The 57,107-nt window shown below is 67.5% G+C and carries 53 protein-coding genes (2 of these 53 only partly in view); 24 read left to right on the forward strand and 29 right to left on the reverse strand.

Annotated features, from left to right (window positions below):
• Window positions 1-667: the 5' portion of a C40 family peptidase gene (locus tag SLQ30_RS08840; protein ID WP_319445878.1), read on the reverse strand. It extends 425 nt beyond the left edge of the window; the window shows 667 of its 1,092 coding nt (coding positions 1-667); the start codon lies at window positions 665-667; the stop codon falls past the left edge of the window.
• A 2-nt stretch (window positions 668-669) separates the two neighbouring features.
• Complete coding sequence (locus SLQ30_RS08845; protein ID WP_319445879.1) at window positions 670-1,008, reverse strand: hypothetical protein; 339 nt, start codon at window positions 1,006-1,008, stop codon at window positions 670-672.
• 39 nt (window positions 1,009-1,047) lie between these two features.
• On the opposite strand from SLQ30_RS08845, the gene upp reads away from it, so the two are divergent.
• Window positions 1,048-1,671, forward strand: a complete 624-nt coding sequence (gene upp / locus SLQ30_RS08850; protein WP_319445880.1) for a uracil phosphoribosyltransferase — start codon at window positions 1,048-1,050, stop codon at window positions 1,669-1,671.
• A gap of 20 nt (window positions 1,672-1,691) precedes the next feature.
• On the opposite strand, the gene SLQ30_RS08855 is transcribed toward upp, so the two are convergent.
• Both SLQ30_RS08855 and SLQ30_RS08860 read right to left on the reverse strand, forming a co-directional pair.
• The gene (locus SLQ30_RS08855) at window positions 1,692-3,197 is read right to left on the reverse strand and encodes a phospho-sugar mutase (RefSeq protein WP_319445881.1); all 1,506 of its coding nucleotides are present in this window, start codon (window positions 3,195-3,197) and stop codon (window positions 1,692-1,694) included.
• Between the two features lie 39 nt (window positions 3,198-3,236).
• Window positions 3,237-3,680, reverse strand: a complete 444-nt coding sequence (locus SLQ30_RS08860; RefSeq protein WP_319445882.1) for a MarR family winged helix-turn-helix transcriptional regulator — start codon at window positions 3,678-3,680, stop codon at window positions 3,237-3,239.
• 76 nt (window positions 3,681-3,756) lie between these two features.
• Between SLQ30_RS08860 and SLQ30_RS08865 the strand changes: the two genes are divergently transcribed.
• Window positions 3,757-4,869 carry an AbrB family transcriptional regulator gene (locus SLQ30_RS08865; protein ID WP_319445883.1) on the forward strand — a complete coding sequence of 371 codons (1,113 nt, stop codon included), beginning with the start codon at window positions 3,757-3,759 and terminating at the stop codon, window positions 4,867-4,869.
• Here the strand turns inward: SLQ30_RS08865 and SLQ30_RS08870 are convergent.
• Window positions 4,815-5,609, reverse strand: coding sequence for a purine-nucleoside phosphorylase (locus SLQ30_RS08870; RefSeq protein WP_319445884.1), 795 nt, complete (start codon window positions 5,607-5,609; stop codon window positions 4,815-4,817). The two genes, SLQ30_RS08865 and SLQ30_RS08870, sit on opposite strands and share 55 nt — an antisense overlap.
• A gap of 56 nt (window positions 5,610-5,665) precedes the next feature.
• Between SLQ30_RS08870 and SLQ30_RS08875 the strand changes: the two genes are divergently transcribed.
• Together SLQ30_RS08875 and SLQ30_RS08880 are read left to right on the forward strand one after the other, a co-directional pair.
• Entirely contained in the window at window positions 5,666-6,850 is a 1,185-nt protein-coding gene (locus SLQ30_RS08875) for a M20 family metallopeptidase (RefSeq protein ID WP_319445885.1), read from the forward strand.
• Window positions 6,847-8,016 carry an amidohydrolase gene (locus SLQ30_RS08880; RefSeq protein WP_319445886.1) on the forward strand — a complete coding sequence of 390 codons (1,170 nt, stop codon included), beginning with the start codon at window positions 6,847-6,849 and terminating at the stop codon, window positions 8,014-8,016. The genes SLQ30_RS08875 and SLQ30_RS08880 overlap by 4 nt, the downstream gene beginning before the upstream one ends.
• Before the next feature lie 24 nt (window positions 8,017-8,040).
• Here SLQ30_RS08880 and SLQ30_RS08885 read toward each other — a convergent pair whose 3' ends face one another.
• On the reverse strand, window positions 8,041-8,514 hold the full coding sequence (locus SLQ30_RS08885) for a gamma-glutamylcyclotransferase (protein ID WP_319445887.1): 474 nt from the start codon (window positions 8,512-8,514) through the stop codon (window positions 8,041-8,043).
• Window positions 8,515-8,619: 105 nt separating this feature from the next.
• On the opposite strand from SLQ30_RS08885, the gene SLQ30_RS08890 reads away from it, so the two are divergent.
• The 5 genes from SLQ30_RS08890 (at window position 8,620) to SLQ30_RS08910 (ending at window position 14,081) form a co-directional block, all read left to right on the forward strand.
• On the forward strand, window positions 8,620-10,035 hold the full coding sequence (locus SLQ30_RS08890) for an NAD(P)H-quinone dehydrogenase (RefSeq protein ID WP_319445888.1): 1,416 nt from the start codon (window positions 8,620-8,622) through the stop codon (window positions 10,033-10,035).
• A gap of 109 nt (window positions 10,036-10,144) precedes the next feature.
• Complete coding sequence (locus SLQ30_RS08895) at window positions 10,145-11,890, forward strand: glycerol-3-phosphate dehydrogenase/oxidase (protein ID WP_319445889.1); 1,746 nt, start codon at window positions 10,145-10,147, stop codon at window positions 11,888-11,890.
• Window positions 11,887-12,801, forward strand: coding sequence for a pseudouridine synthase (locus tag SLQ30_RS08900; RefSeq protein WP_319445890.1), 915 nt, complete (start codon window positions 11,887-11,889; stop codon window positions 12,799-12,801). Before SLQ30_RS08895 ends, SLQ30_RS08900 begins: the two co-directional genes overlap by 4 nt.
• Complete coding sequence (locus tag SLQ30_RS08905) at window positions 12,798-13,181, forward strand: DUF1330 domain-containing protein (RefSeq protein ID WP_319445891.1); 384 nt, start codon at window positions 12,798-12,800, stop codon at window positions 13,179-13,181. The genes SLQ30_RS08900 and SLQ30_RS08905 overlap by 4 nt, the downstream gene beginning before the upstream one ends.
• A 42-nt stretch (window positions 13,182-13,223) precedes the next feature.
• Window positions 13,224-14,081 (forward strand): NAD(P)H-binding protein, encoded by an 858-nt coding sequence (locus SLQ30_RS08910; RefSeq protein ID WP_413467965.1) that lies wholly within the window; start codon window positions 13,224-13,226, stop codon window positions 14,079-14,081.
• On the opposite strand, the gene SLQ30_RS08915 is transcribed toward SLQ30_RS08910, so the two are convergent.
• Window positions 14,078-14,443: a hypothetical protein gene (locus tag SLQ30_RS08915; RefSeq protein WP_319445893.1), complete on the reverse strand. Its 366-nt coding sequence runs from the start codon at window positions 14,441-14,443 to the stop codon at window positions 14,078-14,080. The two genes, SLQ30_RS08910 and SLQ30_RS08915, sit on opposite strands and share 4 nt — an antisense overlap.
• 48 nt (window positions 14,444-14,491) lie before the next feature.
• Here SLQ30_RS08915 and SLQ30_RS08920 point away from each other — a divergent pair, with 48 nt between their 5' ends.
• A complete protein-coding gene (locus tag SLQ30_RS08920; RefSeq protein WP_319445894.1) occupies window positions 14,492-15,262 on the forward strand; it encodes an SDR family oxidoreductase in 771 nt (256 codons plus the stop codon).
• Between the two features lie 63 nt (window positions 15,263-15,325).
• Here SLQ30_RS08920 and SLQ30_RS08925 read toward each other — a convergent pair whose 3' ends face one another.
• Window positions 15,326-15,772, reverse strand: coding sequence for a helix-turn-helix domain-containing protein (locus SLQ30_RS08925; RefSeq protein WP_319445895.1), 447 nt, complete (start codon window positions 15,770-15,772; stop codon window positions 15,326-15,328).
• Between the two features lie 131 nt (window positions 15,773-15,903).
• Between SLQ30_RS08925 and SLQ30_RS08930 the strand changes: the two genes are divergently transcribed.
• Window positions 15,904-16,776, forward strand: a complete 873-nt coding sequence (locus tag SLQ30_RS08930; RefSeq protein WP_319445896.1) for an aldo/keto reductase family oxidoreductase — start codon at window positions 15,904-15,906, stop codon at window positions 16,774-16,776.
• 2 nt (window positions 16,777-16,778) lie between these two features.
• The gene (locus SLQ30_RS08935; protein WP_319445897.1) at window positions 16,779-17,510 is read left to right on the forward strand and encodes an alpha/beta hydrolase; all 732 of its coding nucleotides are present in this window, start codon (window positions 16,779-16,781) and stop codon (window positions 17,508-17,510) included.
• Between the two features lie 33 nt (window positions 17,511-17,543).
• On the opposite strand, the gene SLQ30_RS08940 is transcribed toward SLQ30_RS08935, so the two are convergent.
• Window positions 17,544-18,326, reverse strand: coding sequence for an enoyl-CoA hydratase/isomerase family protein (locus SLQ30_RS08940; protein WP_319445898.1), 783 nt, complete (start codon window positions 18,324-18,326; stop codon window positions 17,544-17,546).
• Window positions 18,327-18,346: 20 nt separating this feature from the next.
• A complete protein-coding gene (locus SLQ30_RS08945; protein WP_319445899.1) occupies window positions 18,347-19,030 on the reverse strand; it encodes a TetR family transcriptional regulator in 684 nt (227 codons plus the stop codon).
• Between the two features lie 70 nt (window positions 19,031-19,100).
• Between SLQ30_RS08945 and SLQ30_RS08950 the strand changes: the two genes are divergently transcribed.
• Window positions 19,101-20,174 (forward strand): ferredoxin reductase, encoded by a 1,074-nt coding sequence (locus SLQ30_RS08950; protein WP_319445900.1) that lies wholly within the window; start codon window positions 19,101-19,103, stop codon window positions 20,172-20,174.
• A 26-nt stretch (window positions 20,175-20,200) separates the two neighbouring features.
• Window positions 20,201-21,343 carry an acyl-CoA desaturase gene (locus SLQ30_RS08955; RefSeq protein ID WP_319445901.1) on the forward strand — a complete coding sequence of 381 codons (1,143 nt, stop codon included), beginning with the start codon at window positions 20,201-20,203 and terminating at the stop codon, window positions 21,341-21,343.
• Window positions 21,344-21,363: 20 nt separating this feature from the next.
• Here SLQ30_RS08955 and nei2 read toward each other — a convergent pair whose 3' ends face one another.
• The 7 genes from nei2 to SLQ30_RS08990 all read right to left on the reverse strand — a co-directional run bounded on the left by nei2 (window position 21,364) and on the right by SLQ30_RS08990 (window position 30,607).
• A complete protein-coding gene (gene nei2 / locus SLQ30_RS08960) occupies window positions 21,364-22,122 on the reverse strand; it encodes an endonuclease VIII Nei2 (protein WP_319445902.1) in 759 nt (252 codons plus the stop codon).
• Between the two features lie 48 nt (window positions 22,123-22,170).
• The gene (locus SLQ30_RS08965) at window positions 22,171-23,106 is read right to left on the reverse strand and encodes an SDR family NAD(P)-dependent oxidoreductase (protein ID WP_319445903.1); all 936 of its coding nucleotides are present in this window, start codon (window positions 23,104-23,106) and stop codon (window positions 22,171-22,173) included.
• Between the two features lie 18 nt (window positions 23,107-23,124).
• Window positions 23,125-24,105: a nitronate monooxygenase gene (locus tag SLQ30_RS08970; protein ID WP_319445904.1), complete on the reverse strand. Its 981-nt coding sequence runs from the start codon at window positions 24,103-24,105 to the stop codon at window positions 23,125-23,127.
• A gap of 35 nt (window positions 24,106-24,140) precedes the next feature.
• Complete coding sequence (locus tag SLQ30_RS08975) at window positions 24,141-24,632, reverse strand: DUF2834 domain-containing protein (RefSeq protein ID WP_319445905.1); 492 nt, start codon at window positions 24,630-24,632, stop codon at window positions 24,141-24,143.
• Between the two features lie 61 nt (window positions 24,633-24,693).
• The gene (hadC, locus tag SLQ30_RS08980; protein WP_319445906.1) at window positions 24,694-25,164 is read right to left on the reverse strand and encodes a (3R)-hydroxyacyl-ACP dehydratase subunit HadC; all 471 of its coding nucleotides are present in this window, start codon (window positions 25,162-25,164) and stop codon (window positions 24,694-24,696) included.
• Between the two features lie 197 nt (window positions 25,165-25,361).
• The gene (locus tag SLQ30_RS08985) at window positions 25,362-29,894 is read right to left on the reverse strand and encodes an ATP-dependent helicase (protein ID WP_319446086.1); all 4,533 of its coding nucleotides are present in this window, start codon (window positions 29,892-29,894) and stop codon (window positions 25,362-25,364) included.
• Between the two features lie 89 nt (window positions 29,895-29,983).
• On the reverse strand, window positions 29,984-30,607 hold the full coding sequence (locus tag SLQ30_RS08990) for a TetR/AcrR family transcriptional regulator (protein ID WP_319445907.1): 624 nt from the start codon (window positions 30,605-30,607) through the stop codon (window positions 29,984-29,986).
• Between the two features lie 67 nt (window positions 30,608-30,674).
• Here SLQ30_RS08990 and SLQ30_RS08995 point away from each other — a divergent pair, with 67 nt between their 5' ends.
• On the forward strand, window positions 30,675-31,049 hold the full coding sequence (locus SLQ30_RS08995; protein WP_319445908.1) for a DUF732 domain-containing protein: 375 nt from the start codon (window positions 30,675-30,677) through the stop codon (window positions 31,047-31,049).
• Window positions 31,050-31,053: 4 nt separating this feature from the next.
• Here the strand turns inward: SLQ30_RS08995 and SLQ30_RS09000 are convergent, their stop codons facing one another.
• From SLQ30_RS09000 to SLQ30_RS09030, 7 genes are all read right to left on the reverse strand, one after another.
• Window positions 31,054-31,938 (reverse strand): helix-turn-helix transcriptional regulator, encoded by an 885-nt coding sequence (locus SLQ30_RS09000; RefSeq protein ID WP_413467976.1) that lies wholly within the window; start codon window positions 31,936-31,938, stop codon window positions 31,054-31,056.
• Between the two features lie 89 nt (window positions 31,939-32,027).
• The gene (locus tag SLQ30_RS09005; protein WP_319445910.1) at window positions 32,028-32,837 is read right to left on the reverse strand and encodes an SDR family oxidoreductase; all 810 of its coding nucleotides are present in this window, start codon (window positions 32,835-32,837) and stop codon (window positions 32,028-32,030) included.
• Between the two features lie 10 nt (window positions 32,838-32,847).
• Window positions 32,848-34,320: a long-chain fatty acid--CoA ligase gene (locus SLQ30_RS09010; RefSeq protein ID WP_319446087.1), complete on the reverse strand. Its 1,473-nt coding sequence runs from the start codon at window positions 34,318-34,320 to the stop codon at window positions 32,848-32,850.
• Window positions 34,317-35,090: an SDR family oxidoreductase gene (locus tag SLQ30_RS09015; RefSeq protein WP_319445911.1), complete on the reverse strand. Its 774-nt coding sequence runs from the start codon at window positions 35,088-35,090 to the stop codon at window positions 34,317-34,319. The genes SLQ30_RS09010 and SLQ30_RS09015 overlap by 4 nt, the downstream gene beginning before the upstream one ends.
• Before the next feature lies 1 nt (window position 35,091).
• Window positions 35,092-36,675, reverse strand: coding sequence for an AMP-binding protein (locus tag SLQ30_RS09020; protein WP_319446088.1), 1,584 nt, complete (start codon window positions 36,673-36,675; stop codon window positions 35,092-35,094).
• A gap of 46 nt (window positions 36,676-36,721) precedes the next feature.
• Complete coding sequence (locus SLQ30_RS09025; protein WP_319445912.1) at window positions 36,722-37,468, reverse strand: GntR family transcriptional regulator; 747 nt, start codon at window positions 37,466-37,468, stop codon at window positions 36,722-36,724.
• Window positions 37,465-39,081 (reverse strand): SMP-30/gluconolactonase/LRE family protein, encoded by a 1,617-nt coding sequence (locus tag SLQ30_RS09030; RefSeq protein ID WP_319445913.1) that lies wholly within the window; start codon window positions 39,079-39,081, stop codon window positions 37,465-37,467. The genes SLQ30_RS09025 and SLQ30_RS09030 overlap by 4 nt, the downstream gene beginning before the upstream one ends.
• A gap of 227 nt (window positions 39,082-39,308) precedes the next feature.
• Between SLQ30_RS09030 and SLQ30_RS09035 the strand changes: the two genes are divergently transcribed.
• The 7 genes from SLQ30_RS09035 to SLQ30_RS09065 are packed head-to-tail and all read left to right on the forward strand — an operon-like array spanning window position 39,309 to window position 48,719.
• Entirely contained in the window at window positions 39,309-41,012 is a 1,704-nt protein-coding gene (locus SLQ30_RS09035; RefSeq protein ID WP_319445914.1) for a thiamine pyrophosphate-binding protein, read from the forward strand.
• A gap of 3 nt (window positions 41,013-41,015) precedes the next feature.
• Window positions 41,016-42,440, forward strand: a complete 1,425-nt coding sequence (locus tag SLQ30_RS09040; protein WP_319445915.1) for an aldehyde dehydrogenase family protein — start codon at window positions 41,016-41,018, stop codon at window positions 42,438-42,440.
• A complete protein-coding gene (locus SLQ30_RS09045; protein ID WP_319445916.1) occupies window positions 42,441-43,301 on the forward strand; it encodes an SDR family NAD(P)-dependent oxidoreductase in 861 nt (286 codons plus the stop codon). It abuts the gene before it with no gap.
• A complete protein-coding gene (locus tag SLQ30_RS09050; RefSeq protein WP_319445917.1) occupies window positions 43,298-44,695 on the forward strand; it encodes an aromatic ring-hydroxylating dioxygenase subunit alpha in 1,398 nt (465 codons plus the stop codon). Before SLQ30_RS09045 ends, SLQ30_RS09050 begins: the two co-directional genes overlap by 4 nt.
• On the forward strand, window positions 44,692-46,542 hold the full coding sequence (locus SLQ30_RS09055; RefSeq protein ID WP_319445918.1) for an NAD(P)/FAD-dependent oxidoreductase: 1,851 nt from the start codon (window positions 44,692-44,694) through the stop codon (window positions 46,540-46,542). Before SLQ30_RS09050 ends, SLQ30_RS09055 begins: the two co-directional genes overlap by 4 nt.
• Window positions 46,543-46,576: 34 nt before the next feature.
• Window positions 46,577-47,506, forward strand: coding sequence for an SDR family NAD(P)-dependent oxidoreductase (locus tag SLQ30_RS09060; protein WP_319445919.1), 930 nt, complete (start codon window positions 46,577-46,579; stop codon window positions 47,504-47,506).
• Window positions 47,499-48,719, forward strand: coding sequence for a CoA transferase (locus SLQ30_RS09065; protein WP_319445920.1), 1,221 nt, complete (start codon window positions 47,499-47,501; stop codon window positions 48,717-48,719). The genes SLQ30_RS09060 and SLQ30_RS09065 overlap by 8 nt, the downstream gene beginning before the upstream one ends.
• Here SLQ30_RS09065 and SLQ30_RS09070 read toward each other — a convergent pair.
• A complete protein-coding gene (locus SLQ30_RS09070) occupies window positions 48,621-50,156 on the reverse strand; it encodes an aldehyde dehydrogenase family protein (protein ID WP_413467966.1) in 1,536 nt (511 codons plus the stop codon). The two genes, SLQ30_RS09065 and SLQ30_RS09070, sit on opposite strands and share 99 nt — an antisense overlap.
• Entirely contained in the window at window positions 50,153-51,319 is a 1,167-nt protein-coding gene (locus SLQ30_RS09075) for a 2-oxoadipate dioxygenase/decarboxylase family protein (protein ID WP_413467978.1), read from the reverse strand. Before SLQ30_RS09075 ends, SLQ30_RS09070 begins: the two co-directional genes overlap by 4 nt.
• 117 nt (window positions 51,320-51,436) lie before the next feature.
• Here SLQ30_RS09075 and SLQ30_RS09080 point away from each other — a divergent pair, with 117 nt between their 5' ends.
• Window positions 51,437-51,898, forward strand: coding sequence for an Lrp/AsnC family transcriptional regulator (locus SLQ30_RS09080; protein ID WP_319445922.1), 462 nt, complete (start codon window positions 51,437-51,439; stop codon window positions 51,896-51,898).
• Between the two features lie 52 nt (window positions 51,899-51,950).
• Complete coding sequence (gene lat, locus SLQ30_RS09085; RefSeq protein ID WP_319445923.1) at window positions 51,951-53,285, forward strand: L-lysine 6-transaminase; 1,335 nt, start codon at window positions 51,951-51,953, stop codon at window positions 53,283-53,285.
• On the opposite strand, the gene SLQ30_RS09090 is transcribed toward lat, so the two are convergent.
• The 3 genes from SLQ30_RS09090 to SLQ30_RS09100 form a co-directional block, all read right to left on the reverse strand.
• Window positions 53,224-53,820, reverse strand: coding sequence for a restriction endonuclease (locus SLQ30_RS09090; protein ID WP_319445924.1), 597 nt, complete (start codon window positions 53,818-53,820; stop codon window positions 53,224-53,226). The genes lat and SLQ30_RS09090 overlap by 62 nt on opposite strands.
• A gap of 88 nt (window positions 53,821-53,908) precedes the next feature.
• Window positions 53,909-56,509 (reverse strand): molybdopterin-dependent oxidoreductase, encoded by a 2,601-nt coding sequence (locus tag SLQ30_RS09095; RefSeq protein ID WP_319445925.1) that lies wholly within the window; start codon window positions 56,507-56,509, stop codon window positions 53,909-53,911.
• Window positions 56,506-57,107: the 3' portion of an FAD binding domain-containing protein gene (locus tag SLQ30_RS09100; RefSeq protein ID WP_319445926.1), read on the reverse strand. It continues 223 nt past the right edge of the window; the window shows 602 of its 825 coding nt (coding positions 224-825); the start codon falls outside the window, past its right edge; its stop codon occupies window positions 56,506-56,508. The genes SLQ30_RS09095 and SLQ30_RS09100 overlap by 4 nt, the downstream gene beginning before the upstream one ends.

Genomic DNA, 57,107 nt, shown 5'->3' on the forward strand with positions numbered 1-57,107 from the left:
GGTCGCCTACGTCCGCGCCGAAACCGAAGTTGGTTGACCCGTGCGACGAGGGGAGTCCACCACCGGCGCCCGAGCCGAGCCCGGAACCCGCACCCGATCCGACGCCGCCAGCGCTACCCCAACCGGCGGATGACGGCGTGGCCGAGGCGGGAAACGTGCTCGCCGGTCCGGCCGCTGCGGTCACGGCGGCCGCGTGCCCGTCGAGCTCGGCCTCGAGTTCCTCGACCACCGCGACGGCCTCGTCGAGGGCGCGACGAGCCTCCGAAACCAACTCCTCTTCGGTGCCCGGTACGTCGAGGTCAGCCTCGAGTGCGGCTGCGCGGGCTTCGAATTCGTCGAGGATCCTCTGCAGTCGTGCCCGCGCCCTTGCGACCGCATCGGCTGCCCCCGTCGTCGTGGCGCGCAGGTCGTCGGCCCGCGACGCAATCGCCGAGACGGCGGCCACCGTCGCACTGCTGAACTCCCGGGCGGCCTCGGCCGCCGGGCCGGTCCACCCGTCACTTGCCGAACCCCAGGCCGAGGCGGCGGCTTCCGACACGGCGGCGAGGTCGTCGCGAATGCCGGCTAGCACCGTCGCGGGATCACCGGCGGGTGACCAGCCCGACCCGACCATTGCCGCGACGTCACGGATCGGTGCCGAGAGCGCCGCCACCAACGCGCTGGGCATGGTCACAACCCCAATCCGGTAAGCGATTGGCCCGCGCGGTGTTCGGTGGCGCCGTAGGCGTCGGCATTCGTCTGCGCGGTGGCGCCCGCGGCGGCCACGCGCTCACCCAACCCAGCGACCAGCCGGGCCTCCCGCGCCACCGCATCACCCAGCGCGGCCAGGAAGCGGGCACCGACCGGTCCAAGCGCGTCGGGGGACAGCGACCCGCCCGCCGACGCGAGCCGTGCGGTGACCGCCGCGAGGTCGGCGGCGTGACGGGTCTGCGCGGCGCCGAAGGCGTGGATGGCGGAGGTATCGGCGAGCATGCGGTTATGACGCGCGCCGGAGCGCTTTGGTTCCATGGACGTCTCCGACGTCGTGGTTCCACTAGGTTTGCCCGCATGGATGTGCGCGTTGTCGATCACCCCCTGGCCGCGGCGCGGCTGACCACACTGCGCGACGAGCGCACAGACAACGCCGCGTTCCGGGCCGCGCTGCGCGATCTCACGCTGATGCTGGTCTACGAGTCCATGCGCGACGCCGCGACCGAATCCGTATCCGTGCGCACTCCGCTGGCCGACACGACGGGTGCCAGATTGGCCAACCCGCCGCTGCTGGTTCCGGTGTTGCGCGCCGGGCTCGGCATGGTCGACCAGGCGCACGCGTTGATCCCGGGCGCGCACGTCGGATTTGTCGGGGTGGCCCGCGATGAGGAAACCGCGCTGCCCAAGCCGTATCTGGAGTCGCTGCCCGACGACCTCAGCGCGCAACCCGTCATGGTGCTGGACCCCATGTTGGCCACCGGCGGTTCGATGGCGTACACCCTGCGATTGCTGTACGCGCGCCACGCCGTCGACGTCACGGCGGTCTGCGTGGTGTGCGCGCCGGAAGGGATCGCCGCACTCGAGCAGGTGGCCCCCGAGTTGCGTCTGTTCACCGCGGCGATCGACGACGGGCTCAACGAGGTCGCCTACATCGTGCCGGGCCTCGGCGATGCGGGTGATCGTCAGTTCGGTCCGCGCTGAGGTGTCGTGGCCGGCAGCCCTCACACCCGCGTGAGCGCCGCCACGACATCCGCTGTCAGGCGCTCGGCTCGAGCCCTCGCCTGGTCGAGTTGTTCGCTCGCCGCGCAGCGAATCTCGGTGTAGTACTTGATCTTCGGCTCGGTGCCGGACGGTCGTACGACCACTCGGATGGACGTGGCCGCGTCGCCGCCGGACAGAACCAAGGCGTCGGTAGCGAATTGCCCCCGTCGCAACGACAGGTCGTCCACCGTGACGTCGAAGCCGGCGAGCCGGGTCGGCGGATCGGCCCGCAGCCCGGCCATGACCGAGGCCTCGGCGGGTCGCGACAGAGCCGAGGTGACGTGCACGCCGTGTCGTTGGGCCAGCCCGTTCAACGCGTCGGGCAGCGTGCGTCCGTCCTGACGCAGGGCGGCGACCAAGTCGCACACGAGCACCGCCGCGCTGATGCCGTCCTTGTCGCGCACCGCGGCCGGGTCGACGCAGTGGCCGATCGCCTCTTCGTAGGCGTAGACCAACGTGGTGCCCGGGAGGCCGGCGTCGGCGCGGGCCAGCCATTTGAACCCGGTCAACGTCTCGACGTGGTGAGCGCCGTGGGCCGCCGCGATGGCCGCCAACATGCGCGACGACACGACGGTGCTGGCCACGACGGTATTCGCCGCCACGTCGACATCAAGTTGGGATAGCACGTAATCGCCGAGTAGCCAACCGGTTTCGTCGCCGGTGAGCATGCGCCAACCCGATGGGGTCGGCACGCCGACGGCGCACCGGTCGGCGTCGGGGTCGAGCGCAATGGCCACCTCGGCGTCCACCTCGGACGCCAGCGCGAGCAACATGTCGGCGGCACCGGCCTCCTCGGGGTTGGGGAACGCGACAGTGGGGAAGTCGGGGTCGGGTGCGAACTGTTCGGCCACGATGTGGGCGTCGGTGATTCCGGCCTCTTGCAGTGCCTGCACGGCTACCTCACCGCCGACGCCATGCATCGGCGTCAGCGCTACGCGGACGTCCCCGGTCGCCCGCCTGACCTCCGCGGCCCGTCTGATGTAGTGGCGGACCAATTCAGTGTCGGTGGGTGCGACCGGCGTGCGTGCGATGTCGGTCGGTGCGTTCGACATCGCTGTCTCGACGTCCCGATCGGTGGGTGGGACGATCTGCATGCCGCCGTCGAAGTAGACCTTGTATCCGTTGTCTTGCGGTGGATTATGCGACGCGGTGAGCTGCACCCCTGCCGCCGCGCGGAGGTGCCGGACGGCGAAGGCCACCACGGGCGTCGGCGTCGGATCGGGTAGTAACACCACCGAGAATCCTTCGGCGGCAAGCACTTCGGCGGTGGCGATGGCGAAGTCATCGGACTGGTGGCGGGCGTCGCGGCCGACGACGACGGTCGAGCCACCGAGGCATCTGTCCTTGAGCACCTTTGCGACTGCCCACGTCGCCCTCGTCACGGTGTCGGTGTTCATGCCTCCGGGACCGTCGCGCATGGGTCCACGAAGGCCGGCGGTGCCGAACGTCAGCGGCGGTTCACTCATGCCGCCCATTGTTGCCCGCGGGGTTCGGCGAGGGCGGGGTTACGCCGCGGTGAGGTCGTCGGCATCGGCGAGTTTGCGCAACACCGGCGCGACGAGCATCAGGAGGTCGAACTCGAGGTCGGTGAGCGAATCGCGCATCGCCGAGCTGAGCCATTCGTCGCGCTCGGCGCGGTCCGTCTCCAGCAGGGCGGTGCCCGCATCCGTCACCTCGATGAGTTGGCGGCGCCGGTCCTCGGCGTCCGGTCTGCGCGTCACCAGGCCGCTCGCTTCGAGGTGGTTGATGCCCTCGGTGAGCGACTGCACGCGCACGTGCATGCGTGTGGCGAGCTCGGCCGGCGTGGTGACGCCTGCTCTGCTGACTTCACCGAGCACCTGCTGCTGGCTGAGCGTGAGGCCGTTGTCGCTGCGGTGGCGGCGGAGTTGGCGGGTCAGGGCCATGATCGACTCACGAAGTTCGGTGGCGTTGGCGGTAAAAGTGCGCATTACCAAGTTATACCTTGGTAGTTATCCAATTAACGCCAGTTTGCGCAGCGAAAGTAACAAGGGCATACTTGTATTAATGATGCGATGGACGTTGCTGGTGGTGATCACCGTCGCCGTGACCGTGCCGCTGACCTTGGTTGGCGTGCCATCGGCCGCGCTGTTCGCGGCGCTGATCGTCGGCATCGCGCTGGCCCTGCTCTCGTTCGCGCCCGCAGGGGTGCCCCGCAAGGCGGGCGTCGCCGCTCAGGGCGTACTGGGCGTCTACATCGGCACGATGGTGCACCGGGACGCGCTTTCGGCGCTGGGCTCCGACTGGCCGATCGTCGTCGCGGTCGCCGTCGCCACCCTGCTGTTGAGCATCGGGGCAGGCGCCCTTCTGGGCCTACATCGCGACGTCAGCCCGCTGACCGGTGCGCTGGCGCTGGTGGCGGGCGGGGCCTCCGGCCTAGTCGCCATCGCACGTGAACTCGGCGGCGACGACCGCGTGGTCGCCGTCGTGCAGTACCTGCGCGTCGCGCTGATCACTGCGTCGATGCCCGTGATCGTCACCCTGGTGTTCCACGCCGAGAAGACGGCGCATGCTGCGCCCGCCACGCAAGGTGGGGCCGCGCCCTGGTATCTCAGCATGCTGATGCTCGTCGGCATCGTGTTGGTCGGCGCGACGGGAGGTCGGCTGATCCGACTGCCCGGCGCAGGCCTACTCGGTCCCATGGCGTTGACCATCGCGTTGCAGCTGACCGGCCTCTCGTTCGGCCTTTCGGTGCCGTTGGCGCTGGTGCAACTCGGCTATGCCGTGATCGGTTGGCAGGCCGGCGTGGCGTTCACCCGCAAGTCCTTTCGGGCGATCGGGCGGGCCCTGCCGATTGCGCTCGGCCTGATCGTCGCGTTGAACGTGGCCACCGCGGGACTCGGGGTGTTGCTGGCGCGCGTGGTGGGCATCAGCCCGCTCGAGGGGTACCTGGCCACCAGTCCAGGCGGCATCTACGCGGTGCTCGCCACTGCGGTCGAAACCGGGACCAACGTCACGTTCATCGTCGCGGCGCAGGTGGTACGGGTGTTGCTCATGCTTTTCGCGGCGCCGCTGATGGCTCGCGGCTTCGTCGCACTCACGCAGCGCCTCGGCAGGCGCAAGGCCTACAGCCGGGCCAGCACCTCGGCGAGCAGGGTGCCCATCCGCGTGGCCGACTGACGGCCCGCCTCGAGCACCTCGACGTGACTGAGCGGCTCGCCCGTCATGCCTGCGGCCAGGTTCGTGACGAGCGAGACACCCATCACGTCGGCGCCCGCCGCCCTGGCCGCAATGGTTTCGTGCACCGTCGACATCCCCACCAGGTCGGCGCCGAGCGTGCGGAGCATCCGGATCTCGGCAGGCGTCTCGTAGTGCGGTCCCGGTAGTCCCGCGTAGACCCCCTCGGCCAGCGTGGGGTCCACTTCGCGGGCGAGCGCGCGCAACCGCGGCGAGTACGCGTCGACCAGGTCGACGAACTGCGCCCCGACCAACGGCGAACGCGCCGTGAGGTTCAGGTGGTCGCTGATGAGCACCGGCTGGCCGACGCCGAAGTCGTCGCGCAATCCGCCCGCCGCGTTGGTCAGCACCACGGTCCCCACGCCCGCGGCGCAGGCCGTGCGGACGGGGTGCACGACGTGGCGCAATTCGTGGCCCTCGTAGGCGTGGATGCGGCCGACCAACACCAGCACCTGCTTGTCGCCGACGGTCAGCACCAACACCTGGCCGCGGTGACCCTCTGCCGTGGGCGGGGTGAAGCCAGGCAGGTCAGCCATCGCGACGACCTGGGTGGGGGTGCCGATTTCGGCGGCGGCCGGCGCCCAGCCGGAGCCAAGTACAACGGCGACGTCGAAGCGTGCGACGCCGGTCCGCGCCAATAGCTCGGCGGCGGCCGCCTCGGCGACGGTTTGCGGGTCGGTCACAACGAGGCAGCCTAGCGCCGACGCCACGTTCACAGCCGCAGTGAGATACTTCGAAGATGCCCGCAGCAACCGCGTCCGTCACCGTCGAGGATGCGGTGACACGCAGACGCGGAGAGCTGATCGAGTTGTCGCACTCGATCCACGCCGAGCCCGAGCTGGCGTTCAACGAACATCGCAGCTGCGCCAAGACCCAGGCTCTCGTCGCCGAGCGCGGCTTCGAGATTGCAGCGGCCCCCGGTGGTTTGGCTACCGCGTTTCGCGCGACCTTCGGCAGTGGATCGCTCGTCGTCGGCATCTGCGCCGAGTACGACGCGCTGCCCGGCATCGGACACGCCTGCGGGCACAACATCATTGCGGCCTCCGCGGTGGGGACCGCGCTGGCCCTTGCGGACGTGGCCGACGAGCTCGATCTCACCGTGGTGTTGCTCGGCACCCCCGCCGAGGAGGCGGGCGGCGGCAAGGTATTGCTACTCGAGGCGGGCGCCTTCGACGACGTCGCGGCCACCGTCATGCTGCACGCAGGTCCGCTCGACATCGCCAGGGCCCGATCCTTGGCGCTGTCGCAGGTGGCGGTGACCTACGTCGGACGCGAGGCGCATGCCGCGGTCGCTCCGTACCTCGGGTTGAACGCCGTCGACGCGATCACCGTCGCGCAGGTGGCCATTGGCCTACTGCGCCAACAGTTGGAACCCGGGCAGATGATGCACGGGATCGTCACCGACGGAGGGCAGGCCACCAACATCATCCCCGGACGCGCCGAGTTGGAGTACACGATGCGGGCCAACGACGCCGGGTCGCTTGCCACGTTGGAGGGTCGGATGACCGACTGCTTCCTCGCGGGCGCCATCGCGACGGGTTGCGACTACACGGTCGCCGAGACCGAGCCCGCGTACCACGAACTGACGCCAGATACGTGGCTGGCCAACACCTTTCGCGAGGAGATGGTGCGGCTCGGCCGGACGCCCGTCGGGACCGACGTCGAGGCGCTGCTTCCGTTGGGCAGTACCGACATGGGCAACGTCACGCAGGTGATGCCTGGCATCCATCCGATCGTGGGAATCGACGCAGGAGGCGCGTCGGTCCACCAGCCGGGCTTCGCCGCGGCCGCCGCCGGGCCCAGTGCCGACAAGGCCGTCATCGAGGGCGCCATCATGCTGGCCCGCACGGTGGTCAGCCTGGCCCAGACGCCCGCCGAGCGCGATCGCGTGCTGGACCTACACGCCCGAAGGAAGGCGTCATGAGCCTGCAGGACTACACCGAGGCCTGGCTGGCCAGTCACCATGACGACCTGGTGGCCTGGCGCAGGCACATCCACGCCCACCCGGAACTTGGACGGCAGGAGTTCGCGACCACCCAGTTCGTCGCGATGCACCTGGCCGATGCCGGGCTCAATCCGAAGGTGCTGCCGGGAGGCACGGGTCTGACGTGCGACTTCGGCCCCGAGGACGGCCCGAGGGTGGCGTTGCGTGCCGACATGGACGCGCTGCCGATGGCAGAGCGCACCGGAGCGTCGTACGCGTCACTGGTCCCGAACGTGGCCCACGCGTGTGGTCACGACGGCCATACCGCGGTGCTGCTCGGGGCCGCGTTGGCGCTGGCCTCGGTGCCCGAGCTACCCGTCGGTGTCCGGCTCATCTTCCAGGCCGCCGAGGAACTGATGCCAGGCGGCGCCATCGACGCCGTCGCTGCCGGTGCGTTGACCGGGGTGTCCCGGATCTTCGCGCTGCACTGCGACCCGCGGCTGGCCGTCGGCAACATTGCCACGAAGGCAGGCCCGATCACTTCGGCGGCCGACCAGGTCGAGATCACCGTGCACTCGCCCGGCGGGCACACGTCGCGACCGCACCTCACCGGCGACCTGGTCTACGCGCTGGGCACCTTGATCACCGGGGTGCCGGGAATCCTTTCGCGGCGGGTCGACCCGCGCAACAGCACCGTGATGGTGTGGGGTGCGGTCAACGCCGGGGTGGCCGCCAACGCCATCCCACAGACCGGCACGCTCGCAGGCACCATCCGCACCGCCAGCCGCGAAGCGTGGGTGGCGATGGAAGACCTTGTCCGCGAGATAGTTTCGTCACTGTTGGCATCGTTGAACGTGGAATACAGCGTGCAGTACCGCCGTGGCGTTCCTCCGGTGGTCAACGACGAGCTCTCCACGCGCATGCTCATCCACGCCATCGAGGCGATTGGTGCCGACGTGCTCTCCGATACCTATCAGTCCGGCGGCGGTGAGGACTTCTCCTGGTACCTCGAAGAGGTCCCGGGAGCGATGGCGCGGCTGGGCGTGTGGTCCGGTCAAGGCCCGCAGCTGGATCTGCATCAACCCACGTTCGACCTCGACGAGCGGGCGTTGGCGGTGGGGGTTCGGGTACTGGTCAACATCGTCGCGCAATCGGCCGGGCTCTGAGCCGATGCCGGTGGGTAACCGACGCTAGGTGCCCGGCCCGACGTTGCTGGCCGGCCTGGTCCGGATATCGTGCACGTAATCTGCTGGGGCACCGGCGATTTCGGCGGCGTCGGCCATCACGCCAAGGTAGCGGGCCGACGGAATCCCGCCCTCCCACGCGTCGATGACGTAGAGCCAGGCGAGCACCGGCTCGGTATCGGTGTCAGATGACTCGCGGTGCACCCGGCATCTGATCTTCGTGTGGATGCCGAGCTCCGAACCCTCCCAGCGGTCGAGGTTGGCCTCGTCCTCCTTGGTCATGTCGTAGAGCACGACGAACACCTTGGAGGCCGGATCCTCGACCAGGGTGGCCAGCGCGCCCTCCCAGCCGATGTCCTCGCCACCGAACGTCAACCGCCAGCCGTGGATCCACCCCGTGCCCGCCATCGGTGAATGGGGTGCACGCTGCAACATCTGCTCCGGATGCATGTTCGATCCATAGGCGGCGTAGATCGGCACGGAGGCAAGCCTAGAGGTTCACCAGGTAACGGGACGGGCAACCGACGGGTTAGGTCGGTCACCTGCGAAGCGACGGGGGAAGAAGCCGACAGCTAAGTTATTACCGTGGTTACGCGCATCGTCATCATCGGTGGCGGTCCTGCAGGTTACGAGGCTGCGCTGGTCGCGGCGGGTCGTGGCCCGGACGTCGCACAGGTCACGGTCGTCGACTCCGACGGCATCGGCGGTGCCTGCGTGTTGTTCGACTGCGTGCCGTCCAAGACCTTCATCGCGTCGACCGGTGTCCGGACCGAACTGCGACGTGCCAACGGGCTTGGATTCGACATCGCCATCGAGGACGCCAAGATCTCGCTGCCGCAGATTCACAATCGCGTGAAGACACTGGCCAGGTCGCAGTCCGCCGACATCGGAAGCCAGCTTCTTCGCGACGGCGTCAGCGTCGTCAACGGCCGCGCCGAACTGGTCGATGACATCACCGGGATGGCCCACCACCGGGTGAAGGTCACCACGTCGGACGGCAAGATCGGAGTGCTCAAGGCCGACGTGGTGTTGATCGCCACCGGGGCGCGCCCGCGGGTGCTTCCGAATGCGGCGCCCGACGGCGAGCGGATCCTCAACTGGCGCCAGCTGTACGACCTGACCGAACTTCCCGAGCATCTCGTCATCGTCGGTTCGGGTGTGACGGGTGCGGAGTTCTGCAGTGCCTACACCGAGCTTGGCGTCAAGGTCACGGTGGTGGCCAGCCGCGACCAGATCCTGCCCCACGAGGACTCCGACGCCGCCGCGGTGCTGGAGGAGGCGTTCGCCGAACGCGGCGTGAAGCTGGTCAAGAACGCGCGCGCCGACACGGTCACGCGTACCCCGAACGGTGTCGTGGTCGCGATGGCCGACGGCCGACGCGTCGAGGGCAGCCACGCGCTGATGACCGTCGGCTCGGTCCCCAACACCGAAGGGCTCGGCCTCGAAAAGGTGGGCATCGAGCTCAGCGCGGGTAACTACCTTTCCGTGGACCGCGTTTCGCGGACGTCGGCGGCGGGCATTTACGCCGCAGGCGACTGCACGGGGCTGTTGCCGCTGGCGTCGGTGGCCGCCATGCAGGGCCGCATCGCGATGTACCACGCGCTCGGTGAAGGGGTGTCACCGATCCGGCTGCGCACCGTGGCGGCTGCGGTGTTCACCCGCCCGGAGATCGCCGCCGTCGGTGTACCGCAGACCGCCATCGACAACGGAACCGTGCCTGCCCGCACGCTGATGTTGCCGTTGACCACCAACGCCCGCGCCAAGATGTCGCTGCTGCGCCGAGGCTTCGTCAAGATCTTCTGCCGCCCGGCGACCGGTGTCGTCATCGGCGGTGTCGTCGTCGCGCCCATCGCGTCGGAGTTGATCTTGCCGATCGCGCTGGCGGTGCAGAACCGGATATCCGTGACGGACCTCGCGCAGACGCTCTCGGTGTACCCGTCGCTGTCGGGCTCGACCGTCGAAGCTGCGCGGCGGCTCATGGCCCACGACGACCTCGATTGACGCCGATTTGTGGAGTTTCAGCGGCGGTGCGCGCCTGCCAAACTCCACAAATCGCGTCGGGTACGTACGCTGAGTGCCGTACTGACGAGTAACTAGAGGAGTCCCCGCAGTGAGCGACCCGATCCCCGGTCCGGGCAACGGGCAGACCCTGCTCGGCCCCGAATCGCGTGCGCAGGCCTGGGAACGCCTCGGTAGCGAGCAGTTCGACGTCGTGGTGATCGGCGGCGGCGTCGTCGGCGCCGGGGCTGCGCTCGACGCAGCGACGCGCGGGTTGAAGGTGGCCCTCGTCGAGGCCCGCGACTTCGCATCCGGCACTTCGAGCCGCTCCTCGAAGATGTTCCACGGCGGGCTGCGCTACCTCGAGCAGCTGGAGTTCGGCCTGGTGCGCGAGGCGCTGCACGAACGCGAACTGTCGTTGACGACGCTGGCGCCCCACCTCGTCAAGCCGTTGCCGTTCCTGTTCCCGCTGACCAAGCGACTGTGGGAACGGCCGTACGTGGCAGCGGGCATCTTCCTCTACGACCAGCTCGGCGGCGCGAAATCCGTTCCCGCACAGAAGCATTTGCTCAAGGCAGGCGCGCTTCGGCTGGCTCCTGGGCTCAAGCGCAGCTCGCTGATCGGCGGGATTCGCTACTACGACACCGTCGTCGACGACGCGCGGCACACCATGACGGTGGCCCGCACCGCGGCGCACTACGGCGCGGTGGTACGGACGTCGACCCAGGTGGTGGCGCTGCTTCGCGAGGGCGACCGAGTCACCGGTGTGCGCGTCCGCGATTCCGAGGACGGTGCCGTCACCGACGTCCACGGCCACGTCGTGGTCAACGCGACCGGGGTGTGGACCGACGAGATTCAGGCGCTGTCCAAGCAACGCGGCCGATTCCGGGTGCGCGCATCCAAGGGCGTGCACATCGTGGTACCGCGCGACCGCGTCGTCAGCGAGGTGGCCATCATCCTGCGCACCGAGCACTCGGTGCTGTTCGTGATCCCGTGGGGCACGCACTGGATCATCGGCACCACCGACACCGACTGGAACCTCGACCTGGCCCACCCGGCGGCCACCAAGGCCGACATCGACTACATCCTCAACACCGTCAACACCGTGCTCGCCACCCCGCTGACCCACGACGACATCGACGGCGTCTACGCGGGACTGCGCCCGCTGCTGGCCGGGGAGAGCGAAGAGACCTCGAAGCTGTCGCGCGAGCACGCCGTCGCGGTGCCTGCACCGGGGCTCGTCGCGATCGCCGGCGGAAAGTACACCACCTACCGCGTCATGGGCGCCGACGCGATCGACGCCGCCAGCGAGTTCGTTCCGACCCGGGTGGCACCGTCGATCACCGAGAAAGTGCCGCTGATGGGCGCCGACGGCTACTTCGCGCTGATCAATCAGACCGAGCACGTCGGCGCGCACTACGGGCTTCATCCGTACCGGGTGCGGCACCTGTTGGACCGGTACGGATCGCTGATCGGCGAAGTGCTCGACATGGCCACCGACAAACCCGAACTGCTGACCCCGCTGACCGACGCGCCGGTCTACCTGAAGGTCGAGGCGTACTACGCCGCGGCGGCCGAGGGCGCGCTGCACCTTGAGGACATCCTGGCGCGCCGGATGCGCATCGCCATCGAATACCCGCACCGCGGCGTCGACTGCGCGCGTGAGGTCGCCGAGGTCGTCGCGCCCGTGCTGGGCTGGAGCGCCGAGGACATCGACCGCGAAGTCGCCACCTACTTGGCTCGCGTCGAAGCCGAGGTGCTGTCGCAGACTCAACCCGACGACGAGTCCGCCGACGCGTTACGCGCCGCGGCGCCCGAGGCGCGCGCGGAGATCCTCGAGCCGGTGCCCTTGACGTGAGGCGCGCCCGCCAAGCGCCGCTACCGGACCGCGATGGAATCGGGCCGGCGCGGGTGCGGTTGCGTGGTTCGGCGGGCAGGAGCGGGGCGACGCGGGGCGAGCTCGTGCGAGTCGTCGCTGAGCTCACCGAGCGGTTCGGTCCCACAGCTGCGGCGAAAGTACTTGCCGGAGAAGTAGTCTGCGCCGACGGAACCGCCGTGACCGAGGCCACCGTGCTACCCCGCGACGCGTACGTCTACCTCTACCGCGAACTTCCGATCGAAGCCGTCGTGCCCTTTGAGATCCCAGTCCTTTACCGCGACGACGACATCGTGGTGGTGGACAAGCCGCACTTCCTGGCCACTATGCCGCGCGGTGGTCACGTCGCGCAGACCGCCTTGGTACGACTGCGGCGCGAGCTCGAGCTGCCGGAGCTCAGCCCCGCTCACCGCCTGGACCGGCTGACCGCGGGCGTGCTGCTGTTCACTGCCCGCCGCGAGGTGCGCGGTGCGTATCAGACGATGTTCGCCCGCGGCGAGGTCTCGAAGACCTACCTGGCCCGAGCGGGAGTCTCGCCATTGGAGTTTCCGTTGACGCTGCGGAGCCGGATCACCAAGCAGCGCAGCCGTTTACAGGCCTTCGAGGAACCTGGCGAGCCGAATGCGGAGACGGTGGTGGAATACCTTGGTGACGGCGTCTACCGCCTGACGCCGAAGACCGGGCGCACCCATCAGTTGCGGGTGCACATGGCGTCGCTGGGCTTGCCCATCGTCAACGATTCGTTGTACCCGAACGTGATTGACGTGGCACCTGACGATTTCTCCATGCCCTTGCAGCTGCTCGCCCAGACGCTGGCCTTCGACGACCCGCTCCGCGGCGGCCGCCGAGAGTTCGTCAGCGCGCGCACGCTGGGGCGTACGGTGGCCGAATGACCGATCCCGTTGACACGCGACCGACCCAGTTGGCCGCCTTGAAGGCATTGGCCGCTGATGCCCCGGTGGTGATGGTCAACCTGCTGAAGTTCAATGAGGGCGGCGGACGCGAGCGCTACCTGCAGTATGGCCGCGAGGTCGCGCCACACCTGGCGCGCGTGGGCGCAGAAGTCCGTTACAGCGGCACCGCGCCGGTCAACCTTATCGGCGACGGTGAGCGTCCGTGGTGGGACGCGATCCTGGTCGTCGAGTACCCCACCCCATCCGCATTCGTCGACATGGTCAAAGACCCTGGCTACCAACGGATTCACGAACATCGGGCGGCCGCGCTCGAACGGGGCGACCTGATCGCCACGTCGACGTGGACGATGGCCGACTAGCTCGTGTTTCTGATCACGGGGGCAGGCGGCGGGGTCGGCAGCGTGAGCCGCTCCGTCGTCGAAGAACTGCGCGCTGACGGCCAGCCGGTGCGCGCCATGGTGCGTCGCGAGGACGAGCGGGCCGGCCGGCTGCGTGACCTCGGCGCCGAGGTGGTCGTGGCTGACCTGACTTCACCACTGGACGTCGCCAACGCCGTGCGCGGCGTCACCCGGATGTTCTTCAACATGAGCGTGTCGGCTGAGTACCTGGAGGCGGCATCGGTGGTCGCCGCCGTCGGCCATGAACTCGGCGGGTTGGAGGTGCTCGTGAACATGTCGCAGATGACCGTCTCGCAGATGACGCTTACCAGCACCGAGGAGTCCCGCCACCAACGCTGGCACTGGCTGGCCGAGCACATCTTGACCTGGTCGGGCGTGCCCGTGATCCACGTCCGCCCGACCGCCTTCCTCGACAATCCGCTGTTCACCGTGCTCGGGGCGCGCTCGGTCCGTGAGCGTGGGGTGCTGGCGTTGCCGTTCGGCGCCGGGCGCACCTCGCCGATCGCGGCCACCGACGTGGCTCACGTCGTCGCCGCGTTGTTGCGCGAACCGGACGGCCGGATCGGGCACGTATACGAGTTGACGGGGCCGCAGGTGCTGGACACCGCCGGGCTCGCCGAACAGTTCGGTCGGGCGCTGGGCAGGCCGATCGTCGCCGAGGACATGCCGGCCGATGGCTTGGGTGATCAACTGGTGGCCGCCGGCCTGCCCGATCATGTGGCACAACACATCTCGACGATGGCGCGGCTCCACCGGGAGGACCGCTACAACCGAGCCACCGACGACGTCGAGCAGATATTGGGGCGGCCTGCGCTGTCCGTCGAGCAGTACGTGGCAGCGCACCGGGAGCTCTACTCCTAGCGCGTCAATCCGAAGATTTCGGCCGCCAGGAACGGCACGGGGGAGAGCGCGGCGATGAACGCGCTTCTGGTGCCGACGAGCGGCTTGCTGCGCAGCCCGAGCGCGAAGTCCGCGCCGTCGCTGAGCAGTCCAGCGGTGGCCCACCGTCGGAGCTCGTTTTGGCCGCCGCCCGCCCACGCGTGGCACGCGCCGGAGCCGAGTACCACGTCGCGGATGCCGATGGTCTTCATCAGCAGTGTCTCCGTACCCGAACCGGCCCGGAAGAATCGGCCCGGCGCAAGGAGCATCGCGGCGCCAACGCCGACTCGGGCCACTGCGACCGCAGCCAGTATCGGGCTCGCCCGTGGGGTCTCGCGCTTCATGGAGGAACCCTAGCGCCGTGGCGAATCGCAGCGTGTTGTACTGACGACGTGGACCGCACCTCGTTCGACCGACTCTTCGACATGACCGATCGCACCGTCGTCGTCACGGGCGGCACCCGCGGCATCGGACGTGCGCTCGCAGAGGGCTTCGTGCTCGCCGGCGCGCGAGTCGTGGTGGCCAGCAGGAAGGCCGATGCGTGCGAGGAGGCCGCCAAGCACCTGCGGGGCCTCGGCGGCCAGGCCATCGGCGTGGCGGCCCACGCAGGCAGTCTCGAGGACCTCGACGTGCTCGTCGATCGCGCGGTGGCCGAGTTCGGCGGCATCGACGTGGTGGTCAACAATGCGGCCAATGCGTTGGCGCAGCCGCTGGGGGAGATCACCCCCGACGCCATGAACAAGTCGTATGAGGTGAACCTGCGCGGTCCGGTGTTCCTCGTCCAGAAGGCCCTGCCGCACCTCAAGGCGAGTTCCGCTGCGGCGGTCCTGAACGTCGTGTCGGTCGGGGCGTTCAACTTCTCGGGGGACATGTCGATCTACTCGTCGAACAAGGCCGCGTTGATGTCGTACACGCGGTCGATGGCTGCGGCTTTCGTGCGCGACGGCATTCGGGTCAATGCGCTCGCGCCCGGACCTGTCGACACCGACATGATGCGCAACAACCCGCCGGAGGCCATCAAGGGCATGATGGGCGGCACGCTGATGAAGCGGTTGGCCACTCCCGACGAGATGGTGGGTGCCGCACTGCTGTTGTGTTCGGGCGCAGGCAGTTACATTACGGGCACCGTCGTGATCGTCGACGGTGGCGGTACGCCCCGTTAGTCACAGCGTTGATGTGGTGGCGCGAATTTCGGCGTGGCCTGACGTGACGTCTCCGCTTCTTGGTCAGCCGACGCGGGCGTCGTACGTCGCGCGATTGGCGAGCACGTCGTCCATGTGCATTTCGGCCCAGGCCTTGAGGGCGCGCATCATTTCGTGCAGTGAGAGACCGAGGTCGGTCAGCTCGTAGGAGACCGTGACGGGAACGGTCGGCACCACGGTGCGCGTGATGAGACCGTCACGTTCCAGGGAGCGCAACGTCTGAGTGAGCATCTTCTGGCTGACGCCGACCAACAGGCGGGACAGCTCTGAGTAGCGCATGGGTCGTGGCTCACCGGCGCAGTCGGGGCTGAACCGATGCGAGCCGACGCCGCTGCCCAGCGCGGTCAGGACCAGCGCGACCCATTTGTTGGAGAGCCGGTCGAGCAACGTGCGGCTGGGGCATGCCGCCAGGAAAGCGTCATATTCGGCCTTGGTTTGTGCCCTCTTGCGGGCCGCAGTTTCTGTTGCCATCGAACCGCTCACTCTCAACTCGTGAGTGCCTTACGCACTCCGAAGTGCGTACTTCCCATCGGAAAGTTACCTACCCATACTGGTGCAAGGCCCCGTCAGGAACCACCGCACTCACCACGAAAGACACAGGCATGAGCAAATTCTTCACTACACATCCCGGCGGCACCTGGGTGCTCGGCGACCTGATCGTCACCCGGTTCGGTTACGGTGCAATGCAACTCGCCGGCCCAGGGGTCATGGGGCCACCTGCCGACCACGACGGCGCACTCGCCGTCCTCCGCGAGGTCATCGACCTAGGAATCACCCATGTCGACACCGCCGTCGCCTATGGGCCGCGCGTCACCAACGAGCTGATCCGTGAAGCGTTGCACCCGTACCCCGAATCGCTGCACATCGTTACCAAGGTCGGCGCGACCCGCGACCAGCAGGGCGGCTGGCCCCCGGCCCGACAACCCGATGAGCTGCGCCGTTCGGTCGACGAGAATCTCGAAACCCTCGGCCTCGACGTGCTCGACCTGGTGAACCTGCGGCTCGGCAACGCCGAAGGCCCCCAACCCGGCTCGCTCGCTGAGCCCTTCGAAACGCTCGTCGAACTCCAGCAGCAGGGCCTGATCCGGCACCTCGGCGTGAGCAACGCGACGGCCGAACAGGTTGCCGAGGCGCAGGCGATTGCGCCGATCGTGTGCGTGCAGAACATGTACAACCTCGCCTACCGCCAAGACGACGACCTGATCGACTCGCTCGCCGCAGCGGGCATCGCCTTCGTGCCGTTCTTCCCGCTCGGCGGCTTCAGCCCGTTGCAGTCCTCGGCGCTCTCGACCGTAGCCGCCAGGTTGGTGGCGACGCCGATGTCGGTCGCCCTCGCCTGGCTGCTTCAGCGGTCGCCGAACATCCTGCTGATTCCCGGCACCTCATCGACGGCGCACCTGCGCGAAAACGTTGCGGGCGCGGGGCTCTCGTTCTCCGACGATGACCTCGCCGCGCTGGACAAGATCGGCCAGTAGCCATGAAACTCGTCATCCGAACGGTCGGCACCGGATCCCGCACAGCCGCCCTCGTCCACGGCGCCATGATGAGCGGGGAGGTCTGGCGCGATATGGCGGCGGTGCTGCTCGAGCGCTACGACCTGACCCTGCTGCTCGTTGATCAGCGCGGTCACGGCGACAGCCCGCGATCCGATCGCTACACACCTGCCGACTTCGCGGCCGACCTCGTCGAAAACTTGCCTCCGGATCTCGACTTCCTGATCGGGCAGTCGCTGGGCGGGCTGTCGGGCGCGATGGCGTCCGCCGCCCTTCGCCCGAAGCGGTTCATCGGCCTTGACCCCGCATTCGCGGTGACCGGGCGCATGGCCTTCGCCCTACGCAACATCGCGCCGTACATGCCTCGGTTCCCAGATTGGCTGCTGCACGCCTTCGACATTCCATCGCCGGGAAGCGCGCCCGACACCTTGGCGCGTCTCCGGGCGATGTGGGCGAAGTGGGACCCGGCGATGATGCACCCGCTCGTCGACTCGGGCAAGCGCGATCCATATGTCGTCGCGCCGCCCGCCGTGCCGTCCACACTGTTGCTTGCCGATAACAGCTTCGCCGTCCTGCCCCGCGCCGCCGACGCACTGCGCGAGCTCGGCTGGGATGTGCGGGTCAAGCCCGGCGCCGTCCACGACCTACACGTGCAGGATCCGCGTGGCGTCGTTGATCTGCTGGCCGACGTGCTCGCCCGCGTCGAGCAGTCCTGACGCGTACGGCTCAAACGGTGGATACAGGCCCCGCTAGGCCTTCTCCCGATTCACGAAGGCGGCCGCGGCCTCGCGCATTTCGCCGCTGGTAGACGCCAGGATCTGACTACGGTTCTCGACGTGCAGCGCCGCCTCGATGCCCGACGCCTCGAGATTCGCCCACAGCACCTGCTTGGTGGACTCCACCCCGAATTGTCCATAGCCGCAGAGTGTGTCGGCGATCGCCAGCGCGTCCTCGACCACGGAGCCAGTCGAAAGCCGGGACACCAGGCCGATTCGCAATGCCTCGTCCGCTTTGACCGTGCGCGCGGTGAGGATGAGGTCGAACGCCTGGCCCGAGCCGACGACGCGCGGCAGCGTGTAGCTGACCCCGATGTCGCAGCCGCCGAGGCCGAGCTTGATGAACTGGGTGCAGAACCGGGCTTCGGGCGCAGCGATCCGGATGTCGGACGCCAGCGCGAGCGCGAAGCCTCCGCCGTACGCGGGCCCGTTGACGGCGGAGATGACGGGCTGCCGCAACCGGATCAGCTTGGTGGTGAGGTCGGCGATGCGCTCCTGCCAGCGCATGCCTGCGCGAGGCATGCCCAGCGTCGACGCGTCGATTGGCGACGGTGCGGTCAAGTCGAGGCCTGAGCAGAATCCGCGGCCGGCTCCGGTGAGCACGACGACGCGGCACTCGTCGTCGCGGTCGAGGTCGTCCAACGTGTGGTGCAGGTCCTCGACGAGCTCGTGGTTCAACGCGTTGAGCTTCTCCGGCCGGTTCAGCGTGACGAGCGTGACGTCGGGACGCGGGCGGGTGAGTTCGAGATGTGACATGAAGACAACCTATTGGTCGTTCAGTCGGTACTGTGCCAACCCGCCATCCCGACGACGATCATCCGCAGCTGCTTGACTGCGATGCGTCGGATCTCTTCGATTGCCGAAGCGTCCACTGAATCTTCTATGGCCTCGGCGATCGAGATCATGGCGTTGACGATCAGCGTGGCCAAGATGTTGAGGTCTTCGGCGCTCCAGGTGTTCAGGCCGGGGAAACGGGCCAGGTCGATGGCCAGTTCGGACGTGATGAGTCGGATCTCCGTGCGGATGGCGTAGCGCAGCACGGTCACGCCGCTGTTGCGTTCGCGGCCGATGAAACGCCAGTGTTCGCGCCGCTCGTTGACGCCGGCGACCAAGATGTCGACCGACGACTCGATAAACCGCTTGGGGTCGAGCTTGCCCGCGCGGGCGCCGCGCAGCATGTCGCGCAACGCCCGGAACGACTCGTCGATGAGCACCAGGCCGAGGGCATCCATCGACTCGAAGTGCCGGTAGAACGCCGCAGGCACGATGCCGGCCTCGCGAGTGACTTCGCGGAGGCTGAGCGCGCTGAAGCTGCGCTCTTCGAGTAGCCGTAGCGCGGCGGCCACGATCGCGCGCCGCGTCGCCGCCTTGCGTTCCTCCCTAGACAGCGTGTCCCGGGAGCGCGAACTCCCCGAACGTTCGGATCGCGACGTTCGTGAACTAGGCGTACGACTGTTCACTTTGTGAAAGCTATCACAACCAGGCCAGAAACCATTGACGGATCAGTGTCCGCAGGCGCACGGTGTACACATGTTCACCCAAACTTTGAAGCCGCGCCTCCGGGATCGAGTGCTGCGCTCAGCCCTGGTAGACCTACTGACCGGACCGCACGGCGTTGACCGATACACCGAGCTTGTCGAGCCGACCTGGACCATCGGCGACGCCCGCGCCAAGGTCGTCGCGGTCCGCCGCGACACCCCACGCAGCGTCACGTTGACGCTGGAACCGAACGCCGTGTTCACCGCAGGCACACCACTGCGGGCCGGGCAGCACGTCGTCCTCACCGTCGAGGTCGACGGCCGCCGCCAGACGCGGTGCTATTCGCCCGCCAATGCCGAGGGCGACCGGTTCATCGAACTGACCATCGGCGTCCACCAGGACGGACTGGTCTCCAACCACCTGTACCGCAATGCGCAGCCGGGAATGGTCGTCGGTCTGACGGTCGGCGGCGGGGAGTTCGTGCTCCCCACCGAGCGGCCCCGACGCATCCTCCTCGTCTCCGGCGGCAGCGGCATCACCCCGGTGATGTCGATGCTTCGCACCATGAGGGCTGAGGGTTCCGACCGTGAGGTCGCCTTCGTCCACTACGCCCGCACCCCGCAGGATGCGTGCTACCGCGACGAGCTCGCCGCCATGCCCAGCGTCAAGGTGCTGCACGGCTACACCCGCGACGGCATCGGCGAGCTCAGCGGCAAGTTTGACGCCGACCACCTCGCCGCGGCGATGCCCGAACCCGACGCCGTGTTCGTCTGCGGGCCGCCCGCACTCGTCGACGCCGTACGCGCCCACTGTGCAGACGCCCAGTCGGAGAGCTTCGTCCCGCCCGTCTACGAGGTGCCTGCCGAGGCATCGGGCGGCACGGTGTCGTTCGCCGAGAGTGGCGTCGCCGTCACCGACGACGGACGCTCGCTGCTCGAGCAGGCCGAGGCCGCCGGGCTGACACCGGCGAGCGGATGCCGCATGGGCATCTGCCACACCTGCACCCGCCGCAAGACCAGCGGCGCGGTCAAGAACCTGATCACCGGCGCCGTGTCGACAGCCGACGGCGAGGACGTGCAGATCTGCGTCACCGCCCCGGTCGGCGACGTCGCCCTCGCGCTCTAACCGATCCAACCGAGAAGGAGTCCAACATGACCACCATGCTCGAACGCCCCGCCGAAGTCATCAAAACCGAACCCAAGCCCGTCGGCCAGACCATCACCAAAAAGGTCGGCGACGTGACCGTCACGATGACGCCGGAAATGGCCGACGAATTCGGCCGCGAACTCGACGCGATCCGCGAGCGGGTCTTCGCCGACCTCGGCGAGCGCGATGCCACCTACATCCGCCGCGTCATCAAGGCGCAGCGCGGCCTCGAGATGGGCGGCCGGGCATTGCTGTTCGCAGGCATCTTCCCGCCCGCCTGGCTCGCTGGTACGGCCATGCTCGCCGCGTCGAAGATTCTCGACAACATGGAGATCGGCCATAACGTCATGCACGGCCAGTACGACTGGATGGGCGACCCCGCGCTGACGGGACGCAACTTCGAGTGGGACTCGGCGTGCCCCAGCGACCAGTGGCGGCACTCGCACAACTACATGCACCACACCTACACCAACATCGTCGACATGGACCGTGACATCGGCTACGGCATCCTGCGCATGAGCGAGGACCAGAAGTGGGGCCCGTACTACCGCGGCAACCTGGTCTACGCCTTCCTGCTGATGGTGCTGTTCCAGTACGGCGTCGCGTTGCACGAACTCGAGACCGAGCGCATCCGCTCCGGTGAGATCTCGATCGCCGACAAGCGCGAGATCCTCGCGGGCATCTGGAAGAAGGTGAAGCGCCAGACGCTCAAGGACTACGTCGCGTTCCCGCTACTGGCCGGCCCGTTCGCGCCGTGGGTGTTCGCAGGCAACATGACCGCCAACCTGATTCGCAACGTCTGGTCCTACGCGATCATCTTCTGCGGGCACTTCCCCGAGGGCACTCAGGAGTTCACCAAGGAGGAGACCGCCAACGAGAGCCGCGGCATGTGGTACTTCCGCCAGGTGCTCGGATCGGCGAACCTGACCGGCGGCAAGCTGTTTCACATCATGAGCGGGAACCTCTCGTTCCAGATCGAGCACCACCTGTTCCCCGACATTCCGGCCCACCGCCACGCCGAGATTTCCGAAGAGGTCAAGGCGATCTGCGAGAAGTACGGCGTGCCCTACAACATGGGGCCGCTGCCCCAGCAGTTCGCGTCGGTGGTGCGCAAGATCGCCAAGCTCGCCTTCAAGCCGAAGGGCTAACTGCTCGCGAGGAAATGTGGCTAGGTCTGATCGACGGGACACCAGAACGAGATTCGCTCGCCACTGCTATCCGACTCGATCTGACTGCCGCACCGTCGGCACGCTTGCCCGGCCCGGCCGTAGACCCATAGGTCTCGGCCGGGCCTGGTGTCTCCGGTGGTGGTCCGGTTGACGCGGGAGCGATTGAGCCACAGCATGTCCCGGGCCCGCTGCACGACCCGCAACGGGTCCTTCAGTGCACTCACCGGACTGGTGGGCAGATGCCCCATGACGAAACACAACTCGTTGGCATAGACGTTGCCGACCCCGGCCATCACGCGCTGGTCGAGCAGCGCCTCGGCGAGCGGCCGATCCGGGTCCGCGACGAGGTTCGTGGCGGCGATCCGCGGCTCCCACTGCTCGTCGAGCAGGTCCGGACCCAGATGCGCGACGGCGTCCATGTCGTGTGCGCGCTGCAGAATCTCGAGCACCCCCAAGTCGACGCCGCCGACCCGTGTGTCGGCCGTTTCGAGCACGATCCGGATCTTGTGGGGAGCCACCCGGCGCAGTTGGCCGCCGACCAGCCAGGCACCGTCCATCTTGAGGTGCGAGTGGATGCTGGCGTCGCCCGCCCGGATGAACAGGTGCTTGCCGCGACTGATCACCTCGTCGACCACGACACCCGTCAGGTCGACCGTTGCGAACTTTGGCACGCGAACATCGCAGCGGGTCAATGACTTTCCGGCCAACGCCTCGCGAAGCTTGGCCGCAGTGCGGTAGACGGTGTCGCCTTCGGGCATGAGTCCACGCTACCGCGACGGCTTCACCATCCGCACTCTCGGCGACCGCTAGCCGATCATTTGCAGCGAAAGTTCCCACAGCCGTTCGGCATTCGTGGGATCGAGCGCGTACGGAGCGACGCCACCCTGGCCGGGGCCGCCGCGACGGTCGACGAGCCTGGCTTCGTTGCAGTCCTCGAAATAGCGTCCGCCGACACCATCCAGCAGCGGTGAGGCGGCCAACAGCGTGGTCGTCGCGGCACCCTGCTCGACGGTTTTGAAGTTCGATCCGCCCGCTCTGAACCTTTCCAGCGCCTGCTCGGCGTATTCCGGCGGGAGGTGGCGTTGCAGCGGGGTGGCGATACCACCAGGCATCAGGGCGTTGGCGACGATGCCGTGGGACGCCCAGCGTCGGGTGGCCTCGACGGCGAACAGCACGTTCGCGGTCTTGGACTGGCCGTATGCCCCGAAGGGGTCGTAGTCCCGGAAGGCGTAGTCGATGTCGTCGAACACCACCGGTGAGCGCAGGTGACCGCCCGAACTGACCGAGACGATCCGCGCGCCGTCCGCCGCGGCCAGGGCGTCGTGCAGCCCGACCGCAAGCGCAAAGTGGCCGAGATGGTTTGTGGAGAACTGCATTTCATGGCCACTGGGTGACAATGTCAGATCTTGAATCGCCATCACACCCGCGTTGTTGACCAGGATGTGCAACGGCCCGCGCCACGCCGCGACGAAGCCGGCGACACTGGCGAGGTCGCTCAGGTCCAGCGCGGCCACCTCGACCGCGCCGCCGATGTCCGCGGCGACCCGTTCACCCGCCGCCGTGTCCCGCACCGCGAGCGTGACGGCGGCGCCTGCACCCGCGAGCGCCCGCGCGGTCTCCACGCCGATGCCGGACGAGGCGCCCGTGACGATGGCCCGCCGGCCCGACAGGTCCACGCCGTCGATCACCTCGGCTGCGGTCGAGTCGAATCCAAACGGGGTGGTTATCCGGTCGTCACTCATGAGGTCGTGCAACACGGATCAAGTAGCCGGTGTTCCCGAGCGCGTCGCTGCGTGCGCGGTGGTGATGGCCTTGGCGGCCTCGTCGGCGATCCTCGCAACGACGGCTGAGGCGGTGTCCAATTCGGTGATCAGGTCGACGGCCTCACCCGCCCAGATGGGCACGTAATCGAGGTCGCCGCGCGCCACCCCGGCGCGAAACTCGGCCCTGGCATCGGCGTCGGTCAACAGATCGTCCTCGTGGGCATGCCAGGTGTCGGTGAAGCGGTTCCGCAGCGTTCGTGCCGTGAACCGTGCCGGCCAATCCGAATCGGCGGCGAGGTCGAGCACCCTGTCGCGGGTCGTGTCGGCCGCGGTGGCGGCCATGATGGCCTTGACCTCTTCCGCATGGAGCAGCGCCTCGGTGGTCGCTTCGAAACGTGTACCCACCAGGGCGCCCGCGGCCCCGAGTACCAGCGCCGCCGCGAGGCCACGGCCGTCGGCAATTCCGCCTGCGGCCAGCACGGGCGTGCCGTGGGCAGCGTCGACCACTGCGGGGACGAACGGGAGCGTGCTGCGACCCTCGCCGTGGCCACCTGCCTCGGCGCCCTGTGCCACGACGACGTCGGCGCCGACGTCGAGCGCCCGGCGCGCGTCCGCCAGCGTGGTCACCTGGACCATCAAGGTGATGCCTGCCGACTGAACGGCGTCGGCGAACGGGGTGGGATCGCCGAACGACAACATGATCGCCGCCGGATTTTGGGCAATCACCCAGTCGAGTGCAGCGCGGTCGACGGCCCAGGACAACAGGCCTACGCCCCATGGCTTTTCAGTGCCGGCCCGGGCCAGGGCACACTCGCGCTCCAACCAGTCCCTGGCGCCGCGGCCGCCGCCGATCATGCCGAAGCCGCCGCCCTCCGAGACCGCGGCGGTCAATGCGCCGCCTGCCACGCCGCCCATGGGGGCCAGCACGATCGGATGCTCGATGCCGAGCAGGTCGGTCAGAGCCGTGCGCAATGCCATACCTGGCACTGTAGGCAGGGCGGGCTTGCGGCGGGTCAGGCGGGAACGCTGTCCAAGCCCTTGGCTGCGTTCTCGTGGCGACGCTGACGTTCGATGACCGCAAAGTAGAAGGCGTACGCGAAGGCGCAGCTGGTGAACAGGCTGGCCACGAAGAACAGCCACGACCGTCGGATACCGCGCCTGCGCCCGTCGATGATCGTGAACAACGGAAGCAGGATGACGTTGATGATCGTGTAGTCCTGGCTCGCCGAGGCCGCCGCCGGGTTGGCGTAGCCGAGCTGGATGAATTGCTGCCAGCTGCCCGGCCCCCAAATGGGATTGCCGCCCTCGACCGCGTACTGGGCGACGAATTGGTGGTTGAAGTAGTAGCCGAGCCCGATCGACGCAACGCCGATCACGTAGTAGACGAGCTCCAGTGTCGAGAAGGCCGGACCGCCCGCCGGGCGAGCGAAGACCTGCGGGTTGGCGCGGACGATCCAGACGATGACGCCGATGCCAAGAAGTGCGTGCACGATGAGCGAGACCATGACGTCAGTATGGCGGCGCGCGGGCCAACTTTTGTCATTTTTGCCATTTCGCTGGCGTCTGCTACAGGCTGCCGATCGCGACCGTCTCGCCGGCCTGCTGGCCCATCATCGTGGTGAAGGCCTCGAGCACGAGTTCGCCGCTCTCGTCGGTGCAGACGTTCCTGGTCACCACGATGTCGGCACCGAACCGCTCCTCGACGGACTGGATCTCCAAGCGGGCCCATAGCTTGTCGCCGGGGTGTATCGGCTTGTGGTAGATGAACCGCTGATCGACCTGCACGATGTTCATCGTTTCGATGCCGACGTCGACGTGCTTGAAGAAGTCCTGTTGGACGAGCAGGGCGTACACCGAGGTGAACGTCAGCGGGGCAAGGATATTGGCGTGTCCGAGTTCGGCCGCGGGTTTTTCGTCGTAGTGGGCGGCATCCTCGGCTTTGACGGCCTTGGCGTACTCGCGAATCTTCTCGCGGCCGACTTCGAAGTAGTCGGGATACTTGTGGACCATGTTGCGGATGTCCGTCTTCAGCGCCATGAGCTACTCCTGTGGATGCGCTTGGACCCACGCCGGACACGTCAACTCGGTGGGCGATGAGCAACTGCGCACCTGGGCCGCGACGAGGGTCTGGGTCAACAACCTTTACTAACGTCCATTGAAGCAAATTCGTTGCCACAGCTCATCTCGAGAGGGTCAACGAAAGCTGGGAAACCAGCGCTGACTTGGGCCGTTGCTTACCGAAGCCGTAGCCCGCGCGGTGTTCTCGCGAACCCGCTGCCCGTCAATGCGTCGTGCACCGCGGCGCGGCTTCCGTCCGCGCCTGGCTCCAGCACCGACACACCGTTGACGCGCTCGACGAGCATCGACTGAAGGCGCCTGCCGGAAACCAGTTCGGCCAATGCAGCGGCCGCTGCCTGGTGTGCCTCGGGGTCGGCGGAGAACGTCAGCAGGGATCGCCCGCCGCGCTCGAGGAACCACACCAGCTCACCGTCGACCAGCACCACCAGCGCGCCCGCCTTGCGGCCGGGGCGATGCCCGGCGTCGGGGGCGTCCGGCCACGGCAGGGCCGAGCCGTAGGGGTTGGCAGGATCGGCGGCCGCAAGCGCAACCGCGTGAAAGTCGCGGCGCCCGGCGTCCACTCCGTCGGCGTGGGCGCGCAGGCGGTCGACCGCCGATGCCATCGCAAACTGGGCGCCGCCCAACGACTCAACGAAGTAGCCGCGCTGGCAGCGGCCTGCCTCCTCGAGCGTCTTGAGCACCTTGTAGAGCATCGCGAACCCGCCGGACATGCCTTCGGCGGAGCCCTTGGTCAGCACGCCGTAGCGGTTCATCAGCAGTTCGGCGTGGAAGTGCGCACGCACCGTGGAGGCCGGTTCGACGGACGGCAGGGCCGACCACCGGCCTGCCACTGTCGGGTCGGAGGTCCGGGTCTGCGCGTGGCCGATGCTGTAGCGGCTCAGGCGCGGTGGTCGTTGACGCTGACGGTGCGCACCGCCGCGTCGGCCAGGCCCGGCCAGGTGGGTACGCACCGGGCCGAACGTGTCACCGGTCACCCAGCCGGCCCAGATCAGTTCCCACAGTGCGGCTTTCGCATCAGCCTCCGACGCGGCTCCGGCGAGTTGGCGGAAGAAGTAGCCGCCGCCGGGTTCGAGCGCCGCTATCAACTCGCGGTGGACGTCGGTGAATTCGAGCTCGGTCGGGGGTGTCAGCGTCAACGGCGCCGTGTCGGCGGAGTGGAAGGCGATCCAACCGTCGGCGGTGCCGAGTTGCCCTACTCCCGACCAGGTGACCTCACCCGAGGCGAGCAGTTCGTCGAGCATCGCGGGCTGGTAGTCGCGGAGTCGCTGACCGAACACCAGTGGCTCCACCGCGGAGGCCGGAATCGGGACGCCCGCGAGTTGATCGATAACCGCGACGAGCCCGTCGATGCCCGACGTCCTGGCCGAGCCGACGTGCTGCCACTCCGGGAGGAATCGCGCGTATGCGTCGGTGCTGACGGGCTCGATCTGTGCCCGCAACGCCGCCAGCGACCGGCGGCGCAGAATCTTGAGTACGTCAGCGTCGCACCACTGTTCGGAATGCGCGGCTCCGTCGGCGAACTCGCCGCGCACCAACTTGCCGTCGGCGGCCATTCGCCCCAGCACGTCTGAGGCGACCCGAAGTCCGAGCCCGAACCGTTCGGCGGCGTCCTGGGTGGTGAACGGCCCACGGGTGCGGGCGTAGCGGCCGAGCAGTTCGCCAAGCGGGTCTGCGACGGACCCGGTGAAACTAGCCGAAACCCCTACCGGCACTGGCACTCCGACGCCGTCGCGCAGCAGGCCGATGTCCTCGATGGCCACCCACCACGCCTGCCCGGCGAACGACACCGTCAATGCCCGCCGGGCCGCGCGCAGCCCCTCGAGCCACCCGCCGACGTCGTCCACCGTGGACCGCGCCGCGACCTCGGCCTCGGTGAGCGGGCCGAGCAGCCGCAGCAAGTCCGCCACGGCTTCGGCATCACGGGCGAGCCGATCGGTGGCGAGGTGCTGTAACTGTGCGGCCGTCGAGGCGATGACGGCTTCGTCGAGCAGCTCCCGCAACTCGACGCGGCCCAGCAGTTCGGCCAGCAGCGTGCTGTCCAACGACAGGGCGGCGGCGCGGCGCTCGGCCAGTGGGCTGTCGCCTTCGTACATGAACGCGCCGACGTATCCGAAGAGCAGCGACGCGGCGAACGGTGACGGTGTCGACGTCTCGACCTCGAGCACCCGGATACGATGCTGCGCAACGCGTTTCATCAGATCTGTCAGGGTAGGTACGTCGTAGACGTCCTGTAGGCACTCGCGTACGGTCTCGAGCACGATGGGGAAGTCCGGGTACTTGCGCGCGATGTCGAGCAACTGGGCGGCGCGCTGACGTTGATGCCAGAGCGGCGAGCGTTTGCCCGGATGTCGTCGCGGAAGTAGCAGGGCACGCGCCGCACATTCGCGGAACCGCGATGCGAACAACGCCGAGCCGCCGATCTCGTCGGTGACGATCGGCTCGATCTCGTCGGCGTCGAACACGAACAGGTCGGCACCGGGGGCGGCCTCCTCGGTGTCGGGCAGGCGCACGATGATGCCGTCGTCGGATGCGGTGGGCTTCTCGTCGATGCCATACCGCTCGCGCAGTCGGCGGCCGACCGCAAGAGCGAGTGGGCCGTGCACGCGCAGGCCGTACGGGGAGTGCAGGATGACGCGCCAGTCGCCGAGTTCGTCGCGGAAGCGTTCGACGAGGAACGTGGTGTCGGTGGGTACGGTGCCGGTGGCCTGCTTCTGCTCGTCGAGCAGCTGCCAGAGGTTGTCCACCGCGTAGTCGTTGAAACCCATTGTCCGGCAACGCTCGTCGAATTCGTCCCGCGGCATGGCGGCCAGCTTGCCGGTGAACGCACCGATCGCGGCACCGAGCTCGGCCGGGCGTCCCACCCCGTCGCCGCGCCAGAACGGCAACCGCGCAGGCTCGCCGGGAGCGGGCACGACGAGCACGCGGTCATGGGTGATCTCGGTGATCCGCCAGCTGGTGGCGCCGAGCGAGATGACGTCTCCCGGGCGCGACTCGTAGACCATCTCCTCGTCGAGTTCGCCGACGCGGGAGGGCTTCTCGGTGTCGGCATTGGTCGCGAGGTACACCGTGAACATCCCGCGGTCGGGAATGGCCCCGCCCGAAGTGACGGCGAGCCGTTGGGCGCCGGGCCGCGCGGTGAGCGTGCCCGCGTCGCGGTCGTACACCAGGCGCGGGCGCAGTTCGGCGAATTCCGTCGACGGGTACTTGCCGGAGAGCAGGTCGAGGGTGGCCTCGAAGGCGCTGCGCGGCAACGTCGCAAATGGCGCGCTGCGCCGGACCGCGTCGAACCAGCGGTCGGCGTCGAGCGGTTCCAATGCGGAGGCCGCGACGGTGTGCTGCGCGAGCACGTCCAGCGGGTTGGCGGGCACGCGCATGGTCTCGATGTCGCCCGACAGCATGCGTTGCACCGTGACGGCACAGTCGATGAGGTCGGTGCGGTGCTTGGGGAACAAGACGCCTTGTGACACCTCGCCGACCTGGTGGCCGGCCCGGCCGACGCGCTGCAGGCCGCTGGCCACCGACGGTGGGGCCTCCACCTGGATGACGAGGTCGACGGCGCCCATGTCGATGCCGAGTTCCAGGCTGGACGTGGCGACGACGGCCTTGAGCCTGCCGGTCTTGAGGTCGTCTTCGACCTGGGCCCGCTGTTCCTTGCTGACCGAACCGTGGTGAGCGCGGGCGAGCAGCGGGTGGGCGCCGAAGGCCTGCCCGCTGCCCATGATGTGCGCAGGCGAGCCGCCTCCGACCTTCGAATTGCGTTGCTCGGGCATCTCCAGGCCCGCGCGTTCGGCGTGAATCTCGTTGAGCCGCGAGGTCAGTCGCTCGGCGAGCCTGCGCGAGTTGGCGAACACGATGGTGCTCTCGTGTGCCTCGATCAGGTCGACGATCTGTTCCTCGACGTCGGGCCAGATGGTGTTGTTCGCGAGGTTGGCCATGTCGGGAACCGGCACCTGCACCGACAAGTCGAACGTCTTGGCCGCCATGGGCGCCACGATGGTGGCGGGGGAGGCGCCGGAGAGGAAACGCGCCACTTCCTCGGGCGGACGGACCGTGGCAGACAGCCCGATGCGCTGCGCGGGCGTGTCCAGCATCTGGTCGAGCCGTTCCAGCGACAGCGCCAGGTGCGCGCCGCGCTTGGTGGCCGCGACGGCGTGTACCTCGTCGACGATGACGGTCTCGACGTTGGCGAGTGACTCGCGAGCCGCCGACGTGAGCATCAGGAACAGCGACTCCGGCGTGGTGATGAGTACGTCCGGCGGCTTGCTGATCAGCTGCCGGCGCTGGGCGGGCAGCGTATCGCCCGACCGGACTCCGACGCTGATGCTCGGCGCCTCCCGGCCCAGGCGCTCGGCCACCCGGGCGATGCCCGTCAACGGGGTGGACAGGTTGCGCTCGACGTCGACCGCGAGTGCCTTGAGCGGCGACACGTAGAGCACCCGTGTGCCTGGGCGGTCCGGACGTCCCTCGGAGGCCAGCCGGTCGATGGCCCACAGGAAGGCCGCGAGCGTCTTGCCCGAGCCGGTGGGCGCGACGACCAAGGTGTTGTCGCCGTCGGCGATGGCCGCCCACGCCTCGGTCTGGGCGGCGGTCGGTGCGGCGAAGGTGCCCGCGAACCACTCCCGCGTCAGGTCACTGAAGCGGGCTAGCGGATCGACTGCGGTCTTACGGGTCCCGGCCACTGAAGCCATGGTGCCCTCACCCACCGACAACCCCGCATCAATGCCCGCGATTTGTGGAGTGTTAGCGGTGGCAGGCACCGGTCAGACTCCACAAATCCCTAGGTCAGGGGCGGCAGGCCGGGGATGCGGGCAACGGAGTCCAGTAGGGCGTTCGCGCACATGTCGGCCACGTAGCCCGCGTCGATCGAGGGGTCGACGATGCGCTGGCGGCAGAGTTCGAAGGTGAAGGCCAGCCAGCCGTAGACGACCACCCGCAGATCGCGTTCCAGTTTGGAGTCGAGTTCGCCGATCGCCTCATTGAGCCCGTCGATGATGCGGTTGGCCTGGCGGTCGTTGTCGATGTCGTCGATACCACGCAGCACGGGGTCGGACCGGCCCATGCCCATGTAGGCCGCCCATGCACCGTGCGGGTGCGCCTCGTCGTATTCGAGGTACGCCAGCACGCCTGCACGCAGTTGTTCGAGCAGACTGAGCCCCGGCTGGGGCGGGGTGTTGGTGGCCTGGAACAGGCGCTCGCCCTCGGCCCTGACGACAGCAGCGAAGAACGCGCGCTTGTCAGGGAAGTAGTGGTACATGAGCGCCCGCGAGACACCCGCCCGTTCGGCGATCTCGTCGATGCGGACCTCGTCGTACGGGCGCTGGCCGAACACCTCGGCGCCCAGGGTGAGCAGCTCGTTGCGCCGGTCATCGGGAGAAAGTCGCCTGCGGGGTTCTGCCGCCACGAAGGGGATAGTACTGGGCATATGTACAACAGCTCCGCAGGCGGAGGCGAGCGCCTATTGTTTGGCGATGACGCGTCGCAACTGGACGATGGCCTCGATGGTCGTCGCCACCACCTTCACTGTCGCCGCTTCGATGCAGGCCCCGGTCGCGCGCGCAGTGCCTGGTCCGGAGGTCGAGTACACCTACGACGTCATGGTGCGGCGGCACTTCGACTTTCCGAACAACGACGCAATCGGCTATGGCTTCGGGATCTGCGAGAAGGTCACTGGGGGCGAACCGTACGCGCAGGTGATGACCGACGTGAAGAACGACGTCTTCCCCAACGACGAGGGGGCGGCCAACTACGTCGTCTCCAACGCGGTCGGGATCCTCTGTCCCGCATCGCTTTGGCAGTTGCGAAACTCAGCGGCGGGGTATCAACCGGCGGCGGTTCCTTCGTAGCCCCTCAGCCCTTGGCCGGCGTGTGCTCGGAGCGCAGGTGTTCTTGGCTGGCAGCCCAAGAAGCGAGCAACTTGAGCCCGTCGGCGGTCGGAGTGTTGGCCGCTGCGGTGTAGACGTTCAACTGCAGACCGGGTTCGGATGGCAGTGGCATCGCCTCGAAGTCGAGATCGAGTTGACCGACCACCGGGTGGTTGAGCCGCTTGCGGCCGGAGCGGTGGAACCGCACGTCCTGCGAGGCCCACCGCTGCCGGAATAGTTCGCTGCGCGTGGATAATTCGCCGACCAAGGCGATCAGCTTCTCGTCGTGCGGGTTGTTGCCGGCCTCGAGGCGAAGCATCGCGGCGGCGTCTCGGGTGATCTGGTCGTAGTCGACGAAGAACCGTTCGGCCTCCTCGGGATGGAGGTAGACGAATCGCGTGGTATTCGCCGGCCGCCGCGGATCCGCGAGCACGGGGGAGTACAACGCGCGGGCAAGCTGGTTCATCGCGAGCACGTCGTGACGGCCGTTGCGAATCCAGGCGGGTGCATCGGTGATGGCATCCAGAATCTGCAGCAGCGCCGGCCGCAGCGTCCCTGGAGTCTTCCGCTTGCGACGAGCGGCGGGCGCACCGGACTCCCGTGCGAGCGCGAAGAGGTGGTCACGTTCGGCCTCGTCGAGTTTGAGGGCCGAGGCAAGGGCGTCGAGCACGGCCTCCGAGGCGCCGCCCAGGCTGCCCCGTTCCATGCGGACGTAGTAGTCCACCGACACGCCGGCCAGCATGGCCACTTCCTCGCGACGCAGCCCCTTGACCCGGCGGTTGCCGCCATAGGCCGGCAGCCCCGCCTGATCAGGGGTGATGCGAGCTCGCCGCGAACTGAGAAATTCGCGGATCTCGCTGGGGACGTCCATGCCGCTCATCTCTTCACGGTAGGCGCGACCGGTTCGTTCGGGGAGGTACTGCCGGTACCTGTCCTAGCTGGTCCTCCCACGCGGCGGGATTATCCCTCTAGCGCCTTCTGAAAGCGGCGCATGCCTGCGAGCCAGCGCTCGTAGTCGGTGCCCTTCTGCCGATACATGTCCAGCACGACGGGATGGGGCAGCACCAGGAACGTATTCGCGCGGACAGCCTCGACGACGAGCTCGGCCACCCGCTCGGGACTGATCACCTCGCCGGCGTTCGTCACGGCCGCGGCTGCCATCCGTGCCTCGGGGTCGGCGGAGTCGACGATGCCCTTCAACAGGGGCGTGTCGACACCCATCGGGCAGACGCATGACACTCCGACGCCCTTGTCGCCGTACGTGATCGAGAGCCACTCCGCGAATCCGACGGCCGCATGCTTGGTGACCGAGTAGCCGGCGGCGCCGAGTTGGGTCAGCAAGCCCGCCGCTGACGCGACGGCGACGAAGTGTCCGCCGCCGCGGGAAATCCATTCTGGCACCAACGCTTTGGCTGCCCGGATGTGGGCGCGCAGGTTCACGTCGATGATGCGGTCCCAGTCGGCTTCGTCGTCGCCGAGTCCAGGCGGCCCCATGATGCCTGCGTTGGCCACGTAGACGTCGACGGGACCGAATTCGTCGTGGGCCACTTCGATGAGCTGGGCGATGCCATCCGTCGAGCTCGCGTCGGCCCCGACGCCCGCGGCCTTGGCGCCACCGGCTCGGATCCCCGCCGCGGTCCGCCCCGCGGCCGCGCCGTCGAGGTCACCGACCACGACCGAAGCGCCCGCGCCGGCCAGTGCCAGCGCCAACGCGCGTCCGATGCCCGATCCCGCTCCCGTGACGACGGCTACGCTGCCCGCGATCTCCATGGCTTCTTGTTTACCGCATGGCCTCCAAGCGCTCCCGCAGTTCGCGCTTGAGCACCTTGCCGTAGCTGCTCTTCGGCAGCTCGTCGACGTAGACGTAACGCTTGGGCCGCTTGAAACGGGCGATCCGCTCGAGCAGGTGGGCGTCGAGCTCCGCCTCGGGCGCGGTCCCCACGATGAAGGCGATGACGACCTCGCCCCAGTCGGGGTCCGGCGCACCCACCACACACGCCTCGACGACGCCGGGATGCTCCAGCAGCACCTCCTCGACCTCGCGCGGGTAGATGTTGCTTCCGCCGCTGATGACCACGTCCTTGGACCGGTCGCGCAACGTGAGGAATCCGTGGTCGTCGAACGAACCCATGTCGCCGGTATGAAGCCACCCGTCGTGCAACGTCACCGCGGTGGCGTCGGAGTTGTTCCAGTATCCCGCCATCACAACGTCACCGCGACAGACGATTTCGCCGATCTCGCCGACGGGAGCAGGGTGACCGTCGGCCCGTTGCACCGCGACGTCGACCCCGGATCGCGCGTATCCCACCGACCCCAGGACGGCGTCGTCGGCGTCCACGTGGTCGGCACGACGAAGCCCGGTGATGGTCATCGGTGCCTCACCCTGCCCGTACAACTGGACGAACACCGGGCCGAACGCCGCGAGCGCCTTCTTGATGCTGTCGACGTACATCGGGCCGCCACCGTAGACGATGGTGCGCAGGTTCGAAGGGCAAGGTCGGCCGGTTTCGACCAAACGCTGCACCATCGTCGGTGCGAGGAACGCGCTGCTGCCTGGATGGTGGTCACAGAGGTCGAGGAACTCACCTGGTTCGAACGCCGCGGATTCCGGAACCACCTGACGGGCTCCGCGCAAGACGTAGGGTGCGACGTACAGCCCGGAGCCATGTGACATGGGGGCGCCGTGGATCAGCGCGCAATGCTCGTCGGGATCGTCGAAGTCGGCCAGGTGTGCGACGGTCATCGCCATCAGGTTGCGGTGCGACAGCATCGCGCCCTTCGACCGCCCCGTGGTGCCGCTGGTGTAGAACAGCCACGCCAGCGCGGCGGGGTCGGTGTGTCGCGGCGGCTCCAACGACGTTGCTGCCAAATACTTTTGGTAGTCGCTGGAGTCCAGTGTTACGACGGGGACATCGGTGAGGCCGGTGGCCAGTTTCGGCGACGCGAACACCAGCGAGGCGCCGGAGTCCTCGAGGATCTGATTCATCTCGCGAGCGTGGAGCTTGTAGTTGATGGGCACGAACACGCGTTCGGCGGCCCAGCACGCGAACATCAACTCGACGATTTCCGGCCGGTTCTCGGTGGCAATGGCGATCCGTGCGCCGGGGTCGCTACGGTTGCGAATTGCCGTCGCCAGCCGTAACACCCTGTCCCGCAGTTCACTCCAGGTGTGCAACTGTCGCTGCCCGAGGTAGACCGCACCGCGATCGCCGTGGCGCGCGGCAGTCTGCTCCAGGATGGCGAACAGGTTCAACGGGCTACCCATTCCGAGGACAGCGCGAAGTCCGAGAGGTACTTGGTGGAACTCCATCCGCCGTCGACGACGATCGTCTGGCCGTTGATGAAGCTGCCACCCGGCGAGCACAGGAACGCGATGGTGCTCGCAAGGTCTTCGACGCGACCGAGCCGCGGATACGGCGTCATCTCGGTGTTGATCTTGCGGAACCGCTCGTCGGTCAAGCGCTGCTCGACCATCGGCGTGACCGTCACGCCGGGCGCGACTGCGTTGCAACGGATTCCCAGCGGACCGTACTGGCAGGCGATGTGGGTGGTCAACGCGGTCAGTCCGCCCTTGGCCGCCGAGTAGGCGCCACCGCGCAGACCGCCGACGACGGCGAAGGTGGACGTCACGTTGATGATCGCCGAACCCGACTGCATGTGTGGAATCACGTCGCGCGCCAACCGGAACGGAGCCCTCAGCATCAATCCGAGGAAGTAGTCCAGTGATTCGTCATCTGTCTCGTGCAACGGCTTTGGGCTGCCGACGCCCGCGTTGTTGACGAGGAAGTCGACCTTGCCCCAGCGTTCCACTGCGGTCTCGACGACGCGCGCGGGTCCGTCGTCGGCCGTCAGGTCCACCGAAAGCGTGGCGACGCGGTCAGGATCGCCGATCCGGGCGGCCAATTCCGCCAACCGAGTCTCGTCGCGACCGGTACCGAGGACGGCCATGCCGTCCTCGGCGAGTTTGACGGCCGTGCCGAAGCCGATTCCGCTACTGGCTCCCGTGACGATCGCTACCTGCATGTCAGACACTCGTTTCCGTCAGCGCCGCTCGGATCTGATGCTTCAGTACCTTCCCGGCATCGTTCTTGGGTAGCGCATCCCAAACAACCACGCGCTCGGGAACTTTGAACTTCGCCACCCCGTACCCCTCGAGGAACTCGCGCAGTGCCGCGACGTCGGGGCCCTGGCCGTCGGAGCACACGATCACCGCGCACGCCTGCTCACCGGTCCTGGCGTCGGGCAGCCCGACCACGGCCACTTCGGCGATGACGGGATGGTCGATGAGGATGTCCTCCACCTCCTTGGGCGAGATGTTCTCCCCGTTGCGGATGATGAGGTCCTTGACTCGGCCCGTGACGACGAGCGCGCCGTGATCCCATGAGCCGATGTCGCCGGTGCGGAAATAGCCTTCGTCGTCGAAGGATTCGGCCTCGTCCTCGGGGTGCAGGTAACCGACGAGCATCTGGTGGCCCCGCGCCCGGATCTCGCCGGTGCCGTCGCCCGCCCCGCCGGGATCGTGCCCCACCAGCCAGACGTCGGCGATGCCGGGCCGACCGTCGGTATCGGCTGACAGGTCGGGGTCGTCGAGTGCGCCGACCGTCGTTACGGGCACCTCCGTGGACCCGTAAACACGGGTGACCGCGGCCTTGTCGAAGTATGCGGTGGCCCTGCGGATCAGCGCGGGTGGAACCGATGCGCCCCCGCAGATGAAGACCTTCAAATCGGGAAGTCGGCTTTCTGCGCCTTCGGCGGCGGCCAGCAACTGCTGCAAGAACGGGGTGGCTCCGGCCATGTGGGTGCAGCGGTGCGCGAGCATCAGTGCGACGGCCTCGTCGGCGTTCCACGTCTCCATCAGCACGGCGGTCGTGCCGAGCAGCAGGGGTAGCTCGAACGCGTATATCGAGCCGCCGATGTGGGCGATCGGCGAGGGCACCAGGAAGGTGTCGTCGAGTTCGATTCGCCAGTGCTCGGAGAGTTGTCGGATCAGCGCGTGAATCGAATTGTGCGTGTGCAGTACGCCCTTGGGCTTGCCCGTGGTGCCCGACGTGTACAGGATCATGCGGACGGCGTCTGGGTCGAGTTCCGCGGCGGCCTGAAGGGCGTGCTCGCCGAACAGGTCGGCGTAGGCCGTGTGAGTTCCCGCGCCCCCGCGGACCACGACGACTTCGGGTGACGTGTCGAGGGCCTCGGTGACCCGGCTCAGCATCGCCGCGTAGTCGTGTCCGCGAAACTCGGCGGGCACGAAGATCATTCGGCAGGCGACGTCGTCGAGGATGAACCGCAGTTCGTGGTCGCGCAGGGACGGCAGGATTGGATTGACCACCATGCCTGCCAGCGTGGCCGCGAGGTACACCACCGCGGCTTCGTGCCAGTTGGGCAGCATGAAGGAAACCACGCTGCCCGCAGGCATCCGGTCGGCCATGGCGATGGCCAGCGCTTCCGCGCGGTCGGACAAACCGCGGCAGTCGAGGCGGACGTCGCCATCGACGATGACGATGCGTTCCGGCGTATCGCGGGCGGCGTCACGCAGCGCATCGGCGAGCGTGCCCTGGATCCACCAGCCGCTCGCGTATGCCTCGGCCGCACGGCCCTCGTCCCATCGGATCGACCGTCCACCAACGGTTCTGCGAATGGCTTCCACCGTGATCGGCCTAACCCTTCACTCGCCGCATGGTCATCGAGTAGCGAAACCGTGACGAAGGATGGGTGTTGATGGTGACCTGCGCAACCTCACCGTCCGACGTCGTATAGGTGCGACGCATTTCAAGCGCGGCACTGCCGACCGCGACCAGGAGCTCCTCGGACAGTCGCGGCGTGGCGAGTACCGCCGAGATCTCCTGGTGCACCTCGACGACACTGACGCCGAACAGGTCCTCGATCAACGGGAAGATCGGTCCGTTGTGCCGCTGCAGCAGTCGTCCGACCGCGGCGAACGCACGGTTGATGTAGTACTCGGTGTGGCAGATCGGTTCGGGTGCGACGTCGGAGCGCCGGTTGCCCCGGACGACGAGCCACTCCGAACCCACCGGCAATCCGGTCCGGGTGGCAAGCTCGTCGTCGACGGTCACCATGGCGTTGTAGTCGATGGCGAACTGCGCCCCTGCCGCGAAGGCGAGCAGATCGTTGATAGACATCACTTCCTGCGCATAGGAATTCGACGCTGTCCGAGCGACCACCATGGTGCCTGCGCGTGCTCGCGACGAGATGAGGTTGTCGTCGCGTAGCCGACGCAGCGCTTCGCGGACCGTATATCTGCTGACGCTGAAGCGCTCACAGAGGTCGTGCTCGGTGGGTAGTTGCGAGCCGACCGGGAACACGCCGTCGACGATCTCCTTGCGCAGCGTGCGCGCGACCTGCAGGTAGCGGTGCTCGGCGCCGGCGCCGACCTCGGTACTCATGACGATCGGCTCAGCGCGAGGACGCTACCGTCGCCGTCGGCCGAGACGTACAGCGTTCCGTCGGGTCCCACCGCGATGCCGGCGAACGGGCCCTGCGGCCCGGAGAACGGCGGCATGCCCTGCAGTGGCTTGGGCACCACGCCGGGCGGCGGTCCGATGGGTAGTCCGGACGCGATGGCTGTGCGGGTTCCGGTGGTCGCATCGAACGCGATGACGGCCTTGGCGCCCGCATCGACGATGAAGAGTTCGTCGCCAACGGCGAGTATGCCTTGGGGGCAACTCAATCCGTCGACGAGTGGCTCGGTGCCAGCAGGCGTCACCCGGACCACTCGGCCTGCACCGGATTCCGTGACCAGTAGGTCGCCCGCGGATGTCACGGTGACGCCGACCGGGGTGTCGAGCCCGGATGCGAGTACGTCCACGCTCCCGCTCGCGTCGACCGATATCAGTCGCCCGGTGCCCTGCTCGACCGCCACGATGCCACTGGGCGCCAGCGCTACTCCGTAGAGTTGGTCGAAACCGTCTGCCAGATAGTCGGTTTCATCGCTTCCGGGTCGGTATAGTCCGACTTGCCCACCGGAGGTGGTGACCACGAACTCGCCTGGCCCGGAGGGCGTCAGCCCACGAAGGAAGCCGGGGTATCCGGGCGAGAACAGCATGCCGACCGTCTGCAGCCCGCCGTCCGGCTCCACTGCGTAGAAGAAGGTGCCGTCGGCGACATACACGCGGCCGTCGTGACCAACTGCCAGGTCCAGCGGCCAGTTCAGAGCGCCCGGCAGCACCGTGCGGGTCTTTCCGGTGCCGACGATCTCGGTGACCTCGCCGGTGAAGTTGGAGACGAACAACCGCCCGTCGGCGAACGTGCAGTTGTCCAGTCCTGGCGACAGCTGGGCCATCACACGCTGCTCACCGGTGCGGGGGTCGATGCTCAGCACCTGTCCACTGGCCACCTGCGTCGAGACGATGAGCCCGTCGGCGTCGAACTTGACCGAGTCGGGCACCCCAAGGCCGGTCGCCACGACCTCGTGCGGTCCGCCGTCCGGGTGAATGCGCCAGATCTCGTTGGCGCCCATCACGGGGAAGTAGAGCAGGCCGTCGGGCCCGACCTCCATGGCGTTGGGTGATGGCACGTTCTCCAGCAGGATCCGCGGCGGGCCGCCGCCCAGGTCGAACTCCATCAGTCGGCCGCCTTCGCGGCACTCGCCGATGAACAGCCTGTCGGAGAAGAACGTGATGCCGTTGGCCGAAGGGACGTCGTCGCGCAGCACGCGGGTGCGGCCCGAGGTGTCGCGCAGACTCACCCGACCGTCCATCACCTCCGTGGCGACGAGGTTGCCGCGCGAGTCGAAGGCGACGTCGTCGGGCGCGATGATGTCGCCACCCTTTGCGCTGATGGTCTCCAGTTCGCCGGTGTTCACGTCGAGCGCGCTGATCTGGCTGCCCGTCACCTGCGCGATGTAGACGCGGCCGTCGGGGCCGGTGCGCAACCCGTTGGCGCCGAACAGTCGGCTGAGCGCGGTGAGCCGCTCCACCCGCCAGCCTTCAGCTGCGATTGCTCGACCAGCTGCGGCGTAGCGGCTCTGGTGCTCCACGTTGAGGCTGCCGGTAGTCATCGCACGGACGATAGCAACTGATGTTGGTCCAGACAATAACTTCGTGCGAATATTCGAGGCCCCCTTGACGTGCGTATTGCCTGTGGAGAATCATGCTCTCCAAATGGTGCACATTACTGTCTTGTCCGGACAATTGCCGGATTGACGTGGGGTGCGACGCGGCGCCCGCCGTCGTCGCGAGGTTGACACAGATGTCGCGCCGAGAGAGAAAGTGGAGAACTTCGACAGTGGCCGTCAAGGTTTACGAGCGAATCCTGCAGCTGTTCGAGGCTGAGGGCATCAACACACTGTTCGGCATTCCCGACCCGAACTTCGTCCACATGTTCCACGCCGCCGAGGAACGCGGCTGGACGGTCGTCGCACCGCACCACGAGGAGTCGGCCGGCTTCATGGCCGAAGCCGTGTCGCGCATGACCGGCAAGCCCGGCCTCGCGATCGGCACGCTCGGCCCCGGGCTGGCCAACCTCGCGGGCGCGATCATGTGCGCCAAGGTCGAGAACTCGCCGGTGATCTTCCTCGGTGGTCAGCGCGCACGCATCACCGAGCAGCGCGTGCGACGGGGGCGCATCCAGTTCGTGTCACAGGCACCGCTGCTCGCACCATCGGTGAAGTACTCCGCGAGCATCGAATACGCCGACCAGACCGACGAGATCGTGCGCCACGCACTGCGGGTGGCCCAATCCGGAACTCCCGGCCCGGCCTACATCGAATACCCGTCGCACGTCATCCTCGAAGAACTGGACGTGCCCGAGCCATTGGCACCTGAGGCCTACCGGCTGGTGAATCAGGGCGCGAGCGCCCAGATGATCGAGAAGGCAGTCGAACTCGTTCGCAAGGCCGAACAGCCGATCCTGCTCATCGGCCATGCCGTGCACACCACGCGCGCGGGCGAATCCGTTGAGGCGCTGGCGAAGTTGATGAACTGCCCGGTGATTCAGACCTCTGGCGGCACGTCGTTCATCAAGGGGCTCGAGGACCGCACGTTCCCGTATGGATTCTCGCCGTCCGCCGTCGACGCGGTGGTGAAGTCCGATCTCGTCATCGCGATCGGCACCGAACTCGGTGAACCCGTGCACTACGGCAGGGGTCGGCACTGGCTGGACAACGAGGCCAACCGCAAGTGGATCAGCATCGAACTCGATCCCACCGCCATCGGCGTCAACCGCCGAATCGACGTTCCACTGGTCGGCGACCTGCGCGCGATCGTGCCGCAGCTCGTCGACGCGCTGAAGGGCTCGCCGCGCCAACCCACCGCCGAGTTGGCCGGCTGGATCGCCGACGACGCGGCCAGGATCACCGAACTCGCCGAGAGCGCGCCGGGCGGAACCCCCCTGCACACCGCGCGCTTCGTCGTCGAGGCGACCAAGGCGTTTCCCGAGGACGGCATCATGGTCCGCGACGGCGGAGCCACCGTCATCTTCCAGTGGACCTACTCGCAGGCCAAACCCCACGACGTGGTGTGGAACCAGAACTTCGGCCACATCGGGACCGGCCTGCCTTATGCGGTCGGGGCGTCGGTGGCCGACGGAGGCAAGCGCCCGGTGATGCTGCTCACCAGCGACTCGTCGTTCATGTTCGCGATTGCCGAGTTGGAAACCGCTGCGCGACTGAATCTTCCACTGGTCTGCGTGGTCGGCGTCGACAATCAGTGGGGGCTCGAGGTGGGCGTCTACAAGCGCACGTTCGGTCAGGGCTCGCTGGAGACAGGCGTGCACTGGAGTAAGGACGTGCGGTTCGACAAGGTGGCCGAGGGCTTCGGCTGTCGCGGCGAGTACGTGGACAAGGCGGAGGACCTCGGGCCTGCGATCGAGCGGGGCTACGCGAGTGGCAAGGTCACCGTCATCCACGTCCCGATCGATCCGAAGGTCAACTCGGAGGAGATGCCGAGCTACGACGAGTTCCGTACCTGGTACGCCGAAGGGACGCAATAGATCATGCGCGAATACCTGAAGTTCTACATCGACGGGCAGTGGGTCGATCCCGTCGAGCCGAGAGTTGCCGACATCGAGAACCCCGCCACTGAGCAAGTGGCAGGCCACATCTCGATTGGGTCGGCCGCCGACGTCGACAAGGCGGTGAAGGCCGCCAGGCGGGCCTTCGCTGGTTGGTCGACGACGACGCGGGAGGAACGGCTCGACGTACTGGGCGCGATCCTCTCCGAATACCAGAAGCGCGCAGGCGATCTCGCGGAGGCAGTGACCGAGGAGATGGGCGCACCCGCAGGGCTGGCGTCCGGCCCACAGGTCGGGCTCGGTCTCGGCCACTTGACCACGGCCATCGAATCGCTCAAGAACTTCACCTTCACCGAGGAGCGCGGTGACACGACCATCGTCAAGGAGCCGATCGGCGTGTGCGGGCTCATCACGCCGTGGAACTGGCCGCTGAACCAGATCGCGGTCAAGGTTTTCCCGGCGTTGGCGACGGGCTGCACGTCGGTGCTCAAACCATCTGAGGTGGCTCCGTTCTCGGCCCAGGTATTCGCCGAGATCCTGCACACGGCAGGGGTTCCCGCGGGTGTGTTCAACCTGATTCAGGGTGACGGTCCCGGGGTGGGCGTGGCGCTGGCCAGCCACCCGGACATCGACATGGTGTCGTTCACCGGGTCCACCAGGGCGGGTATCGAGGTGGCACGCAACGCTGCGCCGACCGTCAAGCGGGTGGCCCAGGAACTCGGCGGAAAGAGCCCGAACATCGTGCTCGATGACGCCGTGTTCGCCAACAGCGTCTCGTCCGGCGTCGTCACGATGATGGGCAACTCGGGCCAGACCTGCAGCGCCCCTTCGCGCATGCTCGTGCCCGCCGCCCGGGTGGCCGAGGCGAAGGAGATCGCAGCCGCCGCAGCGGCTTCGGTGAAGGTCGGTGACCCAAACAGCGGCGCCACTGTCGGCCCCGTGGTGTCGGGCACCCAGTACGAGAAGATCCAGGCCCTGATCCAGAAGGGCATCGACGAAGGCGCCACCCTGGTAGCGGGCGGCACCGGCAGGCCCGACGGGCTGGAGACCGGCTACTACGTCAAGCCGACGGTGTTCGCCGACGTCACCAACGATATGACCATCGCTCGCGAGGAGATCTTCGGTCCGGTGCTCGTGGTGATCGGCTACGACGATCTCGACGACGCCGTCGCGATCGCCAATGACACCGAGTACGGACTGGCCGGCTACGTGTCGGGCGAGGACCTCGCTACGGCGCGCGGTGTCGCGAGTCGAATCCGGGCGGGGTGGGTGGCCATCAACAGCGCCTTCGACTTCAACTCGGCATTCGGCGGCTACAAGCGAAGCGGTAACGGGCGCGAGTGGGGCGACATCGGCTTCGGTGAGTACCTGGAGACCAAATCGATTCTGGGGTACGGGGTCCAGTAGATGGGTGACCTGCTCGACCTCAGCGGTCGCGTCGTCGTGGTGTCGGGCGCCGGTGGTGGTGGCATAGGCACGACGGTGACGGCGATGGCCGCACGGGCGGGCGCCACCGTCGTCGCGGTCAGTAGGTCGAAGGACAACCTCGACGAGCACGTCGCTCCGCTTGCCGACCAAGGCCTTTCCGTGATCCCCGTTGCGGCCGATGCGGCCACCGACGACGGCATCGCAACGGTGATGGATCAGGTCCGGGTGACCGAGCGTGCCAGCGGCGCAACGCTGTACGGACTGGTCAACGTGGCCGGCGGCGCGGACCCCGCGACGTGGATGCCGTCCACCAGGGTGAGCCGCGATGACTGGCGCGCACTGTTCACCGCCAATCTCGAGACCGCGTTCTTCACGAGTCAGGCCGTGGCGGCCGAACTCGTCGCCAGGAAATCTCCCGGATCGATCGTGTCCGTTTCGTCGATCAGCGGCATGAACACCGCTCCGTTCCACATCGCCTACGGCACCGCGAAGGCCGCGGTGGTGGCGATGACGCGGACCATGGCCGTCGAGCTCGCCAACTTCGGAGTCCGCATCAACGCCGTGGCGCCCGGTGTCACCGAGACCGCGGCCTCGCGCACCTACACCGATGCCGACCCAGAACGGGATCGGCAGGCGATCGCCATGGGACGCCGCGGCACCCCGCAGGAACAGGCCGGGGCCATCCTGTTCCTGCTCTCGGACCTGTCGAGCTACGTCACCGGTCAGACCCTGCTGGTCGACGGCGGTTTGAACCTCAAGTGGACGCACCTCGGAGCCGACAACACCTCGCTGTTCCTGAAGGACGAATCCTTCCGCGAAGCAATTAGGAGGATGTCGTGACTGACTTGGACAAAGGGGTCAACCGGCCGGACACGGCCGGCGCCGAGGAACTCACCGAGCCGGTGACCATCGGCGTCGAGGCCTACATCTCCGAGGAGTACGCGCGCAACGAGCGAGATCGGTTGTGGCGCAAGGTGTGGCAGCAGGCCGGCCGCGTCGAGGACATCCCCGACGTCGGCAGCTATCTGACCTACGACATCCTCGACGACTCCATCATCGTGGTGCGCACCGGACCGAACGAGTTTGCGGCGCACCACAACGTCTGCATGCACCGTGGACGCAAGCTGGTCGACACGCCTCCAGGCGCGAAGAATGGCGGCGGGAAGGCGCGCAAGTCCTTCGTGTGCGGTTTCCACGGATGGACGTACGGACTCGACGGCGCATGTACGCACATCCGCGAGCAGGACGATTGGAAGGGTGCGCTGACGGCGGACAACACCCACCTGCGTCGCGTTACCGTCGACACCTGGGGCGGCTGGTTGTGGATCAACATGGATCCCGACTGTGAACCGTTGGCGGACTACCTCTTTCCCGCCGCCAAGATCCTCGACCCCTTCGGGCTAGAGAACATGCGCTACAAATGGCGCAAGTGGTTGAACTTCGACTGCAACTGGAAAGTCGCAATGGAGGCGTTCAACGAGACCTACCACGTGTTCACCACGCATCCCGAATTCAACAAGTTCGGCGAATTCAAGGGTTGGGCCAAGGCGCAGGGCAGGCACTCCAACATCGGGTACGACGCGCCGAAGGGCATGGACGAGACCAAGTCGAAAATCCGGCTCGGCACCGGCGACCCCCGCATCTCTACCGCGGAGATGCAGATCTACACGATGGAGGAGACCAACGCGACCACCACGAACACGTTGGTGAACGCGGCCAAGCGGCTGGTCGACGAGCTTCCGGAGGGCACTCCGGCCGACGAGGTGCTTCAACACTGGCTGGCCTCGGCCCGCCGCGAGGACGAGGCCCGTGGCGTGGTCTGGCCGACCATCCCTGCCGACATCCTGGGCCAGAGTGGCACCGCATGGCAGATCTTCCCGAACTTTCAAGTGGGCCAAGGCTTGACGAGCGCACTCTGCTACAGCGCTCGCCCCGATCCGAGCTACAACCCGGACAAGTGCATCTTCGAGGTCGCAGTCTTCGAGCTCTACCCGAAAGATCAAGAGCCGCAGACCGAATGGGTGTACACCCCGGTCGGCGACCCGAATTGGCTGTCCGTGCTACCGCAGGACTTCTCCAACATGGCCGCCGTCCAACAGGGCATGAAGTCGCTCGGATTCCCTGGCACCAAACCCAATCCGTACCGCGAGCGCAGCACGGTCAACCTGCATTACCAACTGTCCAAGTACATGGGTACTGGCGCCCCGAGGGAACTCGCCGAAGGAGATCAATGACCACCGTCGAAAATTCGTGCGGGCCAACGGACACCCCCGACGACGTCGACATCGATGCGCTGCGCGAGAAGTACCGCGTGGAGCGGGAGAAGCGGCTGCGCCCCGAGGGGGCGACGCAGTACCAGGAACTGAAGGGTGAGTTCGCGGAGTTCGCGGAGGTCGACCCGCATACCCCGGTGACACCTCGCGAGCCGATCTCCGAGGACGTCGAGGTGGTGGTGCTCGGTGGTGGTATTGCTGGGCTGCTGGCCGGCTCCTACCTGAAGAAGGCTGGCGTGGACGACGTTCGGATCATCGAGATGGGCGGTGACGTCGGCGGGGTCTGGTACTGGAATCGCTTTCCCGGAATTCAGTGCGACAACGACGCGTACTGCTACGTCCCGCTGCTCGAGGAACTCGACTTCGTGCCGTCCAAGAAGTTCGCCGACGGGGCGGAGATCTACGAACACTGCAGGCGCATCGCCAAGCATTTCGGGCTGTACGACGGGGCGCTCTTCTCGACGCAGGTCCGCACCGTGCGCTGGGACTCCTCGATCGACCGATGGCAGCTGACCACCAACCGCGGTGACGACATCCGCGCGCGCTTCGTCGTGATGGCGCAAGGCTCCTACAACCGCCCGAAGCTGCCCGGCATCCCGGGGATCAAGGACTTCACGGGACATGTGTTCCACTCCGCGCGCTGGGACTACGACTACACCGGAGGCGACGCCAGCGGCGGATTGGACAAGCTGCGCGACAAGCGCGTCGCGCTCGTCGGAACCGGCGCGACCGGCGTTCAGCTGGTACCGCACCTTGGTCGAGATGCCAAGCAGGTCTACGTGTTCCAACGCACGCCCTCATCGGTAGATGAGCGCGACAACACCCCCACCGATCCGGAGTGGGTGAAGTCGCTGCAGCCGGGCTGGCAGGAGGAACGCAAGCGCAACTTCCACAATTGGTCACCGTTCGTGGGCGTGGTGTTCGGGGCGCCAGACCTGGTCTGCGACTTCTGGACGGAACTGGGGCGCAACATGACCGCGCGCATCGCGGCCAGCGAGGACCCCGCATCGCTTGGCATCGAGCAGATCATGGCGATCCGGGAAGAGGAAGACTACAAGATCATGGAGCGGCTGCGGCGCCGGATCGGTGGCGTCGTCGCCGACCCCGATACCGCCGAGGCGCTCAGGCCGTACTACCGGTTCATGTGCAAGCGACCGTGTTCGAGCGAGGAGTACCTGGCGACCTTCAACCGACCCAACGTCACGCTGGTCGATGTCGCGGAGTCCAAGGGTGTGGAGCGGCTGACGGAGCGGGGCATCGTCGCCAACGGCGTTGAGTACGAGGTCGATTGCGTGATCTTCGCAAGCGGTTTCGAGATCTCGACGGAGATCAGTCGGCGTTATGCGATGGATGTCGTCGAAGGTCGCGACGGGCTGTCGCTGTTCGACTACTGGAAGGACAGCTACCAAACGCTTCACGGGATCACCAGTCGCGGCTTCCCCAACCAGTTCTTCACCGGCTTCATCCAGGGCGGTGTGTCGGCCAACACCACGGCGATGTTCGAGCAGCAAGCCAAGCACATCGCCTACATCATCTCCGAAGCCATCAGCCGGGGCGCGACGACCGTTGAACCGAGTCAGGAGGGTCAGGACACCTGGGTCAAGACCGTCCGGGAACTCTCGATCGACAACTCGGCCTTCGAACTCTCCTGCACCCCTGGCTATTACAACAACGAGGGGCGTGGCGGTGGAGAAGCCAACGGCGCGTTCCTCGGCGACTTCTACTCGCCGGGCTTCTACGAGTTCGACGACCTGTTGGCCCAGTGGCGTGCCAAGGGCGAGCTCGAAGGTCTGGAGTTGGGCACGTGACGTATGACCCACTTGCCGGCGAGGAAGCATTCGCTTGAGTCGCAACGAGCTTCGATTCGACAACCGCGTCGCCGTCGTCACCGGCGGAGGCCGCGGGCTGGGTCGCGCCTATGCACTGCTGCTGGCCGAGCGCGGGGCGAAGGTCGTGGTCAACGACGTCGGCGGCAGCCTCACCGGCGACGGCGCTTCCTCGGGCCCCGCGCAGGACGTGGTGCGCGAAATCACCTCCGCCGGAGGCGAGGCCGTCGCCTCGACCGACTCCGTGGCGACGGCCGCCGGCGGAGCGTCGATCGTCGGCACTGCGCTGAACCACTACGGCCGGATCGACGTGTTGGTGCACAACGCAGGCAATGTCCGCCCGGCCGCGCTGCGAGACATCGACTTCGACGACTTCGAAGCCGTCGTCGACGTGCACCTTCGGGGGGCATTTCATGTGGTGCGCCCGGCCTTTCCGGTGATGTGCGATGCCGGCTACGGCCGCATTGTGTTGACCTCGTCGATCGGCGGGCTGTACGGCAATCACGACGTGGTCAACTACGCCGTCGCCAAGGCGGGCGTGATCGGGCTGTCCAACGTCGCAGCCATCGAGGGCGCGGCGCACGGGGTGAAGAGCAACGTCATCGTGCCCGCGGCCGTGACACGGATGGCTGAAGGCATCGACACCTCCGCCTACCCGCCGATGGGTCCCGAACTCGTCGCGCCGGCCGTGGGCTGGCTGGCACACGAATCATGCTCCATCACAGGGGAAATGCTCATCGCCATAGCTGGCCGACTGGCCAGGGCCTTCATCGCGGAAACCCCTGGCGTGTACCAGCCCTCTTGGACCATCGAGGAGGTCGGCGAGCACCTCGACGCCATCCGCGACGACACGGCGGCGCTGGTCTTCCCGCCCGTCCCAGACGGGCACAACGACCACATCCGGTACAGCTTTACGATGGCGGCTCAGGGAGCCGAGCATGAGTGAGGCGAAGGGCCCGCTGCACGGGGTGCGCGTCGTCGACCTGACGGCGATGGTGATGGGCCCCTACTGCACGCAGATCATGGCCGACATGGGCGCCGACGTGATCAAGGTCGAACCACCGGCAGGCGACAACACGCGATACATCTCGGTCGGCCCGGCGCCGGGGATGAGCGGAGTCTTCGTCAACGTCAATCGCGGAAAGCGCAGCGTCGTATTGGATTTGCGCACGGAGGTGGGCAAGGACGCGTTGCGCGCCATGATCGGCGAAGCCGACGTGTTCATCCACTCGATGCGGTCGAAGGCGATCGTCAAGCTCGGCTTCGGGTACGACGACGTCGTTGCCCTGCGCCCTGAGATCGTCTACACCAACTGCTACGGCTACGGCAGGCGCGGACCCGAGGCCGACCAGCCTGCATACGACGACACGATTCAGGCTCAGTGTGGGTTGCCCGCGGTCCAGGAACAGCTCACCGGCGAGGCCAGCTACGTCGGAACGATCATGGCGGACAAGGTCGCTGGGCTGACCGCGCTCTACGCCACCATGATGGCGCTGTTCCACCGCGAGCGCACCGGTGAGGGGCAGGAGGTCGAGGTCAGCATGTTCGAGACGATGGCCTCGTTCATGCTCGTCGAACACGCGAACGGCGCGATGTTCGATCCGCCGCTTGGACCCGCGGTCTACCCGAGGACCGTGGCGCCCAACCGGAGGCCGTATCCGACGAAGGACGGCCACATCGCGGCGCTGATCTACAACGACAAGCATTGGAATGCGTTCATCGACGCCGTCCAACCCGCGTGGAACAGCGAGCTTTACGCGACGTTGGAGCGACGCGCCAAACAGATCGACGTCGTCTACGGCCTCGTCGCGGAGACGCTGCTGGAGCGCACCACCGGCGAATGGCTGGCGTTGTTTCGCGAGCTCGAGATTCCGGCAGCAGCGATCCAGACCCCTGGCGACTTGTTCAACGACCCGCATCTCAACGCCGTTGGGCTGTTCGAGACGATCGACACCCCGCACGGCAAAGTGCGCTTTCCCGGTGTCCCGACGTGGTTTTCGCGCACGCCGGGCAGGGTGGCGGGTTATGCGCCCGAGTTGGGCGAGGATACCGAGGGCGTGCTAGCCGAACTGGACGCCCTGAGCGAGCGGCAGCTCGGACGAGTAGTTGACGGTGTTGGTCGCGCGTCGCATGTAGGCCTTCCAGGAGTCGGACCCTGACTCGCGGCCGCCGCCGGTTTCCTTCTCGCCACCGAACGCCCCGCCGATCTCCGCACCCGACGTGCCGATGTTGACGTTGGCGATTCCGCAGTCCGACCCTGCCATGAAGCGTTCTGCCTCGCGCATGTCGGTCGTGAAGATGGCCGACGAAAGGCCCTGCGGCACCGCATTGTTCAACTCGATGGCCTCATCGAGCTCGTCATAGCTCAGCACGTAGAGGATGGGTGCGAACGTCTCGTTGTGCACCACTGCGGTCTGTGCGGGCATCCGGACCACTGCGGGTCGCACGTAGTACGAGCCTTCGCCGAGGTCGACATGCTCACCGCCGATGACGTCGCCGCCGTCGGCCTTGGCCTGCTCAAGCGCGCCGACCATGTCGCGGTAGGAACGCTCGTGGATCAGCGGCCCGATCAGCGTGCCATCGGCTGCGGGGTCGCCGACGGGCAGGCTGCGGTAGGCCGACACGATGCGCTCGACCAGGGTGTCGGCCACCGAACGGTGCGCGATCACCCGGCGCAGCGACGTGCAGCGCTGACCAGCCGTGCCCGCGGCGGAGAACACGATGCCGCGCACCGCGAGCTCGAGGTCGGCCGCAGGCGTCACGATCGCAGCGTTGTTGCCGCCGAGTTCGAGCAGCGACTTGCCGAACCGCTGGGCCACCCGCGGGCCAACCTCGCGGCCCATGCGTACAGAACCCGTCGCCGACACCAGCGCGACCCGCGGGTCGTCGACCAGCAGTTCGCCGATCTCGCGCGCGCCCTGGACCAACCGGCATACGGAACCCACAACCCCTACATCAATGGCGGCACGTTCGATGAGCGCCTGGCACGCGATGGCGGTCAGCGGGGTGAGTTCGGACGGCTTCCACACCACGGTGTCGCCGCAGACCAGTGCGACGGCGGTGTTCCACGCCCACACCGCGACGGGAAAGTTGAAGGCGGTGATGACGCCGACCACGCCCAGCGGGTGCCAGGTCTCCATCAGCCGGTGGCCCGGCCGCTCGGAGGCGATGGTCTTGCCATACAGCTGTCGGGACAGGCCGACGGCGAACTGGCAGATGTCGATCATCTCCTGCACCTCACCGAGCGCCTCGGAGGTGATCTTGCCGGCCTCGACGGTGACCAGCGTGGCGAGATCCGCCTTGTGCTCGATCAGCAGTTCACCGAGCCTGGCCACCAACGCGCCGCGCACGGGAGCAGGTGTCAGCCGCCACGTCTGGTAAGCCTCTGCCGCGGCGGCGATCGCCTCGTCGGTCTGCGCTGCCGTGGTCTCGGCGACGGTGAACAACACGTCGCCGGTGATCGGGGTGCTCGCAGGCATGCCTGCCGCGCCGGGCTCACCGAGGTCGCTGGGGGCACCGATGGCCTGCAGGGCGGCGCGCACCCGGTCGCGTAGTTCGTCGGCGGTCGGCAGAGCGCTCGTTTGCATGGTGGTCATGATGCCGCTTTCTCGTAGAGGTCGTAAGGGTCGTGGATGTGATGGCCGATGGCGCCGGACATCCAGTCGAGGCTGTAGCCGGACTCGTCGCGGGCATCGACCGTCGGGGCGTCGCCATCGAGGTTGGATCGGAAGATGCCCGCCGCCGAAATAGGTAAGAAGTCTTCGTAGACCACGGGTTTGGCGGGATCGCCGCCGCGGTAGTAGGCCAGGCCGTCGGCCGCAAGCTCGGCGTCGGTGGCGGGGAAGTAGCGTCCCCAGGACGCGGCCAGGTCGGGCTGTGTGATCGCGGCGTCGTAGCGCTCCCGGCCCTTGCGCGTCAGCGCGACGCCGCGCGCCTCGACCTCGCCGAACCGGACCCGGAGACTGCCCTCGGTGACGGTGCCCTCGGCGTCGCGGAAAAGGCGCGGCTCCGACAGCGCCCGAAATGACGTCTGGCGCAATAGCACGTCGGGACCGGCCCAGCGTGGCGGTCCCTGGATGGTGCCGATCATGGTGATGCCCTTGGCGACCATTCGCCGGTACAACTCGTCGATGTCGAGCACCCGCGGTGTCAGGTGGTTGATGTGAGTGGTGCGCACGCCCGCGATGTCCGCGGCGACCGCGGATACCTGCGACAGTTCGGTGTACCACCCAGTGTCGATCGGTTCGCGCGACAGGGCGAACGCCGAGACCGCCCGCGCCACGAAGTCGTCTACCGCGGTGGCAGCGCAGCCGCCGTCGCTCGCAATCACGCGTGCGTGGGCGATCAACTCGGGGTCGAACAGCTGGCGTGCGCCGATGAAGCGTTCGACGCGTGGGCGAAGGTCGCCATCGAAGAACCGGGCGTCGGCCGTCGCCAACACCGAGGTGAACACCCGGAACGGGTTGCGCTCCAACTCGACTGCGTCGATCGGACGGAACGCCGTGGATACCACCGGCACCGCGGACGCGGCCTCGCGCAGGTCGTAGTAGCCCACCGGATACATGCCGAACGCCGAGAAGAGGTCGGCCACGTCGGACAGTTCAGCGACGCTGCCCACCCTGATGGCGCCGTGGCGTTCGGCGGTGACGCGGTCGAGCGAGCCGAGCCGGTCGTCTTGCGCACAATCGCGGTTCACGTCGGTGCTGACGTCGACGAGCGTGGTGTAGGCGGGTACTTCGGCGCCGTACATTCGCGACATCTCGGCCGCGAATTTCGCGCGCAATTCGGAGTTTTGGACGTGCTGGCTCACCGGCGGCGCTCCGAGTCGATCCCCCGGTTGCTTCGCTCTTGCCCGCCGAAGCGATAGTGTCCGGCCATGACGCAGGCCGGCGAAGAACTCGACGACATCGATCGGGTACTGGTGCGCGAGCTGGTCGCCGACGGCCGCGCCACGCTGACCCACCTGGCGGAGAGCGCGGGGCTGTCGGTGTCGGCCGTGCAATCGCGGGTGCGTCGGCTTGAGTCACGGGGAGTGGTGACGGGATACCGGGCGAGGATCAATCCCGAGGCGTTGGGAAACATGCTGTCGGCGTTCGTCGCCATCACCCCTCTCGATCCGTCTCAACCCGATGATGCTCCCGCCCGACTCGAACACATCGAGGCCATCGAGTCGTGCCACTCGGTGGCCGGCGAGGAGAGCTACGTGCTCCTGGTCCGCGTCAGGTCCGGGCGTGCCTTGGAGGAGCTGCTGCAGCAGATCCGCACGACGGCGAACGTCCGCACCCGAAGCACCATTATCTTACAGACTTTTTACGATGGACGCGAGTTCATACCGTAGATAATCCTGCTAGATGCCGATAAGGCCGTAAAAAATACGCTAAGATGGTGGCATGACTGCTGTCCTGCCAACTCGCGAACTGACCGCCGGCGCAGACGTCGCCCCCGATGACGTGCACGAGGTGCTGCGTCGCAGCATCCTGGCCGACGGGCTCGACTTCGTGCTCGACGTCGAGCGCTCGTCCGGTTCCTACCTCGTCGACGCCCGCACCGGCGCGCAGTACCTCGACATGTTCACGTTCTTCGCCTCGTCGGCGCTGGGCATGAACCATCGGGCCCTCGCGGCCGATCCCGAGTTCCGCGCCGAGCTCGCCGCGGCGGCCGTCAACAAGCCGAGCAATTCCGACGTGTACAGCGTGCCGATGGCCCGCTTTGTCGGCACGTTCAGGCGGGTGCTCGGTGATCCCGCGCTACCGCACCTGTTCTTCGTCGACGGTGGCGCGCTCGCGGTCGAGAACGCGCTCAAGGTGGCGTTCGACTGGAAGAGCAGGCTCAACGAGGCGCGCGGGCTCGATCCGGCGCTCGGCACCAAGGTGCTGCACCTGCGCGGCGCGTTCCACGGACGCAGTGGCTACACGCTGTCGTTGACCAACACCGACCCCAACAAGGTGGCGCGGTTCCCCAAGTTCGACTGGCCGCGCATCGATGCGCCCTACCTCCGCGCCGGGGCCGACATGGACGCGCTCGAGGCCGAGTCGCTCCGGCAGGCCCGTGCCGCCTTCGAAGCCAGCCCACACGACGTCGCTTGCTTCATCGCGGAGCCCATTCAGGGTGAAGGCGGCGACCGGCACATCCGGGGTGAGTTCTTCGCTGCGATGCGGAAGCTGTGCGACGAGTTCGACGCGCTGCTGATCTTCGACGAGGTGCAGACCGGTTGCGGCATGACCGGAACCCCTTGGGCCTACCAGCAATTGGGTGTCATGCCCGACGTGGTCGCATTCGGCAAGAAGACCCAGGTGTGCGGCGTGATGGCCGGCGGACGGGTCGACGAGGTGGCTGACAACGTCTTCGCCGTCAGTTCCCGCATCAACTCCACGTGGGGCGGCAACCTCACCGACATGGTCCGCTCACGTCGCATCCTCGAAGTCATCGAGCACGACGGACTGCTGGAGCATGCCGCCGAGGCCGGACGCTACCTACTCGGTCGGCTGGAGGAGTTGGCCGCGGAGTTCCCGACCCTGGTGCTCGACCCGCGCGGCCGTGGGCTCATGTGCGCGTTCAGCATGCCGACGGCCGAGCAGCGCGACCGATTGGTCAGCACGCTGTGGGAACGCCGCGTGATCATGCTGGCCAGCGGAGCGGACAGCGTGCGCTTCCGGCCCGCCCTCACGGTGACGTTGGCGGACCTCGACGCCGCCGTTGACGAGGTGCGGGCGGCGCTGCGCTGACGGCGGGAGTCACCAGCCGTCGAATCGCCGAACCGAGCCGCGTCAAGTCCTCGCCGCCGACGAGCACGCAGCCGTGCTGTTCGGCGAGTCTGCGTGCGGCGGGGGTGAAGTCGTGGTTGGTGACGACCATGGTGTGCGCGCAGTCGTGCATCGGGGCACCGGCGACCACCTCCTGCACGGCGCCCGCGCCGACGGGTCGGGCCTGCCGTTTGCATTGAATGGCAAGGCGATTCGGCCTGCGTCCCACGATGAGGTCGACGCCGAAGTCGCCCGTCACGGGTGTCATGATGACGGGCCCGCAGCCACGGGCGATGTGCGCGACATGGTCCTCGAATTCGATCCCAGACATAGCGGCGTGCTTTTCGGCGGGATGCTCGCGGAGGGCCGGCGTACGCGTTCCCCTCAATACGCCGAGCAGGAATGCGGGTAGCGCAGGCGCGAGCACGGCGACGGCGATGCTCCACGGCGGGCTGAGGCCAAGCAGGTGCGCCCCGAGGCCCGCCGCGACGGCCAGGACGACGTACGCCTTCCACACATGTTGAATGCTAAGGCGCCGCTCCGACAGTGGTCGCCGTCGCCACGGTTCACCAAGCCCGCCACACGCTCGCGGGGAGGGCAGGGGGCTACTGCAGCGCCCGCCACACCCTCGCCGGCGTCATCGGCAGCTGGTGAAGGCGGGCACCACAGGCGCGGGCGATCGCATTGGCCAGGGCGGGGGCCACCGGGTTGTATGGCGACTCGCTCATCGACTTCGCGCCGAATGGTCCGAGGGCGTCGTGGGTGTCGGCGAAGTAGACCTCGGTGACGGGGACGTCGGCCAACTGTGGAATGTGATAGTTGCGAAGGTCTTTGGTGGTGACGGCGCCGTCGGGGCCGACGAGCAGCTCCTCGTACAGCGCGGTGCCGATCGCCTGGGCGACGCCGCCCTCGACCTGGCCGCGACACTGCTCGGGATTCATCACCACGCCCGCATCCGCGGCCTGCACCGACTTCAGGATGCGCACCTCGCCCGTCTCGACGTTCACCCCGACGCGGAACGCCTGGACGTTGAACGCCACCGAGCGCGGGGTGCCGTCGTGGCGACCATGGCCGACCAGAGGCGCGCCACCGCCCGCCGACATCTTGGTCCGAAGGTCCCGGCACGCGGACTGTACGGCCAGCCCCGCCACGACGATGCCCGCCGAGCCGAATGCGCCCGTGTCGTAATCCGTTGCGTCGGTGTCGGATTGCCGAATGTGTACCCGGTCGGCACCGACACCGAGCTCGGACGCCACGATCTGGGCGTGGACCGTCGACGTGCCGTTGCCGAACTCTGCAGTGCCGACCGAGAGCGTGTAGTCGCCGTCCGCGTCCCACGAGACGGATGCGTCGGCGAAGTGGCCGCGAGGCGGGATGGTGGCGATCATCGAGATCGCCATACCCTCGCCGACGTGCCACTGCGATCCATCCGGCGGTGCGACGCCCTCGCCGGACGCCAAAGCCTCCTGCGCGAGGTCGAGGCACTGATCGAGTCCGTAGCTGCCGAACGTCAGATCGTCGTCGGCCACGTGCGCGTCGGTGAACACGTCTCCTGGCACGACGACGTTGCGGCGTCTGAGCTCGAACGGGTCGATGCCGAGCCGCTGCGCCAGCTCGTCCAGCGCCGACTCGACGGCGAATATCACCTGTCCGAGCCCATACCCGCGGAACGCCCCCGACGGAATGTTGTTGGTGTACACCGATTGTGCGTCGACCCGCTTGTTCGCGCACCGGTAGACCAAGACCGATTCTCCGCATCCGTGGAACATGACGCCTGGGCTGTGGTTGCCGTAGGCGCCCGCATCCATCAACACGTCGACCGCCAACGCCGTCAGCACCCCGTCGGCGCCCGCTGCGACCGTGGCGTCGACACGGACCGGGTGACGGCATGGCGCGGTGGTGAACTCGTCGGACCGGCTGAACTCGTAGCGCACCGGCTGCCCCAGGCGTAGCACCGCGAGCGCCACGAGGTCCTCGGTGAGCATTTCCTGCTTGCCGCCGAAACCGCCGCCGACCCGCCGGGTGAAGACGTGCACCTCGGTGCGGTCGAGGCCGAACACGTGGCACAGCTCGTCGCGAACCAGGAAGGGCACCTGTGAACTGGTGCGAATCACCAAGCGCCCCAGTTCGTCTCGCCAGCCCGTACTGCCGTGGGTCTCGAGGTGCGCATGCTGGACGCGTTGCGTGGTCCAGCGTCCGCGGACGACGGCTCCGCCGGACTCGCGCGCCGCGACCAGTCCGGCCGCGACGTCGCCGACCCCGCCGTGCAGTTCCGCGACGAGGTTGCGCGCGACGTCGGCGATGCGCGCGTCGGGCCCCTTGTCGCCGTGCACCAGCGGGGCGCCGGCCGAGCGCGCCGCCTCGGGATCGAATACGGCTGGGAGCTCGTCGTACTCGACGTGGATCAGTCGGCAGGCATTGTCGGCGAGCGCAGCGCTGTCGGCCACCACGGCGGCGACGCGCTGACCGACGAAGCGCACCGTGTCGTCGAGCACGAACGAATCGTCGGGATCGTCGAGTCTGCTGTCGTGGCGTGCCGTGGAGAAGGCGACGGCCGGACTGTCGCGATGCGTCAGCACCAGCCGCACGCCGGGAAGCTGCTCGGCCGCCGTCGTGTCGATGGACGCAATGCGTGCGTGCGGGACCGGGCTGTGCAGGATCGCCATGTGAAGCAGTCCCGCGGGGGTGTGGTCCATCGTGTACTGCTCGGTGCCGGTGGCGACGCGCAGGCCTGCCGGTGCACCGACGGAATCGCCTGCGCCGCCGACCTTCTTCGTGTTCATGGTGCCTGCGAGGGCATCGGTGATCGCGCGGTATCCGGTACATCGGCAGAGGTTGCCCTTGAGCGGCTCGGGCAGGTCGTGCAACTGATCGGCAGTCAGCGCGGACGCCGTGGTGATCATGCCCGCCGTGCAGAAACCGCACTGGAATCCTGCGGCCTCGACGAATTGCCGCTGCATCGGATGTGGCTCTTCGGGGGTTCCGAGTCCTGCGACCGTCGTGACCTCGTGCCCCGCCGCGCGAAATGCGGGGAACACGCAGGAATGCACGGGTGACCCGTCCACCAACACCGTGCACGCGCCGCAGTCACCCGCGTCGCAGCCGAACTTGACCTCGAAGTGCCCATGTTCGCGGAGGTAGGTACGCAGGCACTGGCCGGGCCACGGATCATCCTGCAGCACTGTCCCATTGACGTTGATCGTCATGGTGCCAGCTCCGCGCAGATCTCTTCGGCCAGCAGCAGGCTCATGGCCCGCCGCCAGTCGGGGTCGCCGTGCGCGTCGTCGGTCCAGGCCTCGTCGGGAATGCCGGCGTGGGCTCGTCGCACCAAGCCGACATCAGGCGACGGGAACGTGAAGACATACGGCCGCACGGTGGCCGCAGTCACGGACAATGCCATCCGCCCGTCGGGATCGCGCCGTCCGATCACGACGATTCCCGAGCGGCCCAGCGGCGACGGGGCCAGCTTCCGGTAGGCCGTGGTGCCCCGCAGCGCAGTCGCAGGCAGGTGCACGGACCGGAGCACCTCGCCGGGGGCCAGCACGTTGGCGGCCGTCCCGGTGACGAAATCGCGAACCGGAAGTCGGTAGTCGGCCCCGTTGGCCCGCCACACATGAACTTCGCCGTCGAGGGCGGAGGTGAGCGAGATCATCGCGCCTGCGGGGAACGAGAGGCAGAGGTTGCCACCGACCGTCGCGGTGCTCAAGATCTTGAACGACGCGAGCAACGCGGTGCAGCACTGATGAAACAGAGGAGCGGCCAGCCAGTCGGGGCGGCTCGAGGGCAGCTGCGTCGACAGTTCCG

The organism is Mycobacterium sp. RTGN4 (assembly GCF_033804635.1).
Lineage (GTDB): Bacteria > Actinomycetota > Actinomycetes > Mycobacteriales > Mycobacteriaceae > Mycobacterium.

Excerpts from the sequence above, each read along its gene's own strand:
- SLQ30_RS08845 (WP_319445879.1), bottom strand. The coding sequence starts at position 1,008 with ATGGAACCAAAGCGCTCCGGCGCGCGTCATAACCGCATGCTCGCCGAT.
- upp (WP_319445880.1), top strand. The coding sequence starts at position 1,048 with ATGGATGTGCGCGTTGTCGATCACCCCCTGGCCGCGGCGCGGCTGACC.
- SLQ30_RS08855 (WP_319445881.1), bottom strand. The coding sequence starts at position 3,197 with ATGAGTGAACCGCCGCTGACGTTCGGCACCGCCGGCCTTCGTGGACCC.
- SLQ30_RS08860 (WP_319445882.1), bottom strand. The coding sequence starts at position 3,680 with ATGCGCACTTTTACCGCCAACGCCACCGAACTTCGTGAGTCGATCATG.
- SLQ30_RS08865 (WP_319445883.1), top strand. The coding sequence starts at position 3,757 with ATGATGCGATGGACGTTGCTGGTGGTGATCACCGTCGCCGTGACCGTG.
- SLQ30_RS08875 (WP_319445885.1), top strand. The coding sequence starts at position 5,666 with ATGCCCGCAGCAACCGCGTCCGTCACCGTCGAGGATGCGGTGACACGC.
- SLQ30_RS08880 (WP_319445886.1), top strand. The coding sequence starts at position 6,847 with ATGAGCCTGCAGGACTACACCGAGGCCTGGCTGGCCAGTCACCATGAC.
- SLQ30_RS08905 (WP_319445891.1), top strand. The coding sequence starts at position 12,798 with ATGACCGATCCCGTTGACACGCGACCGACCCAGTTGGCCGCCTTGAAG.
- SLQ30_RS08915 (WP_319445893.1), bottom strand. The coding sequence starts at position 14,443 with ATGAAGCGCGAGACCCCACGGGCGAGCCCGATACTGGCTGCGGTCGCA.
- SLQ30_RS08925 (WP_319445895.1), bottom strand. The coding sequence starts at position 15,772 with ATGGCAACAGAAACTGCGGCCCGCAAGAGGGCACAAACCAAGGCCGAA.
- SLQ30_RS08930 (WP_319445896.1), top strand. The coding sequence starts at position 15,904 with ATGAGCAAATTCTTCACTACACATCCCGGCGGCACCTGGGTGCTCGGC.
- SLQ30_RS08935 (WP_319445897.1), top strand. The coding sequence starts at position 16,779 with ATGAAACTCGTCATCCGAACGGTCGGCACCGGATCCCGCACAGCCGCC.
- SLQ30_RS08940 (WP_319445898.1), bottom strand. The coding sequence starts at position 18,326 with ATGTCACATCTCGAACTCACCCGCCCGCGTCCCGACGTCACGCTCGTC.
- SLQ30_RS08950 (WP_319445900.1), top strand. The coding sequence starts at position 19,101 with ATGTTCACCCAAACTTTGAAGCCGCGCCTCCGGGATCGAGTGCTGCGC.
- SLQ30_RS08955 (WP_319445901.1), top strand. The coding sequence starts at position 20,201 with ATGACCACCATGCTCGAACGCCCCGCCGAAGTCATCAAAACCGAACCC.
- nei2 (WP_319445902.1), bottom strand. The coding sequence starts at position 22,122 with ATGCCCGAAGGCGACACCGTCTACCGCACTGCGGCCAAGCTTCGCGAG.
- SLQ30_RS08965 (WP_319445903.1), bottom strand. The coding sequence starts at position 23,106 with ATGAGTGACGACCGGATAACCACCCCGTTTGGATTCGACTCGACCGCA.
- SLQ30_RS08970 (WP_319445904.1), bottom strand. The coding sequence starts at position 24,105 with ATGGCATTGCGCACGGCTCTGACCGACCTGCTCGGCATCGAGCATCCG.
- SLQ30_RS08975 (WP_319445905.1), bottom strand. The coding sequence starts at position 24,632 with ATGGTCTCGCTCATCGTGCACGCACTTCTTGGCATCGGCGTCATCGTC.
- hadC (WP_319445906.1), bottom strand. The coding sequence starts at position 25,164 with ATGGCGCTGAAGACGGACATCCGCAACATGGTCCACAAGTATCCCGAC.
- SLQ30_RS08985 (WP_319446086.1), bottom strand. The coding sequence starts at position 29,894 with ATGGCTTCAGTGGCCGGGACCCGTAAGACCGCAGTCGATCCGCTAGCC.
- SLQ30_RS08995 (WP_319445908.1), top strand. The coding sequence starts at position 30,675 with ATGACGCGTCGCAACTGGACGATGGCCTCGATGGTCGTCGCCACCACC.
- SLQ30_RS09000 (WP_413467976.1), bottom strand. The coding sequence starts at position 31,938 with ATGGACGTCCCCAGCGAGATCCGCGAATTTCTCAGTTCGCGGCGAGCT.
- SLQ30_RS09005 (WP_319445910.1), bottom strand. The coding sequence starts at position 32,837 with ATGGAGATCGCGGGCAGCGTAGCCGTCGTCACGGGAGCGGGATCGGGC.
- SLQ30_RS09015 (WP_319445911.1), bottom strand. The coding sequence starts at position 35,090 with ATGCAGGTAGCGATCGTCACGGGAGCCAGTAGCGGAATCGGCTTCGGC.
- SLQ30_RS09025 (WP_319445912.1), bottom strand. The coding sequence starts at position 37,468 with ATGAGTACCGAGGTCGGCGCCGGCGCCGAGCACCGCTACCTGCAGGTC.
- SLQ30_RS09030 (WP_319445913.1), bottom strand. The coding sequence starts at position 39,081 with ATGACTACCGGCAGCCTCAACGTGGAGCACCAGAGCCGCTACGCCGCA.
- SLQ30_RS09040 (WP_319445915.1), top strand. The coding sequence starts at position 41,016 with ATGCGCGAATACCTGAAGTTCTACATCGACGGGCAGTGGGTCGATCCC.
- SLQ30_RS09045 (WP_319445916.1), top strand. The coding sequence starts at position 42,441 with ATGGGTGACCTGCTCGACCTCAGCGGTCGCGTCGTCGTGGTGTCGGGC.
- SLQ30_RS09055 (WP_319445918.1), top strand. The coding sequence starts at position 44,692 with ATGACCACCGTCGAAAATTCGTGCGGGCCAACGGACACCCCCGACGAC.
- SLQ30_RS09065 (WP_319445920.1), top strand. The coding sequence starts at position 47,499 with ATGAGTGAGGCGAAGGGCCCGCTGCACGGGGTGCGCGTCGTCGACCTG.
- SLQ30_RS09070 (WP_413467966.1), bottom strand. The coding sequence starts at position 50,156 with ATGACCACCATGCAAACGAGCGCTCTGCCGACCGCCGACGAACTACGC.
- SLQ30_RS09075 (WP_413467978.1), bottom strand. The coding sequence starts at position 51,319 with ATGTCGCGAATGTACGGCGCCGAAGTACCCGCCTACACCACGCTCGTC.
- SLQ30_RS09080 (WP_319445922.1), top strand. The coding sequence starts at position 51,437 with ATGACGCAGGCCGGCGAAGAACTCGACGACATCGATCGGGTACTGGTG.
- lat (WP_319445923.1), top strand. The coding sequence starts at position 51,951 with ATGACTGCTGTCCTGCCAACTCGCGAACTGACCGCCGGCGCAGACGTC.
- SLQ30_RS09095 (WP_319445925.1), bottom strand. The coding sequence starts at position 56,509 with ATGACGATCAACGTCAATGGGACAGTGCTGCAGGATGATCCGTGGCCC.